We start from the raw sequence: 52613 nt of genomic DNA, 5'->3' as shown, positions 1-52613 counted from the left end.
CCTCAATGGCCCAGTCAGCCCGGCAGGGCCGGGCTTCCGCCTTTGTTTTTGGTCCCTCACACGCCGGGCGCGGGCATCCGCCCGCTTGGCTTACGTGCCCACGCGGGCACGGGGCCAGCCCGGACGCAAAAAAGCCCGGCGGTGTTTCGCGCCGGGCTTTTCCGTTTGTCAGCCAGCCTTACAGACCGGAGGAATCCCCGGCATCCGCCGCCGGTTCCTCGCCCACATACACCCCCAGCGAGCGGGCAGTGCGGACCAGTGTATCATTCGGGTCCAGCGAACAGGCCCCGATCGTCACCTTTTCCAGCGGCACCGCAACCACGCCACGGTTCTGCCAGCCGACCATATGATGGAACCGGCGCTCCGCCACCAGATCCACCGCATGGGTGCCGAATGCCGAAGCCAGAATGCGGTCGCGGGTTGATGGCGTGCCGCCGCGCTGGACGTGGCCCAGAATGGTGACCCGGGTTTCCGCCCCGGTCAGATCGGCAATTTTCTGCGTCAGATAATGGCCGATACCGCCATAGCGCTGCTCGCCGCCGACATGCGAAATGGTGGCGTTGGTGCCTTCGGCAGTCTTCACGCCCTCCGCCACCACCACCAGCGCATGGGTCCGGCCCCGGGCCAGTACCGAGCGGATCTTGCCCGCCACGCCATCCAGCGTATAGGGGATCTCCGGCACCAGCACCACATCGGCCCCGCCGGCAATCCCGGCGTTGATGGCAATGTGCCCGGCGTCCCGGCCCATCACTTCCAGAATCATCACCCGGTGATGGCTGGCCGCCGTCGGCTGCAGGCGGTCCAGCGCCTCGGTCACCACGTTGATCGAGGTGGCGAAACCGACCGCATATTCAGTGCCATGCACGTCGTTGTCGATGGTCTTCGGCACCCCGACCATGCCCAGACCCGCCTGCTGGCACAGCCGGGACAGAATGCGCATTGATCCGTCACCGCCGACCACCACCAGCGCATCCAGCCCCAGCATCCGCGCCCCTTCGGCAAACTCGCCGGAAAGATCGCGGAAGCTGCCGTCCGGCATCGGGAAGTTGAACGGGTCCCCCTTATTGGTGGTCCCCAGAAACGTGCCGCCTTCCCGCAGGGTGTTGCCAAGATTGGCCGGGCTCAGTTCCTGAAAGCGCAGCGGACGGCTGATCAGACCCATGCTGCCATCCTGAATGCCATAGACCTTCCAGCCGTAGCGTTCCACCGCCGCCGTGGTGACAGCACGGATCACCGCGTTCAGGCCCGCGCAGTCGCCGCCGCTGGTCATCACACCGATGGTCTTGATCTCTCTCATCCGCTGGTCCTTTCATCACACTGTCATCAGGGGGAAACCGGGTCATCAGGAAGAAACCTGGTAATCAGGAAGAAAACCGGGGGCATGCGGTACCGCAGTCCCACCCCGCCCCATAAGCCATACCGCGTCCGGCGCGAATGCTCCAGTGGCATTCCCATGACCGCCGTACGGTTTTCGCCGGACATACCGCTGACGGGCCTGTAAATCCTGCCCTATTTTTCCTGAAAATTGGTATAGTCTGTTCCGGTCGGCGGCATTTTCCGCCCCCACCCCGTTTTCAGCAGGGTTAAAAACAAGCATGATCGACGACGAAACCCAGTCCCGGCTGCTGGCCAGACTGGCGGAATTGAAGACCGAACACCGGGATCTGGATGACGTGATCGCCCGCCTGACGGAGCAGATGCCGTTTGACCAGTTGCAGGTGTCCCGCCTGAAAAAGCGCAAGCTGATCCTGAAGGATGAGATCATCAAGCTGGAAAGCGCGATGCTGCCTGACATTATCGCCTGACGCCCATGCGCCGTATGCCCCCCAAAGCAGCCGCCGCCCCGGCACAGGCACAGGCCGGGGATGCCCCGCCGCCGCCGCGCAACCTGATCACCCCGCACGGGCTGGAGCGCCTGCGCGGGGAATACAAAACCCTGTGGACGCAGGAACGCCCCAAGGTGGTCGAGGCGGTCTCCCGCGCTGCCGCCAATGGCGACCGGTCAGAGAACGGGGACTATATCTATGGTAAAAAGCGCCTGCGCGAGATTGACCGCCGCATCCGCTTTCTGACCAAGCGGCTGGACTGCGCCGAGGTGGTTGACCCCTCACAGCAGAAAAACCGCAGGCAGGTGTTCTTCGGGGCCACCGTCACCTATGTCAACACCCGCGATGAAGAGGTGACCGTCACCATCGTCGGGCAGGATGAGGCCGATATGACCGTCGGCAGCATCTCATGGCTGTCCCCGGTGGCGAAAGCCCTGATGAAAGCCGGGATCGGCGACACCGTGCCGGTACGCACCCCCGCCGGGACCGATATGCTGGAAGTGCTGGAAATCCGCTACCCGGACTGATCCCACCCCGCCTGTCTCCAGATCCGGTTTTACAGACCCGGATACAGCATCACCCCGGCGGCCGTGCGCGCCGGGGTGATGTCATTTCTGATGTCCCCTCTCCCCCGGCGGCTCCCAGACCATCGGGGAAAAGGCGGTCACCGGGGTGCCTTACTGCACCGCATCCTTCAGGCCCTTACCGGCCTTGAACTTCGGCTGCTTCGACGCCGGAATGGTGATCGGGTCGCCGGTGCGCGGATTGCGGCCTTCGCTGGCCGCACGCTCCGCCACCTCGAAAGTGCCGAAGCCGACCAGACGCACATCGTCCCCGGCCTTCAGCGCATCGGTGATCGCTGACAGCGTGGCGTCAAGCGCCTTACCGGCATCCGTCTTCGACAGGCCGCTTTTATCGGCAATAGCGGCAATCAGGTCATTTTTGTTCACGGGAAGCTCCCTTGGTCTTCATAGAGGCCGAGATTGGAAAAGGCCGGGTTTCGCCCCGGCACATGGTCTGAGGCGAAAGTGTAGGCACCGCCTGACGCATCCGTCAATCACCGACACCACAGAAAACCGGAGAATCCCGGCACTTTTCAAACAAAACAACCGGTTTTTCCGATCTCCATTTACGATGATTACAAATCCGGAAAACAACAATGCCCCCGGATCAGACCAAAGGACTGATACCGGAGGCATTATTGTTAACGTGAGCTGAAACGGTCCGGCCATACCAAGGGAGGGGGGGGGAGCTGTGACCTCCCCCGGTTCGGGCGGGGGCGATGCCCCCCTGCCCCTGCAACCGGCGCGACGGATCAGAGCTGCTTGAAGAAGTCGTTGCCCTTGTCATCGACGATGACAAAAGCCGGGAAGTTTTCCACCTCGATCTTCCACACCGCTTCCATCCCCAGTTCCGGGTATTCCAGCACCTCAACCTTCTTGATCGACTGCTGGGCCAGCTGGGCCGCCGCCCCGCCGATGGACCCGAGGTAGAAACCGCCGTACGCCTTACAGGCATCGGTCACCGCCTGCCCGCGGTTGCCCTTGGCGACCATCACCATCGACCCGCCATGCTTCTGGAACAGGTCAACATAGGCATCCATGCGCCCGGCGGTGGTCGGCCCGAACGAGCCCGAGGCATACCCTTCCGGGGTCTTGGCCGGACCGGCGTAATACACCGGATGGTTCTTGAAGTAGTCCGGCAGCCCGGCCCCGGAATCCAGCCGTTCCTTCAGCTTGGCGTGGGCGATGTCACGGGCGACGATCATGGTGCCGGTCAGGTTGACGCGGGTCTTGATCGGGTACTGCGACAGGGTGGCGCGGATCTGGTCCATCGGCTGGTTGAGGTCGATGTTGACCACGGTTTCCGACAGCTTATCAATCCGCACTTCAGGCATGTACTTGGCCGGATCGGTTTCCAGCGCCTCAAGGAACAGGCCGTCCTTGGTGATCTTGCCCCACATCTGGCGGTCAGCCGAGCAGGACACGCCGATGGCGACCGGACAGCTGGCACCGTGGCGCGGCAGGCGGATCACCCGCACATCGTGACAGAAATACTTGCCGCCGAACTGGGCACCGATGCCCAGCGTGCGGGTCATCTCCAGAATCTGCTGTTCCAGCTCCAGATCGCGGATGGCATGGCCGAACTTGCCACCCTTGGTCGGCAGACCGTCGAGGTAGCGGGCGGACGCCAGCTTGACCGTCTTCAGCGCGGTTTCAGCAGAGGTCCCGCCGATCACCACCGCCAGATGGTACGGCGGGCAGGCCGAGGTACCAAGGTACTGCACCTTCTCACGCAGGAACTTTTCCATGCTGGCCGGGTTGAGTACGGCCTTGGTTTCCTGAAACAGGAAGGTTTTGTTGGCCGAGCCGCCGCCCTTGGCCATGAACATGAACTTGTAGGCACCGCCTTCGGTGGCGTACAGGTCGATCTGGGCCGGCAGGTTGTTGCCGGTGTTCACCTCGTCAAAGGCGTTCACCGGGCTCATCTGCGAGTAACGCAGGTTGAGGCGGGTATAGGCCTCAGCCACCCCTTCGGACAGGTACAGGGCATCATTGGCCCCGGTCCAGACCCGCTGGCCTTTCTTGCCCATAATGATGGCCGTACCGGTATCCTGACACATCGGCAGAATACCGCTGGCGGAGATATTGGCGTTCTTCAGCAGCTCCAGCGCCACAAAGCGGTCATTCGGCGACGCTTCCGGGTCGTCGATGATGGCGCGCAGCTGGGCCAGATGGCCGGGGCGCAGCAGGTGGGACACATCGCGGAAAGCCTCGGCCGACAGCCGGGTCAGCGCCTGCGGGTCAACCACCACCATATCCTGACCGGCAAACTTTTCAGTGGTGACGAAATCGCCATCCAGCTTGCGGTACGGGGTGGTGTCATCGGACAGCGGAAACATCTCGGCAAAGGCGGCGTCGATCATGGCGGCTTTCCTGAAGTTGGCCCGGAACAGACAGGCGGCGGACGGTCTGCCCCGGTTCTTCTGGCCTCTCCCGCCAGCCTGCCCACCCGGGTAGGTTCAGAACCCGGTGCGGCACCCCGTCCGGTGATGGGACAGGGTATAGACCAAGCAGGCTGATCCGTCCAGCCCGGCTGCCGGGAAGAGAGGTTTTTGGGTGTCTGGGATTTTGGTCTTTGCCCCTCAAAACGGCGGGCGGGGGCATCCGCCCCCCCCTTGCCGCCCCCCTTGCCTCATGGGCCCACACGCCCACGGGCCCTCAATGGGCCAGTAGGCACGGCTCCGCCGTACTTCCGGTTTTCAGACCGCCGGGCGGGGGGTGGGCAGCGGGCGGGCGAACCAGTCCAGCACCAGCGCCAGCACCGCCATCGCGGCAAAACCACCAAACCCGACCAGCAGATCAGCCATCAGCGTCGATCCCGCCACGGTCGCCAGTGCATCCGCCACCGGCACCAGCACCACCCCGGCGCAGAACACCGGCAACGACCGCCGCCCCATCGCCTGCAACAGCCGGGCGGGCAGCGCCGCAGTCCACCGCCCGGCAGGCACCCACACCGCCGCCAGCCATGCCAGCAGCAGAAAATGGATCAGCCGCAGGATATCCAGATTGGTTTTATCAATCGGGTACAGCCAGTGTGCCACCGCCTGCGGCATCACCTGGTCATGCAGGTCCGGCACCCGCCAGCTGAAGGCCAGCGCCGCCGCGGCCACCAGCAGCATCGCCGCCGCCGCCTGCGCCGGGCGCGACGCCAGCAGGCCGGTCAGGCGCTGCCCGTGCAGTGCCGCCAGCGCCCCGATGAAAAACAGGAACTGCCACGCCAGCGGATTGAAAAACCAGCCGGGATCCCCAAACCGTGACGGCCAGCGCAGATCCGGCCACAGCGCATACAGCAGCCCGGACAGTGCCAGCAGCAGCAGCGGGCGATGCACCAGCAGCGGCAGCGCCGCCCCCATCGCCAGCACCAGCACAATATACAGCGGCAACGGGTCCAGCAGCACTGGCCGGAAGCGCAGCAGCACTGCATCGACCAGCACCCGGTCCGGTGCCGTCAGAAACGTCTCAAGATGCATCTCGCTGATAAAATCACGGGTCTCAACATGGGCATTGGCGACAAACACCACCGCCATCAGCAGCACCATCAGAAAGATATGGGCCACATACAGGGTTGCCGCCCGCTTCAGAATCCGCTGGCAGGCCACCGCATACCCCTGCCGCAGCAGCAGCGGCCCCCATGCCTTCGCCGCGCCGAACCCGGCCAGAAACACAAACAGCTCCGCCGCATCGGACAGGCCGATGTTGCGCAGCGTCAGCTCCCCCAGCCGGTTGCCGGGGATGTGATCCCAGAAAATGAACACCAGCGCCAGACCGCGCCAGAAATCAATCCGTGGATCCCGCATCGCTCCACCCCACCCCACACAGTGTTTCAGTCCTGCCGGGCCTCACGCTCCTGTGGCCCGGCAGGTCTTAACTCTTCGGGAAAGATGGCAAAACAATGACAGGGTGCAGGGTTATGCGGTTTGCAGCTGCCCGAGGAAGCGCGCCAGCGTCCGGCGCAGGCTGTCGGCCACCTCTGACAGGTCTTCCGCCGCCGTCAGCACCACCCCGGCAGTGCGCCCGGTTTCGGCGGTGGAGGCTGCGACCTCGCCGATCGTCCCCGCCACATCGTCGGTATTTCCGGCGGCATGTTCCGCCTGCCGGGCGATCTCGGTGGTGGCGGCGGCCTGCTGCTCCACCGTCTCAAGAATGGCGGAGCTGATGGCGCTGATGTCGGCAATGGTGCGGCTGATGTCGCCTATCGCCCGCACCGCCTGCCCGGTGGCGTCTTGCACTGTCTCAATCTGGGCGGCAATGGTGCCGGTGGCCCGGGCGGTCTGGTTCGCCAGCAGCTTGACCTCGTTGGCAACCACGGCAAAGCCCTTGCCCGCATTCCCGGCGCGGGCCGCTTCGATCGTCGCGTTCAGGGCCAGCAGATTGGTGCGGTCGGCGATGTCGGTGATCACCCGCACCACCGCCCCGATTTCCGTCACCGCCCGGCTGAGGCTGGTCACCGTGCGGGTGGAATGATCGGCTGCCGCGCAAGCCTGCCCGGCAATCGCCGCCGCCCGCGAGATCTGTTCCGCCACCCGGCCGATGGAGGTGTTCATCCCCTCCGCCGCCGCCGCCACACTGCGGACCCTGGCACTGGCACTGTCAGAGGCAACCGAGACGGCGCGGGTGCGGTCCGCCGTCAGGTCTGCCACCCCGGCCATGCTGCGGGCTGCGCTCTCCAGCCCCTGCGCCGAATGCAGCACCCGGGCCAGCAATTCTTCCGCTGCGGCATCAAATTCGCGGGCAATACTGCTGACCGTGTTGCCCCGTGTCTCGTGAGTGCGGCGGGCAGCCTCCACCTCTCCGGCGTGGTGCTCGGCCTGAACAAGCGCCTGCCGCGCCTGCGCCACCGACTGCGCCGCTGCGGTGAAGGACTGCCGCACCCGGTGGGTCAGGCGGATCAGCAGCCCGGCCTCAAACGCCATCACCAGCGCATGGATGCCCACATCAGCCAGACCGGCCTGCGGCGGGTACAGCACACCGGGCAAAGCCGCCACCCCGGCGGTCAGCATCATCAGGCTGGCCGCCACCATCAGGCAGGTCACCCGCCAGTCGCACCAGATCGCCGTCGCCGCCAGCAGCGGGAAAAAATACATCCGTGCATGGTCCTGCCACGGTGTGCCCGCCGTCAGCGCCGTAAACAGCACCGGCAGCACCGCCATGATCAGCGCGCTGGCCAGCCGGAACGGCAGGCCGACCGGATCCTGCCGCCGGGCCACCGTGCCCGCCAGCGCCACCCCGCCGGAAACAGCCAGCGCGGTTTCAACCGATCCGCCGACCGCCTGTGCCAGCAGCCCTGCCGCCGCCACATGCGCCCACATCACCGGAAAAAGTATGCGGCTGAGGTTCTGCCGCAGAGCATTCAACTCTGGCACATCCAAGGCTGCCATATCCTGATCCTCTTGGCCTGTTTCCTGCCGGTCCCTGTGTGCGGGTCCGGCCCCTGTTCCGCCCCGGCCTCTTATCCGGGCCGGTGACGTGGTCGCACCGGGCGCAATAAAACCACCCGGACAGAGAGAAACAGTACCGAAAGTTTCGTGATATGTCCTATAAGGAATCAAGATTCCTGATGCGCAAAAGTATTAGCCTATAGGGAATTTAGATGACGTAATGGTCATGCCTTTTCCGGCGGGTCCGGCAACAGCAGCAAAATCAGTCCGGCAAAGGCCGCCGCCCCGGCCAGCAGGGACAGCAACAAGGTAAAATCACCGGTCCAGCCGCGCAGCAGCGCCACCATCGGCACCCCAAGACTGCTGATGCCAAACGACAGCAGATATTTGCCGCCAAACACCGTGCCCCGCCAGCGGGATGGGGTAAACCGGGCAATCAGCGCATTTTCTGCCGGAAAACTGCCGGTATTCAGCATCACCATCAGCATCACCGCCCCCAGCAGGGGCAGGCCGCTGGCCAGCGTTGCCAGTGCCAGCAACGGCGCCTGCAACATCAGGGTGCCCAGATACACCCACTTCAGCGGGTAGCGGTCGGCCAGCACCCCGCAGGCAACCTGCATGACAGCCGCAAAGCCATAGACCAGCATCACCGCCAGACCGGGGCCGAACGCGCCATCCCCCAGCAGCCCGCCGGACAGGGCATCGCCCACCGCCCGCTCTTCAAACAGCTTGGGCAAAGCAGCCTGCGTTGACTGATAAATCAGGCCCCCGCACACCATCGACAGGGCCAGCAGCACAAAGGCCCGCTGCCATCCGTCCGGGGCCGTTCCGTCAGCCGCTGCCGCACCATCGCGGCGGCGGCCTTCCCCGGCGGGAATGCGCCCGGCCCGGGCCGCCTGCGTGAACAACACGCCGGTCACCAGCAGGGCCAGCCCCGGCACCATGAAAGCCGCCCGCCAGCCGAAACCGTCAATCAGCGCCCCGGCCATCACCGCCCCCAGCGCCGGGCCAAGGCTGCCAAACACCCCGTTAACCCCCAGCGCCTTACCCTGCCGGGCCGAGGCTGAAATCACCCAGGCGATACCGACCGGGTGATAAATGGCGGCAAACAGCCCCCAGGCCGCCAGCGCCGCCGCCATCTGCCATGGCGTCTGGCTCAGGCCGGTGGCGATGATCGCCAGCCCCATCCCGAAGAAATAAATCCCCATCAGGGTCAGCGTCCCCCAGCGGTCAGCCAGCCACCCGGCCAGCGGTGCCGCCAGCCCGGTCAGCACCTTACCGCCCAGAATCAGCGGCAGAACCGCCTCATACGGCATGCCAAACACCGTCGGCAGCACCAGCGCCACCACATAAAAGGCCGGCTCGACCAGATGGTTGAAAAAGTGGGCAATCCCGGCAAAGGCGGTGACGGCCCGCGCCCCGTCCGGCGGGGCGGCAGATGTGGCAGCAGTGGTCATAACGGTTCCTCCCCATCCGGCAGCGCGCATCTGCCGGGTTTTATGGCCGTTTTACCGGGCCTGAACGCAATCGGGCGGAACCTTCCGGCCCCGCCCGAGACTGTGCAAAGACCCGTTCCCAGATGCCGGATCAGACGTTCAGCAGCAGGAACTCACGTTCCCACGAGCTGATAACATCCTGATAGGCATCCCATTCCGCCCACTTCACGGCGGCGAAGGCAGAACAGAAGGTATCGCCGAACAGGTCATGCAGGCGTTTGGCCTGCTGGAACTTTTCAATCGCGTCCGGCAGATGCTTCGGCAGGGCGTGGGCCTTGGTATAGCCCGAGCCGCTGATCGGCTTTGACGGATCGTGGCGGTCAATCATGCCGAGATAACCGCACAGCAGCGACGCGGCAATGGCAAGGTAGGGGTTGGCATCCGCCCCCGACAGCCGGTTTTCGATGCGGGTATTGCGGGCGTCGGAATTGGGCACCCGCAGCCCGACCGTCCGGTTATCCCGGCCCCAGTGCATGTTGATCGGTGCCGAGAAGTTTTTCACCAGACGGCGGTAGCTGTTGACGTGCGGGGCCAGCAGCAGCATCGCCTGCGGCAGATACTTTTGCAGGCCGCCGATGTGCCAGCGGAACAGATCACTTTCCAGCCCGTCATCGGTGATGAACAGGCTTTTGCCGGTCAGCCCGTCCACCACCGACTGGTGGATGTGCATGGCGCTGCCCGGCTGGCCCTGCAACGGCTTGGCCATGAAGGTGGCGTACACATTATGCCGCAGGGCGGTCTGGTGGACCGTCCGCTTGAACAGGAACACCTGATCGGCCAGACTCAGCGGGTCGCCATGCTCAAAGTTGATCTCCATCTGCGCCGCGCCGGATTCATGGTGCAGGGTGTCAACATCCAGCCCCTGCGCCTCGGCGTAGTCGTAGACGTCCTCAAACAGCGGATCGAACTCGTTGACGGCGTCGATGCCAAAGGCCTGACGGCCGATTTCCGGGCGACCGGAACGGCCCACCGGCGGCTCCAGCGGGTAATCGGGATCGGTGTTGATTTTGACGAGGTAGAATTCCAGCTCCGGCGCGATCACCGGCTTCCAGTTCTTTTCCTCATACAGGCGCAGCACGCGGCGCAGCACCTGCCGGGGGGCCATGTCCACCGGGCTGCCGTCGCGGTAAAAACAGTCGTTGATCACCTGCGCCGTCGGCTCGTTATACCACGGCACAACGCGCACGGTGGCCGGGTCGGGGCGCAGATACATATCCTGATCGACGTCCTCCATCACATCTTCTTCCGGGTAATCCCCGGTGATGGTCTGGATGAACAGGCTTTCCGGCAGGCGCAGGCCGCGGTCGCGCAGGCCGGAAATGAATTTGTGCGCGGGCAGGATCTTCCCGCGCGGCACCCCGGCCATATCCGGGACAAGACACTCGACTTCAGTAATGCCCCGTTCCTGAATCCAGGAAATCAGGTCTTCAGTTGTCTGGACGCCCGGTGTCTCAGGCTCCACAGACGCCGGAATACCCGTGGTGTCACCCGTGGTACCGGCTTTGCTCGCGGACATGAAATGCCTCTTTGCAAGAGAGATTAAAACAGTTCGACTATACCCGTCGAAACGGCCTTTGCGAAGCGGGGACCGCACAGCCGCCGCCCGGTCAGAGAAGAATTCGGCAGACTCCGCCGGGGCAGGCCGGGGATTGCGTTAAATTCTCTGGATAACAGGGGAAACCGCCCGCAATCAGCTTGATCTTCCCGGCAAGGGACGGGATTATATACCCATGCGGCGGCATCGGGATTTGTGCGCCGCGACAAACGCCGCAGGCTGATGAAAGGGCCCTTGTTTATGGACTACATGACACTGACAGTTGTCACCATCGGTGTCGCCGCTGTTGTGGTTCTGGGCTTCTTTCTGATCTCGTACATGTCAAATCTGGTCAAAAACGCCTACCAGATCAAGGTCGAGATGCGCAACGACATGGAGGCTAACTTCCGCAAGATTGAGGAAGAGCTGACCAAAAAGTCGAAGTGGATGCGCGCCGAGCTGGGCGAAGACGTCAGCAAGATGAAAACCAGCGTCGAAAGCGAGAACGACCGCCGCCTGACCACCATTGAAAGCCGCCTGAAAGAAACCGTCGCCCAGCTGGATGATCTGGTGCGCGGCGAACGGAAGGACATGCGGCAGGCGGTGGAATCGATCCAGCGCCGTCTTGGGACCATCGAGCAGGATATCACCAACCTGAAGGATGAGGCAGCCCGCCGCGCCGCCATCGCCCGCAGCCGCAAGCCGGAAGACCTGCAGCCCCCGGCGCGCCAGCCCGCCCGGCCCCCGGCGGCACCCCCGGCGAAACCGGCTGCAGGAACACCCCCGGCCCCCACACCGCAGACAGCCGCACCGCAGGCCGCCGCAGCCCCGCCCCCTGCCGCCGCCGCCGCACCGGAAGCTGCCCCGGCAGCCAAGCCCGGCACCGCCCAGCGGATTGAGCTGATCGAGTTTGACGACTGATCCCTGATCTGGCCGCCCCAAAACAAGACAGCCGCGCGGACCTTCTCCGGCGGCTGTTTCTGTATCCTTAGCCCTTCAGCAAGGATCAGCGGGTTCCGGCATATTTCGCACAGAACGCTTCCGCTGTCAGACTGCGGAAATCCGGCAGCGCCGCCGTCAGGGTGGCGTGGTCCCAGTCCCACCAGCGCAGATCCAGCAGGGCCGCCCGCACTGCCTCGGGAAAGCGGTAGCGCAGCACCGTGCCGGGCATGCCGGTGACGATGGCATACTCCGGCACATCGCGCGTCACCACCGCGCCGGAGCCGATGACAGCGCCAATGCCGACCTTCACCCCGCCCTTGATCACCACGCCATGGCCGATCCATGCGTCATGGCCGATCTCGACCGGGCTGGATCGCCGCCAGTCAAAGAAGGCGTCATCATCCTGCCCCATACCGTACATCTCAGAGCGATAGAGGAAATGATGCTGGCTGGCCCGCTGCATCGGGTGCTGACCGGGGTTGATCCGGGTATGGGCGGCGATGTTGGCGAACTTACCAACCCGGGTGTAAATGATTTCGCTGTCATTCACGACGTAAGAATAATCGTCCATCACCGTCTCGGTGACCGAGGTGCGGGCCCCGACCTCGCAGAAGCGGCCAAAGGTGCAGTCCCGCACCTCCGCCGTCGGGTCAATCCACGGGGCATCGCCCAAAGTCTTGGCGGTCATCGTAAGTCTCCTGTCATCGTCTGGGCTGACATGCGCCCATAGAAAAGGCGGGCTCTGCCCGCCACCCGCCGGAGGAAAATCTCCGGACCTCTTTTTCTTTTATGAGGACACGAAAGGGAGGGTGTGAGAGGCCGGGCCTCCCGCACAGGAGCCAGCCGGGATCTTGTCCACGCTTTTTGCCCCCCTCCCGGGAGGGGGGCACCCCGTTTTCCCGTTACAGGAACAGTTTGCGCAGGCGCTGGCTGAGAACATCCAGCAGCGAGACGGTGACGATAATCACCAGCATCACCCCGGCGGTTTCGCCGTAATAGAAGCCGCGCACATATTCCCACAGCAGCTGACCGACGCCCCCGGCCCCGACGATGCCCAGCACGGTGGCGGACCTGACGTTGGACTCAAACCGGTACAGCGAATAGCTGACCCACAGCGGCAAAACCTGCGGAATAACGCCGAAAATCACTTCCTGCAGCCAGTTGGCCCCGGTGGCGCGGATCCCTTCGACCGGGCGCGGGTCCATGCTTTCCACCGCTTCTGAAAACAGCTTGGCCAGCACCCCGGTGGTGTGGATGAACAGCGCCAGCACCCCGGCAAACGGCCCCAGCCCCACCGCCACCACGAACAGCATGGCAAACACCATCTCGTTGATGGCGCGGAAGGCATCCATCAGGCGGCGCATCGGCTGGTAGACGTACCATGGCACCAGATTTTCTGAACACAGGATGCCACAGGGGATCGACAGCACCACCGCCAGCACCGTGCCCCACAGGGCAATCTGTACGGTGACGACCATCTCACTCAGATAAGCCTGCCAGTCCCCGAACTTGGGCGGAAAGAACCCGGCCCCGAACAGCAGCATGTTGTCGCTGTAGGTGATCAGGTCGCCGGGGCGCATATCCGCCCCTTCCCACGACCAGCCGAGCAGGGCCAGCACCACGGCCCAGCCGAGATAATAGCCAAGGGACTGACGCAGCGGTTTATGCGGAACCGCAACCGGCGGCGTGGCGGCGTAGGAAGCCATTGAACGATCCTGTCTGAAAAATCATCATCTTGGGGAGGAAACGGGGGCACCCCGGCCAGAACACACCAGCCGGAATACCCCCGCAGCATCACATCAGGGCTTACAGACCGGCCTTGGCAGCCTGCGCCTTCAGGTCTTCCAGCTTGGCATCAAGTTCAGCCAGCTTGGCGGTGCGGTCAGCATCAGACAGGGTGGTATCCCCGGCGATCTTGGCGCGGTCTTTGAACAGGGTCAGCTGACGGATCGGGATCAGCTGATAATCGCCGGACTTGCGGAACTGCCCCCAGGTCAGGCCTTTCAGCACCGCCAGTTCACGCTCGGCTTCGGCCTTGTCGCCGTTGGCACCGTAGGTCAGGAAGAAGTCAGAGATCTTCTTCTTGTCGGCATCGTCCAGATCCTTCCGCCACGCAATCGGGTCAGCCGGGATCAGCGGCGACTTCCACAGCACCTTGACGTTTTCAATCGCCTGCGGATTGGTCTTCTTCAGGCGGTCGAAGTTTTCGGTGTTGTTGGTGGCGATATCCACCTGCTTGTTGGCGACCGCCATCAGGTTGGTTTCATGGTTGGCGGAACGGACGTTCTTAAAGCAGTCCTTCGGGTCCACGTTGTTCTGGGAGAACACGTAGTAGCTGGGAACCAGAAACCCCGAGGTGGAGTTGGGATCACCGTTGCCGAAGGTCTGCGACTTGTCGCACTTCAGCACGTCCTTCAGGTCGTTCAGCGGGCTGTCCTTGTGGGCGATCAGCAGCGACCAGTACCCCGGCGCCCCGTCAGAGGCGGCGGTCTGCACGAACACCTCGGCATTGGCGCGGTCAACCGCCTCCATCGCCGCCTTGTTGCCCAGCCACGCCACATCAACCTTCTTAAAGCGCATGCCTTCGATCACCCCGGCATAGTCGGGGGCGAAGAACGCCTTCACCTTAACGCCCAGCTTCTTTTCCATATCGACCAGGAACGGGTCCCACATGGTCTTCAGGTTCTGGGTGCTTTCGGTGGAAATGATGCCGAAGTTGATTTCTTTCAGGGCTTCGGCGTGGGCAACCGGGGTCATCACCACGGCAACGGCCGCAGCCGTGAGCAGAGTGCGGAACATAAGACGGTCTCCGGGTTGGGTAAGACACGGACAGAGAGGGATAAACAGAAACGGGAAGAGTGCGGCGGGGCCCCTGTCCCCCGTAACGGCGTGTTACGGGGCAACCATCGCCAGAGCACCCCCGGCCACTGACGGATCAGCGGGCTTGCCGTCTCCGGCGGCAAGCGGGGCCGGATCTTCACCGGCCCCCGGGCGGCTGGTGCGGCCAAGGAGGAGATCCTCGCTTTCCGCGCCATACAGTTCGCGCAGGAAATCAGGGGTCAGGGCCGACGACGGGCCGTCATAAACCACCTGTCCGTCACGCATGGCGACGGTGCGCGGGCAATATTTGATGGCGTAATCAACCTGATGCAGCGACACCAGCACGGTGATGCCCCGGTCACGGTTGATCTGCGCCAGCGTATCCATCACCCGGGTCGAAGACGCCGGGTCGAGAGAGGCAATCGGCTCATCCGCCAGCAGGACCTGTGCCTGCTGCACCAGCGCACGGGCGATGGCGGCGCGCTGCTGCTGCCCGCCGGACAGGGTCGAGGCCCGCTGCAGCGCATAGGGCGCAATGCCGACCGCATTCAGGGCGTCCATCGCCTTCTGCTTTTCAGCGTGGGTAAACAGGCCAAGGCAGCCGCGCCATGCCGGGATACGGCCCAGAAACCCCAGCATCACGTTGGTCAGCACCGTCAGGCGCGACACCAGATTAAACTGCTGGAACACAAAGCCAAGGTCAGCCCGCACACTGCGGATCGACCCGGCGATGCGGCCATCCTTCTGCACCACCTTGCCCAGAACGGACACCACGGACGGCTCCTGTTCCGCCGCCGGGCGGCTGCCGGCCACCAGACCGGCGATATGACGCAGCAGGGTCGACTTGCCGGAGCCTGACGCCCCGATCAGCGCCACCATCTCCCCCGGAGCAATCGTCAGCGATACGCCGTCCAGCGCCTTACGGTCGGACAGGAAGGACTTGCTGAGGTTGGAGACATAAATCGCTGTCACGGGCACAACTCCACATCGGATCAGGATGACACGTCAGCCCGCCGGACAGACCGGGCGGCGACAGGAGTGGTCTTACCGATGATCCGTGACAGTTCGATTTCAGCGATGTGAAGCTTTGTTTAATCATGCGGAAACAATCATAAACCGGCGGAAATACTGAACTTCAGGCCGCTCAACCGGCCCAGCGCCCTAGACAGGATCGCGATTTGTTTAGGTTTCAGCAGGACAGAGACCGCACCAATCACACTTTTGTCCCCTGCCTGCGACATCTTTCAGACCGGAGCGGGGATTTCACCCAATCTTGCAAGGGTCTGCGGTCGTCGTTATCTCTGTCTTACCCCCCCGTTCCTGCCCCCGCTCCGGGCTCCCTTCCTGACTGTGGACCTGCCATGCCCCGCCCTGCCGCCAATACCCCCGCTAATCCTTTTGAAAGCCCGTATAAAGGCGTCATGCTGTCAGAGCATGTGACCAACCCGAATATCATCGTCGGGCGGTACAGCTATTATTCCGGGTATTATCACGGGGTGCCGTTTGACGACTGCGCCCGCTATCTGATGCCAGACCGCAGCGATGTGGACCGCCTGATAATCGGCAGCTTCTGTTCCATCGGGTCGGGGGTTGCCTTCATCATGGCCGGAAATCAGGGGCACCGGGCCGACTGGATCTCCACCTACCCCTTCCACTTCGCGCCGGAAGCCCCCGGACATGCCGAAGCCCCCAGCGGCTATTGCCCCGCCGGGGATACGGTGGTCGGCAGTGATGTCTGGATCGGGACGGAGGCAATGATTCTGCCCGGCGTCACCATCGGTCACGGGGCAATCATCGGCAGCCGGGCCCTCGTCAGCCGGGATGTGCCGCCGTATCATATCATCGGCGGCAATCCGGCCCGGATCATCCGGCCCCGCTTTGCGGAGGAAGACATCGCCCGCCTGCTGGAAATGGCATGGTGGGACTGGCCGGACGACCGGATCGCGCAGGCGGTGCCGCTGCTGTCTTCCGGCGATATCAGCGGTCTGTACCGCTTCTGGGAACAGCAGGTCCGCCCCGGATGACCGGGACGGACCTGTCTTCAGCCGTCAGGCCGCCGCGCCGTTGACCGACTGGGCCCGCAGGCCCAGCGCGTTGAACAGGCAATGCCCGTTGACGAACGTGGCCTGCACCCGCGGGCAGTCGGGCAGACTGTCATCCACCACCGTCAGGTCAGCCCGCAGGCCGGGGGCAATCCGGCCCCGGTCGGTCAGCCCGGCGGCATCGGCGGCGTTCCATGACACCAGCCCCCAGGCATCCGGCAGATAGCACACGCCATCCTGCGCCAGCCGGAATGCCGCCAGCAGCAACGCCGGATAATAGTAATCAGAGGTCAGAACCGTCCCCAGACCGGCCCCGATCGCCTCCGCCGCGTTCAGCCGCCCGCAATGGCTGCCGCCGCGCAGGATATTGGGGGCCCCCAGCACCACCGGGCTGCCCATGTCGCGTGCCGCCCGGGCGGTCGCGGCATCTATGGGAAATTCCGAGAGGGTGCAGCCAATCGCCTGCATCTGCTGCCGGAATGCCGGGGACGGGTCATCATGGCTGGCCATGGCCACCCCATGCGCCAGCGCCACCGCCGCCAGCCGCGCCTGCGACGGCTCCCACTCCGCCCGCCGTTCCAGCAGGCGGTCAATCAGGGCATAAAGCGCCGGAACCGTCAGCCCGGTCCGCGCCGCATAGGCCCCGGCCTTGCCCGGCTTTTCCAGCGCGCAGCGGATACTGTCGATATGGTCATTGAAGGCCAGCAGATCGACCTGCCCGGAGGCCAGAAGCCCGGCCAGCTCCGCCTCATCTTCCAGATTGGCGATCTCATGGCGCAGGTGCAGCCGGGTATCGCAGCCCAGATGCGGGCGCAGACGGGCCAGCTCGGCGATAAAAGTGCGGGCGGCGTCGCGGCCCCGCAACCCCGGCTCCCACGACCATGTCAGGCCGTGATACGCCGTGGTGATGCCGTTGGCAATCATCTGGCGGTCAGTTTCCAGCAGGGCCACCGCCATCGGCATATGCACATCGGGGCGGGGCATCAGCTGCCGCTCAAAGGCGTCGCCGTGCAGATCAATGATGCCGGGCAGGATCAATGCGCCGCCGACATCCAGCACCCGCGCCCCCTGCGGGGCGGCAGCACCGTCGGGCAGAATACCGTCGATGCGGCCATTGCGGACCAGCAGGCCGCCATCGCACAGAACCCCGTCACCCGACAGTATCCGACCACCAGATAAAACAAACATAGTACATATCCTTTGAACAAAAGAGAAATCATCACTTCAGTTCAAATAATGATGTATTTTTTTATTTTTTAAAAATGTACTTATTGTTGCAACATCAGCTTTCGAAAACAATCTGCACCCAGTCACTGGCCCAGCGCGACGCCCCGAAGCTGACCGGACGCCCCTGTTCATCCACATCCAGACCTTCTGTCACCAGCACCGGGCGGTTGCGCGGCTGGCGCAGATGGTCAGCATCGGCCTGCGACGGCAGGCGGGCAATCACCCGGGTGCTTTTACGGGTGTAATCCCGCACGCCGCAGCGCTGAAGCGCCTCGGTGATTGACTCACACTCCCGCAGCACATCTTCAATCCCGGGGAAGCGGACGGCGGAAAAATAGGTCTCCGAGACGTTGATCGGCCGCCCGTCGGCATAAGACACCTTGGCGCAGCAGATCACCGGGTCCCCTTCCCGCAGGCCCAGCGCCTTGGCCACCTTTTCCGATGCCCCTTCCATTTCGACGAACAGGAACTTTCCGTCGGTGCTGCGGTTCTGGCGGCGCAGATTCTCGGTAAAGCGGGTGCGTTTGGTGACCATGTAATCAATCACATGTTCATGCACAAAGATGCCGCGCCCCTGCTCCACCCGCAGCAGGCCCTTTTCCTCCATCCCTGACAGGGCCCGCCGCACGGTGTGACGGTTGACGTCAAAGCGCTCCGCCAGCTGGAACTCGGTCGGCAGCTTTTCCCCCGGCGGCCAGATGCCCTGTGCGATTTCCGCCTCCAGCACCTGCTGGATCTGCTTCCACAGGGCGACTCCGTTTTCACGGCTGAGATCGACACCTGCCGGGGATGTCGGGGCGGACAGATCAGACGGATTCATTCCATCCTCCTGAAATCACGGGAAAAACGCAGTGCAACGAAACGGTCACGCAAAGGTGCTTGTCCGGCTGCACGACTGCCAATATAAAAAGATTAGTTTAGATGTCTAGACAAATTTTCGCGGTTGTCGCCCACCTTAGACAAATCCGCGATCTGTCGGGGCCTCTCAGGTGTTCCGTCCCTTTTTTCCTGTCGTCCCTTTTTCCTGTCGCCCCTCCCTTTCCCGTCGTCATGGAGTTCCCATGTCCGCCGCTCCTTCCCCTCTCACTGCCGGTCAGCAGGCGCGTCAGCGCTGGATCGGCATTCTGGCCGAAATCCCGCTGCCGGAGCTGGAGGCCGCCGCCGCCGCCCTGCCCCAGCAGCCCGGCTATACCTTTCTGCGTGCCCCGGAAATCGGATCGGCGCTGATCCGTGCCCGCTCCGGCGGCACCGGCAGCCGGTTCAATCTGGGGGAAATGACCCTGACCCGCTGCGCCGTGCGCCTTGACAGCGGCCTGACCGGTTTTTCGTGGGTGGCCGGACGCGACCGCCGCCACGCCGAGCTGGCTGCCGTGTTCGACGCCCTGATGCAGGACCCCGCCCTGTCCGACAGCCTTGACCGCACCCTGATCACCCCGGCGGAACAGCGGCGCGATGCCGCCCGCCACAGCATGGCCGCCAAAGCGGCGGCGACGCGGGTGGACTTCTTTACTCTGGTGCGGGGAGAAAACGAATGACCCTGTCCGCTGCCACTCTCACCCCCGGTTTCGCCGATGCGGTGCATGATGCGCAGGCGGTGTTCCGCTGCGCCCTGACCGCCCTCAGCCGCCCCGGCCAGTGGGCCGCCGTGCCGCACCTGCCCCCGGCCCCGGCCCCGCTGTCGCCCGCCGCCGCCGCGATGATCCTGACGCTGGCTGATATGGATACCCCGCTGTGGCTGGACCCGGTGCTGTCCACCCCGGATGTCAGCGGCTGGGTCCGCTTCCATACCGGCGCGCCGCTGGTGTCGCTGCCGGAACAGGCTGCCTTTGCGGTGATTGCCGACTGTGCCGCCCTGACGGCGCTGGACCGCTTCAGCCTTGGCACCGCCGAGGCCCCGGATCTGGCCGCCACCCTGATCGTGCAGCTGCCACCGCAGGAGGCTGACGCCGATGCCCGCATCCTGACCGGGCCGGGCATCAACGGCAGTGTCAGCCTGAGTGTCTCCGGCCTGCCGGACGCGTTCTGGGCCGACCGGGACGCCTTCGCCCCGCTGTTTCCGCAGGGAGTGGATGTGCTGCTGACCACACCCGGCGCGGTGTGCGGCCTGCCGCGCACCACCCGCGCCACCCTGTCCGCCGCCGGTTAAGGAGAGACGCCATGTATGTAGCTGTCAAAGGCGGCGAAAAGGCCATCGACACCGCCCACCAGCTTCTGGCGGAACAGCGGCGCGGCGACACCGCCGTGGCCGAACTGACGCTGGACCAGATCAAAAACCAGATGACGCTGGCGGTTGACCGCGTGATGACCGAAGGGTCGCTGTACGACCGCGATCTGGCGGCGCTGGCGATCAAGCAGGCGCGCGGCGACCTGATGGAAGCGATCTTCCTGCTGCGCGCCTACCGCACCACCCTGCCGCGTCTGGCGACGACCGAGCCGCTGGAAACCGACGCCCTGCGGATCATCCGGCGCATTTCCGCCACCTTCAAGGATCTGCCCGGCGGGCAGGTGCTGGGCCCGACCTTCGATTACACCCACCGCTTGCTGGATTTCGCGCTGGCCGCTGACGGCGAAGCCCCGGTACCGGTGCCCGCCGATGCCGCCCCGCTGGAGCCCTGCCCGCGCGTCACCGCCCTGCTGAACGCCGAAGGCCTGATCGAGCCGGATCTGGCCGCCGACGATGCCGAGCCCGGCGATATCACCCGCGAGCCGCCGCTGTACCCGGCGGACCGGGCAGTCCGCCTGCAGACACTGGCCCGTGCCGATGAAGGCTGGCTGCTGGCGCTGGGCTATTCCACCCAGCGCGGCTATGCCAAAAGCCACCCCTTCGCCGGGGAAATCCGCATCGGCAGCGTCGATGTCGAGATCATCCCGGAAGAGCTGGGCTTCCCGGTCTGCATCGGCAGCATCGAGGTCGCCGAGTGCGAGATGATCAACCAGTTTAAGGGCTCAAAGACCACACCGCCGCAGTTTACCCGGGGCTACGGCCTGACCTTCGGCCACGGCGAGCGCAAGGCGATGTCAATGGCGCTGGTTGACCGTGCCCTGCGTGCGCGGGAGCTGGGCGAAGACATCACCGCCCCGGCGCAGGATGAGGAATTCGTCCTCAGCCACGGCGACACCGTCGAATCCTCCGGCTTCACCCAGCACCTGAAGCTGCCGCACTACGTGGATTTCCAGTCAGAACTGGTCGCGGTGCGCGCCCTGCGGGCCGAATACGACGCCCGCCGCCGCGCCCGGTCCGGTGAACAGGGAGAACTGTGATGACTGACACCGGCTACAACTACGCCTACCTCGACGAACAGACCAAGCGGATGATCCGCCGTGCCATCCTGAAGGCGGTGGCGGTCCCCGGTTATCAGGTGCCGTTCGCCGGGCGCGAAATGCCGCTGCCCTATGGCTGGGGCACCGGTGGCATTCAGGTCACCGCCGCCATCATCGGGCAGGACGACACCCTGAAGGTGATTGATCAGGGGGCCGATGACACCACCAACGCCGTCTCGATCCGCCGCTTTTTCGCCCGCACCGCCGCCGTGAAAACCACCGAAAAGACGGTTGAGGCCACGGTGATCCAGACCCGCCACCGCATCCCGGAAACGCCGCTGACCGAAAACCAGATCATGGTCTATCAGGTGCCGATCCCCGAGCCGCTGCGCTGGATGGAACCGCGCGAGACCGAAACCCGCAAGATGCATGCCCTGCAGGAATACGGGGTGATGCACGTCAAGCTGTACGAGGATATCGCCCGCTTCGGCCATATCGCCACCACCTATGACTACCCGGTGATGGTCAATGACCGCTATCTGATGGCGCCGTCGCCGATCCCCAAATTTGACAACCCGAAACTGAACAACAGCCCGGCGCTGCAGCTGTTCGGGGCCGGGCGGGAAAAGCGCATTTACGCCGTGCCGCCCTATACCCCGGTCAAAAGCCTCGACTTCACCGATCACCCGTTCGAGGTGCAGCGGTGGGATGACTGCTGCGCCCTGTGCGGGGCCACCGACAGCTTCCTTGATGAAGTCATCACCGACGATAAGGGCGGGCGGATGTACGTCTGCTCTGACAGCGATTACTGCGGCGACCGCCGCGCCGCCGGGCATGTCGGCCCGCAGGGTGTCGATGCCGACGCCTATCAGCGCGCCACCGCAGCCGAATAAGGACCATGACCATGACCATGATCCCGCAAACGCCCCTTCTGCGGGTTGAAGGGCTGACCCATTATTACGGCAGCCGCCTTGGCTGCCGCGATGTGTCGTTTGATCTGTACCCCGGCGAAGTGCTGGGCATCGTCGGGGAGTCCGGCTCCGGGAAATCAACCCTGCTGTCGTGCCTGTCAGCCCGGCAGGACCCCAGCAGTGGCCGGGTGCTGTACCAGAGCCGCCACGACGGCGAGATCGACCTCTACCGCGTGTCTGAACCGCGCCGCCGCCTGCTGATGCGCACCGAATGGGGCATCGTCCACCAGAACCCCCGCGACGGCCTGCGGATGACCGTATCCGCCGGGGCCAACATCGGCGAACGGCTGATGGCGGTCGGGGCGCGCCATTACGGCGATATCCGCGATCAGGCCATTGACTGGCTGGGCCGGGTGGAAATCAGCGATGACCGCACCGACGACCTGCCGCGCACCTTCTCCGGCGGGATGCAGCAGCGGTTGCAGATCGCCCGCAATCTGGTGACCCAGCCGCGCCTGATCTTCATGGATGAACCGACCGGCGGCCTTGATGTTTCCGTGCAGGCCCGCCTGCTGGATCTGCTGCGCGGGCTGGTCAGCAGCCTTGGCCTGTCGGTGATCATCGTCACCCACGATCTGGCCGTTGCCCGCCTGCTGGCGCACCGCCTGATGGTGATGAAGGAAGGACAGGTGGTGGAAACCGGCCTGACCGATCAGGTGCTGGATGACCCGCACCACCCCTATACCCAGCTTCTGGTGTCCTCGGTGCTGCAGGTGTGATGATGACCAACCAAACCAACGCCCCCCGCCCCGCCGTTTCGGTCCGCGATCTGGAAAAAACCTTCGTCCTGCATACGCAGGGCGGGGCCCGCCTGCCGGTGTTCGCCGGGCTGACGCTGGATGTGTTCCCCGGCGAATGCGTCGCCCTGCATGGCCCGTCCGGGGCGGGAAAATCCACCCTGCTGCGGTCGCTGTATGCCAATTATAAGCCCGGATCCGGGCAAGTGCTGGTCCGCCACGGCGACAGCACCGTCGATATGGTCAGTGCCACCCCGCACCAGATTCTGGCGGTGCGTCGCCACACCATGGGCTATGTCTCGCAGTTTCTGCGCGTCATCCCGCGTGTCAGCACGCTGGATATCGTCGCCGAGCCGCTGATCACCCTCGGCACCGCGCCGGAGGAGGCCCGCGCCCGCGCCCGCGCCCTGCTGACCCGCCTGCGCATTGCCGAACGGCTGTGGTCCCTCGCCCCGGCCACCTTCTCCGGCGGGGAACAGCAGCGCGTCAACATCGCCCGGGGCTTCAGCGTGCCCTATCCGGTGCTGCTGCTTGACGAACCGACCGCCAGCCTTGACGCTGCCAACCGCGCCACGGTGCTGGAGCTGATCACGGAAGCCAAGCAGCGCGGGGCCGCCGTGATCGGTATTTTCCACGATGCCGACGCCCGCGCCGCCGTTGCCGACCGGCTGTTTGATGTCCTCCCCGTTCCCTCTCAGGCTGCTTAAGAGACCCCCGATCATGAGCGCAGAACTGATCCTGACCAATGCCCGCGTCGTCACCCGCGCCGCTGACTTCACCGGCACCGTCGTCGTCCGCGACGGGCTGATCGCTGAGGTCGCCGATACCCCCAGCGCCGCCCCCGGCGCGGTTGATCTGGGCGGCGACCTGCTGCTGCCCGGCCTGATCGAAATGCACACCGACAACATGGAAAAGCATTTCGAGCCCCGCCCCGGCGTGCTGTGGCCCAACGCACTGGCCGCCGCCGCCGCCCACGACACTCAGGTGATCGGCGCGGGCATCACCACCGTTTACGATGCCGTCTCGGTCGGGGAATACCGGGGCCGGGGTATGCGCCGCGAAATCCTCAACCAGTCCCTCGCCGCCGTTCAGCATGCCCAGACCAACGGCATGCTGCGGGCCAATCACCTGTTCCATCTGCGCTGCGAGGTCTCCGACCCCTGCGTGGTCGAGCTGTTCGAGCCCTTTGTCGATCACCCGCTGACCAAACTGGTGTCGGTCATGGACCACACCCCCGGTCAGCGCCAGTGGAGCGATATTTCTAAATTCGTCCAGTACTACAAAGGCGAAAGCTGGACCCCGGAGCAGCTGGAAGGCATCCTCGCCCAATGCCGCGAGGATCAGGAAAAGTATTCCAACAAGCACCGCCGCGAAATCGTCGCCCTGTCCCGCCAGCGGAACCTGCCGCTGGCCAGCCACGACGACGCCACCGAAGCCCACGTTCTGGAATCCCTTGCCGACGGCTGCGTGATCTCGGAATTCCCGATCACCTTCGAAGCGGCTGAAATGGCCCGCCGCCATGGGCAGGGCACCATCATGGGCGGCCCCAACGTCGTGCGCGGCGGCTCCCACTCCGGCAACATCTCCGCCCTTGATCTGGCCAGACGCGGCCTGCTGAACGGCCTGTCGTCGGATTACGTGCCCTATTCCCTGCTGCAGTCCGTCATTCTGCTGACCGAAAAAGCCGATATGGCCCTGCACGACGCCGTCGCCTGCGTTTCCGCCAACATCGCCGCCATGGTCGGCCTGACCGACCGCGGCAGCATCACCCCCGGTCTGCGCGCTGATCTCGTGCGCGTCACCGTGCAGGATAACACCCCCCTCGTCCGCCGCGTCTGGCGCGATGGGGCGGTGGTGTATTAAGGGAAGAATACAGAGAATGGGGCTTGGTGGGGCTTTGCCCAGGCTGAAAAAGCGGGGCGTTGCCCAGGCTAAAAAAAGCGGGGCGTTGCCCCGTGGCCCCAGAAGGAGGCGCGGCCTCCTTCACCTCTGTTTTTCATCCAGCCTGACCGGAGATCATTGTTTCCGGTCAGGCCCCTTTTCTGCTCTGCGGGCTTAGCCCGCACCAAAAACAGCGTTTTTCCTTCCCTAAAACGGGATCAAAGGGCCTGACGGCCCTTTGCGGGGTCACGGGGCAGCGCCCCGTTCTCTTTCTCTCTCAGGACACATCCCATCATGACTGCCCGCTACGCCCTCTACTACGCTCCTCCGGCCGGGTCTGATCTGGAACGGACGGCGGCCCGCTGGCTGGGGCGGGGAGTGGACGGCACACCGCACGACCAGCCGGAACTGGCCGGACTGTCGGCGGAAGAGATCCGGGCCCTGACGGCAGCGCCGCGCTTTTATGGCTTCCATGCCACGCTGAAGGCCCCGTTTGAACTGGCAGACGGCAGCGATGAGGACGGATTGCTGAAGGCGGCGGGCACTCTGATGGCCGGTCAGGCCGCGTTTGATCTGCCACCGCTGGCGGTGACCCGGCTGGGCGGATTTCTGGCGCTGATCCCGCAGCAGCCCTCGGCGGCGCTTCAGGCCTTTGCCGGGCGCTGCGTGACAGAACTCGACCGCTTCCGCCGCCCGGAAACCCCGGAACAGCAGGCCAGCCGCCGCGCCAAGGGTCTGACCCCGGCAGAGGACGCCCACCTGACCCGCTGGGGCTACCCCTACGTATTGGACACCTTCCGCTTTCACATGACCCTGACCGGCCCCCTGAGCGGTCTCCTAAACGGTCAGGGCGACCGGACCGCCGCGCTGACGCGGGATCTGGCCGCCCTGTTTTCTGGCTGCGGGCTGGAACGGCTGCGGCTGACCGAGGTTGCCATCTACCGCCAGCCCGACCGCGACCAGCCGTTTACGCTGTGGCGCCGTATGCCCGCAGGCGGATAAGCGCCTCGTCAATCTCCGCATCGGTCTTGGCGAAGCAGAAACGGATGAAGCTGCGCGGCGTCTCCACCCCCGGCCGGTCAAGGTAGAACGGCGACAGCGGCACCGCCGTCACCTTGGCCCCAGTGGTCAGACGGCGGCAGTAATCGGCATCGCCTTCATCGCCCAGCGCCGAGAAGTCCACCGTCAGGAAGTAGGTGCCCTGCGCCGTCAACGGGCGGTAGCCCAGCTCCGCCAGCCCGGCGGACAGCCGGTCACGGCGGGCCTGAAGCTGCCCGGCCAGACCACGCACATAGTCATCCCGGTGTTCCAGCCCCCAGGCCACCGCCGCCTGTAACGCGGTGGGGGTGGTGAAGGTCATATACTGGTGGGTGCGGGCAATCGGCTGCATCAGGGCCGGGGCGGCAACGATGTACCCCACCTTCCAGCTGGTCAGCGAGAACACCTTGCCGAACGAGCCGATGCGGATGCAGCGGTCACGCATGCCCGGCAGGGTCATCATCGGCACATGGTCCTGACCGTCGAACACCAGATGTTCATACACCTCGTCGCACAGGGCATAGGCGTCATGCCGCTGCACCAGCCCGGCGACATAGGCCAGATCATCGCGGCTGAACACCTTGGCGCAGGGGTTCATCGGGGTGTTCAGCAGCACCAGCTTGGTCTTGTCCGAGAAGGCGGCGGCCAGCTCGGCACGCGGCAGGGCCCAGTCCGGCGGCGACAGGCGCACCGGCACCGGCACGCCCCCGGCGCGGCGGATAATCGGCACATAGCTGTCGTACAGCGGCTCGAACACGATCACCTCGTCGCCCGGCTCGATCAGCCCGAACAGGCAGTCCGCCAGCGCTTCGGTCGCCCCGGAGACGACCAGCACCTCCGACTGCCAGTCAACATCCAGCCCCCAGAAGGTCTTTTCGTGGGCGGCAATTGCCTGCCGCAGCGCCGGGATGCCCAGCATTGACGGATACTGGTGCGGGCCATCGGTCACTGCACGGGCGGCGGCGGCGATGATATCCGCCGGTTCCAGCCCGGCGGGAAAGCCCTGCCCGAGATTAACCGCGCCATGCTCTGCCGCCAGCCGCGACATCACCTCAAAAATCGTGGTTCCGTAGGAGGAAAGAATGCTGTTGGCCGCTTTCGCCATGGGGGTCTCCTGTCCGACTCCGGTCGCTATGGGGGTCCGTGTCTTCCCCATAGCACAAGACTTAGGCATCTGCATCCCTTCCGCCACACCGGCATGCGCCCAAAAAACAGGCATCATTGCTTTTTATTTGAGCAGATTCCCGCACCCAACACGCCCAAAGTTGCGGCACTGCATGAATTTTTCGTGTGTTTTCAATACCGTTGGAGAGTTGGCACGCAACGTGATATGTAAAATGCGCAAACCAGTTCACCGCACCGGCCTAGCACGCCGGGGCGCCTGACCAAGGGAAGAGACGACCGGCGCATGAAGAAGATCGAAGCCATCATCAAGCCGTTCAAGCTGGACGAAGTGAAGGAAGCCCTTCACGAAATCGGCCTGCAGGGCCTGACCGTGACCGAAGCCAAGGGCTTTGGCCGCCAGAAGGGGCATACCGAGCTGTATCGCGGTGCCGAATACGTCGTCGATTTTCTGCCGAAAGTGAAGATCGAGCTGGTCATTCAGGACGCCCTGGTCGAACGGGCGATCGAAGCCATCCAGTCCGCCGCCCAGACCGGGCGCATCGGGGACGGCAAGATTTTCATCTCCACCATTGAAGATGCGATCCGGATCCGCACCGGGGAACGCGGGGACGAAGCGGTCTGATCCGCGCCCCTTTCCCCGGCAGCACCTTAATGTCAGGGCTGTGACGGAGCCCACTCCGGCCACGCCTTCCGGTACCCCTACCCAAACCCAATGTTTCGCCACTGATAACGGGAAGCAGGACAATGTCCGACGTCAATACCATTCTCGAGATGATCAAGGAAAACGACGTTAAGTATGTCGATTTCCGCTTTACCGACCCGAAGGGCAAGTGGCAGCACACCGCCCAGCACGTCTCCACCGTTGATGAAGACCTGCTGACCGAAGGCATCATGTTCGACGGTTCCTCCATCCACGGCTGGAAGGAAATCAATGAATCCGACATGATCCTGATGCCGGATCTGTCCACCGCCGTTCTCGATCCGTTTGCGGCCCAGCCGCACCTGATCATCGTCTGCGACGTCGTCGATCCGGCCACCGGCCAGCTGTATGACCGCTGCCCGCGCGCGATTGCCAAGAAGGGTCTGGCCTACGCCCAGTCCGTCGGCATTGCCGATACCGCCTACTTCGGCCCGGAAGCTGAATTCTTCGTGTTCGACGACGTGCGTTACACCGTCGATATGCACAAGGTTTCCTTCGAGCTGGATTCCGAAGACGCCCCGTGGGTGACCGATAAGGAATTCGAACGCGGCAACTACGCCCACCGTCCGGGTGTCAAGGGTGGTTACTTCCCGGTTCCGCCGGTTGACAACGCCGTCGACCTGCGCGCCGAAATGTGCACCGTGATGATGGACATGGGCCTGCCCATGGAAAAGCATCACCACGAAGTGGCCGCGTCGCAGCACGAACTGGGCTTCAAGTTCGGCACCCTGATGCAGGCTGCTGACTGGATGCAGGTCTACAAGTACGTCGTGCACATGGTCGCCCACTCCTACGGCAAGACCGCGACCTTCATGCCGAAGCCGCTGGCCGGCGACAACGGCTCGGGCATGCACGTTCACCAGTCCCTGTGGAAGGACGGCAAGCCGCTGTTCGCCGGTTCGGGCTATGCCGACCTGTCGGACATGGCGCTGTACTACATCGGCGGCATCATCAAGCATGCCAAGGCCCTGAACGCCTTCACCAACCCGTCCACCAACTCCTACAAGCGCCTGATCCCGGGCTTTGAAGCCCCGGTGCTGCTGGCGTATTCCGCCCGCAACCGTTCGGCCTCCTGCCGTATTCCGCACGTCGCCAACCCGAAGGGCAAGCGCGTCGAAGTGCGGTTCCCGGATCCGACCGCCAACCCGTATCTGGCCTACACCGCCATGATGATGGCCGGTCTGGACGGCATCCAGAACAAGATCCACCCGGGCGACCCGATGGATAAGAACCTGTACGATCTGCCGCCGGAAGAACTGGCTCAGGTCCCGACCGTGTGCGGCTCGCTGCGTGAAGCGCTGGACGCCCTGAAGGCCAACCACGAGTTCCTGACCCGTGGCGACGTCTTCACCAAGGACTTCATTGACTCCTACATCGAGCTGAAGTTCCAGGAAGTCTACGCCTACGAACACACCCCGCACCCGATCGAGTACAAGATGTACTACTCTGCGTAAGCAGAATAAGGGTTCCTGCGGCTTCCATCACCCCCGACAAGGGCATGGTGGACCAGCCGGGTGGACCAGTCAAGAGAACCCCCGCCAGTGTTCTGACGGGGGTTTTTCTTTGCCCCGGATGTTTCAGCAAGGGCGCACCCCTGACAGGGCACCAAGGGGAAGACCACGGGGCGGGAAGGCTCACGCCTCCCCATTCACCCATGCCTGAAGGTCTTCGACAGCGTACAAGATCACCCGTGCAGTGGGCTTCCTGAACTTCGGGCCTCTCCCCTGAGTGGCCCAATTGGTCAGGGTCTTGGGCTGGACATACAGAAAGGCGGCTGCCTGTTCACGGTTGAGATATCGCGGCTGAACTTCCATCTGGGTCTCCAGAAAATGAAAAAGCCCGCTCACTGGCGGGCCGGAGTCGGGGGACAGGTAAGAGGCGGATCAGAACGGATCGTCAGCAGGGATTTCCGCCCGGTGCTTCGCATAGCCATCAGAGATGAAAAGGTTGTCTGAACGCAGGTTCAGGCGGTTGCCGTCCCGATACTGGACACACTGACCACGACCGGCCCCGACAATCAGACGGGCGACGGTTGACAGACTGCCACGGACACCCGGCACTGAAGCCCGAACATAATGGTGCCCATTACCGTTAGAATTGAACGTCCAAGCCATGCTTAGCCCCATTTCCTCCAAACGCAGGAAATCAGCCTTCAGCAGCTTGGCGGGTTCGGGGTGGTTCGCGAGGGAGACAAGGACAATGGCCTTCCCATCGCGATCAATCGAATAGACAGGGGAGCGGCGTTTCTTTCTCAGCATAGAGGGTGGTCCTGTGCGGAAATGCAGACGCACGTTTCCAGACGGCCCAGATTGATCCGGGCCGTGGGAAGGCGTCGAGTTGTGGGGATGTGGGGATGTGGGGAATTGGCGCTTTGCCAGCCAAGGACAGGCCGGGAGTGCTTAGGGGCGTTCAAGCCGTCTGTTGTTTTTATTTAGTGCATCTGCTTTTGGATAAACTGATATCGGGACAGCCCAGCCTCAGTGGCCCTCTCAAGTATCCACCGCCCCGCATCGCTCGGGCTTCCGCGCCCTACCCGGACAGCAGCAGCCACAATGTTCTGAGCTTCCTTCATTGCCTCAATCGCCATCTGGTTGTTCTTACGCATTTCCGGGTAGCCGTGTTCCTCCAGCCAAAGCGTAAGGGCCATATCCGTATGGCTGTCCGCTTCTTCTGTTTCGCAGGTGCTGACTGCCATAACAGTGAAGAAAGCCATGTGGTGAGCGAGGGCGGAAACACGGGTTTCATAGGTCATTGTCATTTCTGATTTTCCTTTCCGGTTGTTGGATGCGCTGGGCGCGGGAATGCAAAAGACCCCGGCAGGGTGTTCCGGGATTGACCGGGACGTTTCTGCCCGGCTTAAGTGCAACCTAATTTCCAGACGATTGATCAGAAATTTTTGATCGTTAAATTCGCTCACTATCTCCACGCCAGTTCGGTTGAAATTCCCGCCCTGTCGGGTTTAAGCTCTGGGAACCGTCCCCCTCTCTTGGAAGGGTAGAGGGACGGCCCCCGGTCAGTTCGCTGCCGTGCTGAAAAGCACCGTCAGCAGAACCACCAGAAACAGGAAGGTCAGTGCGTTCCAGCGCATTGGCCTTTCTCCTTTTCGGGTGGGTGGAAGTGATGCGGCTGGCATCATCAGAGGGACGGCACCACCCGCCCCTGACAGGGCCGTTACTGCCCCTCTCTGCTTCAGCCCTTGGCCTGCACCTCGGGGGCCACCTTCTTGATGGTGAACAGCCAGCCGGGGGCCATTTCCTTGGGGAGCATGAGAACCGACCGCCCCTGGCCACCGATCTGCATCACGATTTCCGTGACGCAGCTCGACAGCACCGGGTCAGCCATGATCTTGACGTGCTGGCCTTGCCAAGTGATGCCCAGCCCCTCGCAGATGGCGCGGGGCGAGAAGTAAACCTTTCCGTCCTGCCCCACCGCAGCGGGGACCGGGGTGTCAGCGATGGTGATGATTTCGGAGGCGCTGGGCGCTTACCTGCATGGTCGTTACCCCTTCCACATTCCACGGGCCTTCAGGTCGGCCAAAATCTCGATGAGTTCGTCTTTGCTGGCCCCGGCGAAGCGTCGCTTCAGGTCAGACAGGATGCGATCACGGCGGGCCAACTCCTCCCGCAGTGCGTTCAGTTCTTTCTCAGCTTCAGCGAGGTGGTTGAGGGGCTGGATGGCACGGGCCTTCTCCAGCAACTCCCCGCTGGTCATGCCGTGGTCCTTCGCCATCTTCTCCAGCTTGGCCTTGGCGACCTCCCGTTCCCCCTCAAACTCGCTGTCCATGCGGGCGGCGATCTTCAGGGCATATTCGGCGTCGTCTTCGGTGAAGGTCGGGAGGTTGGACTTGGGTGCGGGCTTGGAGCGTTCCTGGGCGTACTGCTCAAGGAAAGCGTTGATCCCCATGTCAGGGTCAAAAGTGCCATGCGTGGCACATTTGGCGACCTGCATGTACCTGACAGCAGAGCGGTAGCTGACCTTGGTGTTCGCCTCGACCCACTGCTTGAACTGCCCATGGGCCAGCATCTTCTTGGCCTCAATCAGCGCCTCACCGGCAGCCTTGGCAGCCAACAGCATTCCCTTGGCGTGGTGTTCAATCTGGTGCTGTTCTTCATTGATGCGCTGTGCGAGGGCGTCGAGGGGGCGATAGCGTTCATTCCTGTCTCCTTTGGGCGAAGACCAAGGTGCGCTTGACGCACCATGCACTCCAAATGGATCAAGAGGGATTTTGCAGGACCTACCCCCCTTCCGCTTACCTGCATGGCCTTGGCCCCGGTATAGCCCATGACCAGCCGGTCCTTCCCCTGAACTCGCTTCAGGGTAAGCCCCTCAGCGTCCAGCATGGACAGCCATTTGGATTTCCCGAACGGTTGAGCCACCCCCGGAAGTCAGGGCGTGGGAAGAGGCACGATCTCCCCGGAAGATTTTTGGGTAGTCAGCACGTTCACCCGCCTGCATGTCGATCATCAACGCGGGCCACTTTGAAAGAGAAGACCCCCACTCTTGGCAGTGGTCCCCTTCTCTTCCGGTATGGGGGACAGTGAGGGGTAAGGGTCTGGATGGTCAGCACCAAGACCGATAGCTAAGACACAGAGGGATGAAAAAAAATCTATGATCACCCCGAAGCCCTGCCTGACTGGGCCATCTGGTCTTGTTCCATCTTGGGGGATGGTTGTTGGTAATCACCCCCTTTAGGGGCAGCTTTAGGCTTCCACCTAACTGGCAACTTTAGTTGCACCTTAAGTGTCAGCTTTATCTATCAGCTTTTCCCCACCTGTCTTAAGTGCAACCTAATTATAACCCATTGATCCAGTTTAGCTTTTAGTGGCCACTTTAGGTTTCCACCTAACTGGCAACTTTAGTTGCACCTTAAGTGTCAGCTTTATCTATCAGCTTTCCCCACCTGTCTTAAGTGCGACCAAATTATAACCCATTGATCTAGCTTATAAATTCAGCTCTCAATTCTGAAGGGTCTTCGCCCGGCCCTCTTGGGCTTGGGGGTTCCCCAAATCTGGGGACACCCCCTCAAAGCCGTTTCCAGACTCACACAGAAGCGGTGGGGGCTGACAGCCTCATTCCACCAGCCACCGCATTACCGGCCACCAGCGGCCCGGAAATCGCCCCTAGCGTCGGTCCTTAAACCTCCCCGGTTGCCTCAAGGACTCCCCACGGTGAAACGACCCACCGGAGCCGCCCCCAATATCCCAGCGTCTCACCCCCGGCCTTCTCGCTGGAAAGGGCAATTGGGGCGTTGTCGGGGTTCCGGGTAAAGCAGGCTTGCCCCAGCAAGGGAACGCGAAGGAAGAAACCGCCCGGCAGCGTCTCGAAGATGAACCGGGAGCGGAAGGCGGTAACAAGCATGGTGCTTTCCTCTGTGGTTGATCTCAACGGCGGGAATAATGATTTCACAGAGAATCGCTGTCAATCTTTGCAAGGGTGCATAGATACCCCACCTTTGCCTATACCGTGCTTGCCTTCAGCAGGCGCTGAACTTGGACCGCCTGCCACTGCCCGCCCTTGGCTGTCGGGATGCCCCGCTCATTCAGCGCCTTGGCAATGCCGGACAGGCTGGTAACCCCAGCCGCCTTGATCTCTTCAAGAATGGGGTTCAGGTCCGGGCGCTGGGCTTTGGCCCTCTTCGCCTCAACAGCCTTAGCCCGGTCTTCCTCTGTGGGGACATAGCCACGGAAGCCACCCATCCTGACGCCACGGGCCTTTGCCGCTGCCAAGGCCCCCTTGGTGCGGGCACTGATCCTTTCGGCTTCATCCTCAGCCACCAAAGCCATAATCCCCACCGTCAGGAGGTTAGCGTCCGGCATGTCACAGGCCACGAAGTCAACGCCAGCATCCCGAAGGTTCAGCAGGAAGGCAGCGTTACGGGCCAGCCGGTCCAGCTTGGCGATGATCAGGGTAGCCTTGTGAAGACGACAGGCAGCGAGGGCAGCGACAAGCTGTGGGCGGTCTGACTTCCTGCCGCTCTCGACTTCCACGAACTCAGCCACCGGGGGCCAGCCCTTGCCAGTGAGGAAGGAATGGACCGCCTCCTTCTGGGCTTCCAGTCCTAGCCCAGACTGCCCTTGCTTGGTGGTGGATACCCGGTAATAGGCGACGAACCGCATAGCCATTACACACCTCTCTCCGAACGTTGAGAGATTTGTAAAGGCTGTTTGCGGTGGGTGTCAAGCGGGTGGAACGCCTTCGGGCTTCAGGAACGGGCAACCCCTATCAGGCACAGGAAGACCCCGGCCTGTTCGGGGGCTGCCTTCGCTTCCGCCATGCACTCCCCCGACAGGCAGGAAGGAACGCGCATGGCCCAGCGCCCCACCGGCCCCGATGCTGCCCGTTGGGTGGTAGGAAGGCGGGGTACCGGGGAAAACAGCCGAACCAGTATGGGCGATAAGCCGCTTAGATTTTTGCCCCTGAAAAATCCGGGGGAGTGGACAAAAGGGGGTGTCCGTTTCTGCTCATCACGACCCCATAAGGTGCGACAAATCCACCCCGAAGTCGGCCTCCTTGAACAGGTCCAGCTTCATTCTAGGTGTGATCAGCTTGTTGCCATAGCGTCCCCCGGTCATACTTTTAACCTTGTGGCCGACGAGGAAGGAGACCATCCGTTCCTCAACACCCACCACGTTCAGAAGGTAGGACGTGAACAGGTGGCGGAAGGAGTGGAAGACCAGCCCTTCGCGGTCAATGCCGATGACCCGGCGATACCAAGGGAACCACTTGCAGAACTTGCCGCTATAATCACCTTCGGCATCAGCGACCAGTTCCGGCCAAAGACGTTCCTCTTTGACCGCCGCCACATGGTCAAGAAAGCCCAGCGTAATCAGGCGGGGGTGGATAGGTACCAGTCGTTCCCCTGCCTTGGTCTTGGCCTTCTTGATATCGAAGCACCAGATGCCGTCTTCCTGCCGCACATCCTCGGTCCGCAACTTGGCGATCTCTTCCACCCGCATCCCGGTGTGCAGGCCAATCAGTGGGAACCAATACTTGAAATCCTTCAGCAGCACCTTACCGGGACGCTCCCGCCGATCCGCCCGCCAATGACCAGTATAAAGCGGCGAATGGAACAGCTTCTTCAACTCTTCGGACGTGAATGCGTCCCGAACCGGGTCATCCTCGGGCGGCATCAAACCCTTTGTCGGGTTGTCGAGGGTGGCGCGTTTCTCAGTCTTGGCCCAGTTGAACACCGCCGCCACGGTTTTGAAGTGAAGCCGGATGGTGTTGTTGGATAGTTCGCTTTCCTCTAAAGACTGCCTCCAAGTGCGGATATCATCGCGGCTGACCGTGTCCACCGGCTTGTTGTCCAGCGTCTCAGCAAAGCGGATCAGCTTGGGCAGGGTCTTGCGCTTGGTGTCAGCGGTCCATCTGCGGTCCTGTTCACGCGTCTGGACATAGGCCGCGATCAGGTCGAGAAGTGGGAGCGAGGATAGGGCCGGGTCCGGCTGTGACGCAACCGGGACGGGGGAAGGCTGGAACCGGAAAAGCGGGTCAGCGGGTTCAACCCCGTAATCCCCAACTCGCCGCGCCTTGGCAATGCGCAGGCGTTCGACGTTGGCCCGCAACAGCGCCAACGCAAGACGCTTGAACGGTTCCGTCTTTCGGTCCACGGGAAGCCCGACCTCAGTCAACAGCCGTTCCACATCCGCCTGAACGCGGTGGAAGTCGTGATAGGCGATTGCCTCCCTAAACTCACTTTCCAGCCAGTCCAAAACATCTAGGTCAGCTTCAACCGGGTCTATGCCGTCATCACCGCCCGCGTACAGGGACTTACCGGGATGGGCGTGAACTCGGAGCGCGTTGTCAGCCTCTAAGGCATTGCCGAAATACTGGCGGGCTAAGGTGTCGATCTGGTCGGGGGTCAAGGTGGGCTGTGACATGGCCTGTGCGAAGAATTGGTCTGCGACAACGGAGAACGAACGGGCCTGACGATATGCCGCATGGCGGTCAGATGTCCGTAAGGATCGAACCAACTCCGATTTGCCCCAACGCGCTGCCAACGTCAACGGCACCTTACGCCGCCAGTGATAAGTTCCCTCTCGCTTCCTCAAGTGCATGACTGCCCCCGGTGGACCAGTCGGTGGACCAGCCGCACGGCGCGTCTGATCTTGGCTTTGCTGGAAGTGGCAGGGGTCAGAGACGGGGGTTGCCTTCGCCAACCGTCCAAGATGTACTACTCTGCGTAAGCAGAGCCTCCGGCCCCGTACGGGACCGGAACGGTGTTTAAGCAGACCCCCGCCGGGCAACCGGCGGGGGTTTTGCGTTGTGACGCGCGGCCTTGGTAAAGTCATGGGCTGCCTGCAAAAGTATCAACCGGACCAGACCCATAGGGCTTGTGCTGCTGCCCGATCTGTGTTTGATCGTAGGGGTAGCATGATCCACGGTCTTCTAATCGGCAGGACGGAATGCAGTCAGTGAACTTCGAGATCCTGCGGCACCAGCGCCCGGCTCTGGCTGAACTTGGTAGCTTTGCCGAGCACTACCTGCACAGTGACCCGGCCAGCGCACTGACCAAGCTGCGGATCTATGGCGAGCAGATCACCAAAGCCATCTATTGGGAATTGCGGCTGAAGCCCCCGGCAGAGGCCACCTTTGACCGTCTTCTGGCCGAACCCGATTTCAAAAAATCCTTGCCCCCGGTGGTGCTGGACAAGCTGCACGTCCTGCGTAAGGAAGGGAACAAGGGGGCTCATGGCGGTCAGATTGACCCTGACCGGGTCCCGTGGGTGCTGGAAGAAGCCTATCAGCTTGGCAGCTGGTTTATGGTGCGCTTTTACGGTAGCAAACCTACCGACATCCCCCCGTTTCAGACGATCGCCAAACCGCCCCCCCAGAAAGCCGGGGCAGACGCCGACCGCGAGGCGCTGGAGGCCCGGCTCGCCGCATTGGTGGCAGAACGGGATGCCCTGAAGCAGGCCTATCAGGCGCAGGCTGCCCAGCCTGACTCTCAGGCCAGGGCGCAGCAGGCCGCTGATGCCCTTCTGTTTGACGAAGCCACCACCCGCCGCCGGATGATTGACGTGGCGCTGGCCGATGCCGGGTGGCTGATCGGTGCCAAAGGCCAGAATACCGATCAGGTCGGGCAGGAAGTTGAGGTGACCGGTCAACCCACTGCCACCGGCATCGGCTATGCCGACTATGTGCTGTGGGATGATGACCATAAACCGCTGGCGGTGATCGAAGCCAAGAAAACCACGGTCAGCCCCGAAACCGGCCGCAAACAGGCGGAGCTGTACGCCACGGCGCTGGAACGGCAGTACGGCCTGCGCCCGGCAATTTTCACCACCAACGGCTATGACATCTGGCTGTGGGATGACGCCGGGGGCTACCCCGAACGCAAGCTGTATGGCTTTTATTCCAAGGCCAGCCTTCAGCATCTGGTGCGCTTCAAGCGGTCTTCCAGACAGCCGCTCAGCAGCCTGCCCCTCAACCCTGCCATCGCCGGCGGCCCGCGCCTGTATCAGGCTGAAACGATCAAGCGCGTCACCGAAGCCTTTGAGAAGAAACACACCAAGGCCCTGATCGTACAGGCCACCGGCACCGGAAAAACCCGCGTCGCCGTCGCCCTGACTGATCTCTTGATCCGGGCAAAATGGGTCACACGCGTCCTGTTCCTGTGCGACCGGAACGAACTGCGCAAACAGGCCAAAAACGCCTTCACCGACCATCTGCCGACAGAGCCGCTGACCATCCTGAACGCCAGCACGGCCAGAAAAAAGGAGGACCGGATTCACATCGCCACCTATCCGGCGATGATGAACATCTTCCAGACCTTTGACGTCGGTTACTTTGACCTGATCATCGCCGACGAAAGCCACCGCTCCGTCTATAATGTCTATGGTGATATTTTCCGCTATTTCGATGCGCTTCAGGTCGGCCTGACCGCGACCCCGGTCGAATTCATCTCGCGGAATACCTTCGGGCTGTTCGGCTGTAAAAATCAGGACCCGACAGCAGCTTACACGCTGGAGCGGGCCGTCGAGGAAAAATGGCTGGTCCCTTACGAGGTGTTCAGCCACACCACCCAGTTCCTGCGCGATGGCATCAAATACGATGACCTGTCAGACCGGCAGAAGCAGGAGGTCGAGGACGACCCCGACACCGTGGAGCACGAGGCCGGCGACCTCGGCAGGCTGGTCTTCAATAAGGATACCGAACGCCAGATCCTGCGCAACCTGATGGAAAACGGCATCCGCGACGCCACCGGCCAGCTTCCCGGTAAGTCGGTGATCTTCGCCCGCAACCATGACCACGCAGTGCTGCTGGAAACCCTGTTTAACGAAATGTACCCGCAATATGGCGGAAAATTCTGTCAGGTCATCGACACCTATAACCCGCGTGCCGAGGCATTGATCGACGACTTCAAGGGCGACGGCAGCAATAACGACCTGACCATCGCCCTCTCGGTCGATATGCTCGACACCGGCATCGACGTGCCGGAAATCGTCAATCTGGTGTTCGCCAAGCCGGTCAGGTCGCGGGTCAAGTTCTGGCAGATGATCGGGCGCGGCACCCGCCGGTGCGAAGACCTGTTTGGTCCGGGGCAGGATAAAAGCGTCTTCCGCATCTTTGACCACTGGGGCAACTTTGAATACTTCGCCCAGAACAAGCCGGAAGCACAGCCCAACACCCCCAAACCGCTGATGCAACGCCTGTTCGAGGCCCGGCTGGATCTGGCGGCAACCGCCCTGTCCGCCGCCGAAATTGATGCCTTTACCGCCACAGCCCGGCTGATTGAGGCCGATGTGCGGGCCCTGCCGGAAGACAGCATCAGCGTCCGCGAACACCTTCAGGAAGTGCACGCCCTGCTTCAGGACGGGGTGATTGAAGACTTTGCCCCCGCCACGGTGCACAGGCTGAAAAAGCAGATCGCGCCGCTGATGCAGTGGGTCAACGTGCGCGGGGCCACCGATGCCCTGACCTTCGACCTGCTGGCGACCACCCTGCAGACGGCACACCTGAAAAAATCATCGGCCTTTGACACCCTGAAGGCGGAGGTGGTCAACGCCGTCAACAGCCTGCAAATGAACCTTAACCCGGTGAAGGCCAAGGCCGACAGCATCCGGCGGGTCAAATCGCCCGAGTTCTGGTCATCGGTCACGCTGCCCCGGATCGAAGATCTGCGGCAGGATCTGCGCGGCATCATGCAGTATTGCCAGACCCCCGGCGGCAGTCTGCTGCATCAGATCCGCGTTTACGATATCACCGAAGACGAAACACAGATTCAGACCGAAAAGCGCAGCTCTAACCTGATTTCGATTGATCTGGCCGCCTACCGCGCCCGGGTTGAGCAGGCCCTGACCGAACTGTTTGCCACCGACCCGACCCTGAAGAAGATCCGGGCCGGGCAAAAGGTCAGCCCGACAGATCTGGAAACCCTTGTCTCGCTGGTGCTGACCCGCCACCCGGATGTGGATCTGCACACCCTGACGGAATTCTTCCACGACCGCGCCGCCCCGCTGGATCAGTTGATCCGCCGGATTGTCGGGCTGGACCCGCAGGCGGTAAAGGCCCATTTCGCCACCTTTATCCAGACCTATCCGGCCTTAAGCGCCAGCCAGACCCAGTTTCTGCAACTGCTGCAAAACCACATCGCGCAGAATGGCGGGATCGAGCTGGCGCGGCTGGCCGACGCCCCCTTCACCCACCTTGCCGAGGATGGCATTTTCGGCGTATTCCCCAGTGATGCCCAGCGCGATCACCTGCTGGCGATGATCAAGACCTTTCAGCCCGAAGGACCAAGCCCGTTATGATCACCGGCGACCTGAAAAGCCGCATCGACAGACTGTGGGAAGAATTCTGGACCGGCGGCATCACCAACCCGCTGACGGTGATTGAACAGATCACCTTCCTGATGTTTGCCCGCCTGCTGGATATGGCGGAGCAGAAGAACGAGCGGAAAGCCGCCCTCGGCGGGGGTGACTTCACCCGCCTGTTCGGCCCGGATCAGCAGCATCTGCGGTGGTCGCAGTTCCGCAATCTGGGCGGGGCGCAGATGCTGCCACTGGTGCGGGACGAGGTGTTCCCCCATTTCCGCACCGCAGGCGTGGAAGGGGCCACCTTCGGCGAATACATGAAGGACGCGCAGCTGCTGATCCAGAAGCCCAGCCTGCTGGTGTCGGCGGTGACGATGATTGACGCCCTGCCGCTGGGCAATGCCGATACCAAGGGTGACCTGTACGAATATCTGCTGTCGAAGCTGACCACGGCGGGCATCAACGGCCAGTTCCGCACCCCGCGCCACATCATCCGCTTTATGCTGGACGTTGTGGCCCCGACACCGACGGAAACCATCTGTGACCCCGCCTGTGGCACCGGCGGCTTTCTGGCCGGGGCGATGGACTATCTGACCGAAACCTACACCTCCCCGCAGGGGGTGCTGACCGATGCCGACGGCCATAAGACCTTTACCGGCGACCTGCTGGAGCCGCACCGCGCCTTCATCCGCAGCGGCATGTTCCACGGCTTTGACTTTGACGCCACCATGCTACGCATCGCGTCGATGAACCTGATGCTGCACGGGGTGGAAGCGCCGGATATCCATTATCAGGATACCCTGTCCAACAGCTTCCCCGACCGGTTCCCCCGCCACGCCCGCGACGGGCTGGATGTGATTCTGGCCAATCCGCCGTTCAAGGGCAGTCTGGATGCCGAGGATGTGCATTCCGGCCTGCTGGCGAAGGTAAAGACCAAAAAGACCGAGCTGCTGTTTCTGGTGCTGATCCTTGGCATGCTGAAGCGGGGCGGACGGTCCGCCACCATCGTGCCCGATGGCGTGCTGTTCGGGTCCAGCACCGCCCATGTCGCCCTGCGGAAGATGCTGCTGGATGAAAACCAGCTGGAGGCGGTGATCTCGCTGCCGTCAGGGGTGTTCAAGCCCTACGCCGGGGTCTCCACCGCCATTCTGGTGTTCACCAAGGGCGGCCGCACCGATCACGTTTTCTTTTACGATGTTCAGGCTGATGGCTTTTCGCTGGATGACAAGCGCGACCCGGTGAAGAACAACGACCTGCCCGACGCCCTTGCCCGCTGGAAAACCCGCGACCCGGCCACCGACACCGACCGCACCGCCAAGGCATTCTGTGTTCCGGCAGACGACATCCGCGCCCAGAAATACGACCTGTCGCTGTCGCGCTACCGCGAGACGGTGCATGTGGAAGAAGCCTACGACCCGCCCAAGGTGATCTTGGACCGCATGAAGGCCCTGCATGCCGATATCGCCAAGGATATGGCCGAGCTTGAGGAGATGCTGGGGTGAGTGCTTCTAGTTTACCCTTAGGGGAGCTGTTTCAGATTGAGTACGGGGCAGCCCTCAAATCTGATGCACGAGATGCCTCGGGCGAGTGGGAAGTATTTGGTTCTGCCGGTTTCGTTGGTCGTCATTCAGATGCACTTGTCAAAAATCCGATGATCGTCGTAGGCCGCAAGGGTTCAGTCGGAAAACTAACCTTCGCCGAACGCGGTGGGTGGCCAATTGACACAACGTTTTACATGGTGCCGAAGAAAGAGAGAGAGATCAGCCTCCGCTATACCTTTCACATGCTATCGCGGATTTCCCTCGGCCATCTGACAATCACAACATCAATCCCCGGCCTAAACAGAAATGATCTAGCTGCGGTAAAAATCCCAGTCCCCCCCCTCGACGAACAACGCCGCATCGCCGCCATTCTGGACAAGGCGGATGCCATCCGCCGCAAACGCCAGCAGGCCCTCGCCCTCGCCGACGACTTCCTCCGCTCGGCCTTTCTCGAGATGTTTGGGGACTTCTTTACCAATCCCATGGGATGGTTGATGATGCCCTTAGGCCAATTGATCACTCGTGGGCCTCAAAACGGATTGTATAAGCCTTCGACGGCTTATGGCTCTGGGATCCCGATCGTACGTATCGACTCTTTCTACAATGGTAATATTAATCGCTTATCACATCTTAAAAGGGTTCGATTGAGTGCAGGCGAAGCAAATACATACCAGTTAGGTCAGCACGATATTCTTATAAACCGGGTCAACAGCCGTACCCACTTGGGCAAATGCGCCCTCGTTCCAGAGTTACAGGAACTCACGGTATTCGAGTCCAACATGATGCGGCTCTCTGTCGACGATCAACGGATCCATCCAGCGTATCTGACACGGGTCCTTCAAACCGCTTTCGTCAACGAGCAAATTCAGAGGCGAGCAAAGGATGCTGTAAACCAAGCTAGCATCAATCAAGGCGACGTGACATCCTTCGTTATCCCTCTTCCTCCCATTAGAGATCAACATAAGTTCGTTAACTTGGAGGCCAAGCTTGCAGCGTCTTCCGAGAACTATCAACTGGGGGTTCAGCAGGCTAACATCCTCTTCGCCTCCCTCTCCCAGCGCGCTTTCCGGGGCGAGCTGTAAACCCGCCCTGCACCACAAGGCCCCTTTTCCATGAGCGACATCAAACTGTTCCGCCTGTCCGCCAGTGGCCCCTGCGAAATCGCCGGGGCCTCGGCGGTGCTGGAAAAGTCGCTTCAGACCCTGATCGAAAGGCATCTGGAAACCTTCCTCGGGGTGCGGTTTCTGGCCAGCGAATACAGCACCGGCCGCGATCACGGCGGGCGGATGGATACGCTGGGCATCGACGAAAACGGGTGCCCCGTCATCATCGAATACAAGCGGGCCAGCAACGAGAACATCATCAATCAGGGCCTGTTTTACCTCGACTGGCTGATGGACCACAAAAAAGACTTTGAATGGCTGGTGATGGAAACCTACGGCAAGGAGGCCGCCGCCTCGGTCGAATGGTCCTCGCCCCGGCTGCTGTGCATCGCCGGGGACTTTACCAGATACGACATTCACGCCATCAAACAGATCAACCGCACGATAGAGCTGATCCGCTACCGCCATTACGGCGATGACCTGCTGCTGCTGGATCAGGTCAGCAGCACCGATGCCACGCCGGAACAGACGGCTGCCGCTGCCGGGGCGGGGCCAAAGGCCAGAACCAAGACCGTCAGCGACTATCTGGCGCAGGCGGATCAGGAGCTGACCGACCGGTTCGAGGCGCTGAAGGCGTGGATGCTGGCCTTGGGCGATGATGTTCAGTTCCGGGTATTGAAGCCTTATTTCGCCTTTGTCCGCCTGAAGAACTTTGCCTGTGTCGAGGTCCACATCAAAACCCGGACTCTGGTCGTTTATGTCAAGATCAATCCCGACAGCGTCGCGCTGATCCCCGGCTTCACCCGCGATGTGCGCGGCATCGGCCATTTTGGCACCGGCGATCTGGAAATCACCCTGCGCAGTCTGGACGATCTGGAAAAAGCCAAACCGCTGATCGAACGCAGTTACGAGGCATCATAGCCCCCCTACAGCGGCAGCACCCAGTGGTCCCAGTCCGGGTCTTTCTGCCCGCCCAGCCCGGCATACAGCGCCTGTGCCGGGATGTTGCCGGGCAGCACGGTCCAGCGCAGGGCGGAAGCATCGAGGCCGGCGGCATGCTCCGCCAGACCCCGGACCAGCGCCTGTCCCACCCCCTGCCCCCGGGCGGCGGGCTGAACGAACAGTTCCTTCAGCACCACCACCGGGCGCAGGTCGAAGGTCCAGGGGATGGTGTAATGCACCGCCATCCCGCACGCCCCCTCTCCCCGGTCGGCCACCAGCACGCCAAAGCGCGGCTGCGGGCCGAAGCCGTGGGTCAACACATCCTGCGGGATGACGCGGAAGCGGTCGCTGTAGCCTTCAAACACCGCCAGATCCCGCATCATCCCCCATACCCCCGGCACATCCGCCGGAGTAAAAGGCCGGATGATCATTCGGCCCCCGCCATGCTGCCCGGCTGCGGGCCGGTGGCAAAGGGGTTGCCTTCATCGGCCCAGCCGGTGATGCCGCCGATCATGATCTTTACCGGGCGGCGCAGGCGCGCCAGCTTCAGCGCCGCCTGATCGGCCCCGTTGCAGTGCGGACCGGCGCAGTAGACCACAAACAGGGTGTCGTCCGGCCATTCCGCCATCCGCTCCGCCGTCATCTCGCGGTGTGGCAGGTGCAGCGCCCCCGGCACATGGCGGCGGGCGTAGGCCTCCGGCGAGCCGACGACATGCAGCAGAACAAAATCCACAGCGCCGCTGCGCAGGGCATGGGCGACATCGGCGCAGTCGGTTTCCACCGACAGGCGGGCCAGAAAATGGGCGGCGGTCTGTTCCGGCGTGGCGGCGGGATAGTCAGTGACAAAGCTCATCGGGGGTCTCCGGTGTGTCTGGGAAAATCCAATGACCACAGGCTATGTCAGAACGGTTCCGGCTTGCAGATGGCACATCTGCCATGTAGCATCAAAATTATGCCAAATGATCAGACCCCCGCCCCCTCTTCCGTTCTGACCGGCCCGCTGGTGGTGGCGCTGGCCTATGACCGGCTGTGTACTTTTGAGTTCGGCATCGCCGTCGAGGTGTTCGGCCTGTCGCGCCCGGAAATGGGCAGCGGCTGGTACCGCTTTGCCGTCGCCGGGGTTGATGACGGGCTGATGCGGGCCACCGGCGGCCTGACCTTTACCGTCGATGGCGGCCTTGATCTGCTGCAACAGGCCGATCTGATCATTGCCCCCGGCTGGCGCGGCATGGATGAGCCGGTGCCGGACGCCCTGTGTGCCGCCCTGCGCGCCGCCCATCAGCGCGGGGCGCGGGTGATCAGCTTCTGTTCCGGGGTGTTTGTGCTGGCCGCCAGCGGCCTGCTGGACGGGCGGCAGGCCACCACCCACTGGCGGTATACCGACACCCTGCACCAGCGCTTTCCCGCCATCCATGTCACCCCGGATGTGCTGTATGTCGATACCGGCATGGTGATGACCTCCGCCGGGACCGCCGCCGGGCTGGACCTGTGCCTGCACATCATCCGCCATGACTTTGGCACCGGGGCCGCCAACAGTGTCGCCCGGCGGCTGGTTCTGCCCGCCCACCGCGACGGCGGGCAGGCGCAGTTCATCCAGCAGGCGGTGCCCCGCCCCCATGAAAGCAGCCGCCTCGGCCCGCTGCTGGACCATCTGCGCCGCACACTGGGCACGGCCCATACCGTGGAGACACTGGCCCGCCGGGTCAGCATGAGCCGCCGCACCTTCCTGCGCCGCTTTGAAGCCGCCACCGGCACCACCCCGGCCCGCTGGCTGCTGACCGAACGCCTGAACCGCGCCCGCACCCTGCTGGAAACCACCCCCGCCAGCATCGAGGAAATCGCCGTGGTCGCCGGGTTTGGCAGTGCGGCAACCCTGCGTCACCACTTCCGGCAGGTGCTGGGCGTTACCCCCGGTGCCTACCGCGCGGCCTTCGGCACCCCGGACCAGCCTTCCGCCCGGGCCTGAACACCCGCTGCCACCGTGATCCCGGACAACGCCCTTTATTAATCTATGGCTTTTTCATGACGATCGGCTAACATCCGCAGATACACCTTTTGGATGATTGCCCCTTCTGCGATGTCAGCCCGCCGCCACACCCCTGTCAGCATGATCCGACGCAGCAGCCTGCTGGCTGCCGTGATCGCCCTGCTGATCCAGAGTCTGGTCTGGGGCCTGCTGATGCCGGGCGCGGCGGCGGCGGCCCCGCCGGGGGCCATCGCCATCTGCACCAGCGACGGCCTAGTCTATCAGACTGCTGACGGCACCCTGCTGACAGCAGACGGTGCAACCGTCGCCCCGGCCAAAGCCGGGGGCCACTGCCCGCTGTGCCCGCTGATCGCGGGCCTGAGCCTGCCGCCCCCCGCCGTCACCGCTGCGCCCCCTTCTGCCGGTCGGGCCCCTGCGCCTGCCCTGCCGGAACAACAGGTGGCCTCCCGGTGGTTTCTGGCCACCCCGCAGGCCCGCGCACCACCGGCCGTCTGACGTTTTTTCCCCCTCTTTCCGGCCTGATACACGCCCCCTGCCCGCACACGGCAGGCCCTGATTCATGGCCGGTCCCATCGGAAAATCACGTTTTTGACGGAAGGACCACCCGTGTCCCGCACCCCATTTCTGGCCCGCACAGCCTGCGCGGCCCTGCCCCTGCTTGCCCTGCTGCCGGTCTGCGCACAGGCGGAACAGACCCTGACCCCCATGACCGTGACCGCCACGCGGACGGAACGCGACCCGTTTGAAGTCCCCGCCGCTGTCACTGTCCTGACGCGGGAACAGATGGACGAAGCGCAGGCGTCCTCCCTTCAGATCCTGCGGACCATTCCCGGGGTCAATATGGGCGGTGGCGCACGCGCTGCCGGACAGATCCCCTCGGTCCGCGGGCTTCAGGGGCCACGGGTGATCCTGTCGGTGGACGGGGCCCGCCGGAACCATGTGGATGGCATCCGCTCCCCCCTGCTGATCGACCCGGATATGGTGCAACAGGTGGATGTGATGCGGGGCCCGGCCTCTGCCCTGTATGGCAGCGGCGGTATCGGCGGGGTGATTGCCCTGCGCACGCTGGAAGCCGGAGATATTCTGCAGGATGGCCGCACCCACGGCGGGCGCATCCGCACCAGTTACCGCAGCGGGGATGAATCCTTTTCCAGCAACCTGACCGGGGCCGCACAGGCACAGGGCTTTGCCCTGCTGGGCAGCACCACCCTGCGCGAGGCGGGGGACATCCATACCGGGGCCAGCGACGATCTGCTGAGTGATGATCAGCTGCGCACCGGCCTACTGAAAGGCAGCTACAGCCCCAACGACCTGCATAAAATCCAGCTGTCGTATCAGCGCTTTAATGACAGACTGCTGACCCCCAGCAATCCCGGCGGAACCCCGGCTTTCGGGCTGCTGCAACAGCTTCGGCGGCAGCAGGATGAAATGGTCGGCAGCTATGCCTTCCGCGATGCTGACCGGTCGCTGTTTGACGGCAAAATCACCGTCTACAACACCAGACTGCACTTTAAAACGCTGCCGTATACATCCGGGGTCAACCCCACTGATGTGGTCACCGAAACCACCGGCGTCAGTGCCCAGAACTCCAGCCGCTTTGAGACCGCATCATGGCTGAAGCACCGCGTCACCTATGGCATTGACGCCTATCAGGACGCGCAGCGTAACCGTGACGGGGCCGGGATCAACGCCGTAACCCCGGACGGCGAGCAGACATCCGTCGGGACCTTCATCCAGAATGAAATGACGGTTGCCGACCAGTGGACCCTGACCGGAGCCCTGCGCAACGATACCTATTCTCTGGCCCCGAAAACACTGGATGACAGCAGCGTCAGCCGGGTTTCCCCCAAGCTGACCCTGCATTGGCAGCCGAACGAGGTGCTGGGGCTGTTCGGTGGATATTCAGAAGCCTTCCGTGCCCCGACCCTGAGCGAATCCTACCAGAACCTGAACACCACCCGCGCCCTGTTCAACTTCCGCCCCAATGACGCGCTGAAGCCGGAAACCAGCAAAACGTGGGAAGGCGGGATGACCCTGTCGTTCCGCGATGTCATCGCCCCCGGCGATCAGGCCCGGTTCAAAGGGGTGGCCTTTACGGAAGAGGTGGATGACCTGATCACCTCCTCCGTGATCGGCACCTATACCCGTGCGGCCCCGTTCAGCGGCACCGGCTCAGTTTTCCAGAACCGCAACGTCTCGAAAGCCAAGCGCCACGGCATGGAACTGGAAGCCGGGTACACCACCGGCCCGCTGGAACTGGGCGCCGGTTATGCCCGGATCCGGTCAGAAGACGGCACCACCGGCGACAATCTGTTCGCCCCGCCGGATACCCTCAGCCTGTCCACCCGCTATCAGTTTGATGATAACTGGTCCGGCTGGTGGCTGGGGCAGTTTGTGGCAGCGCAGGATTATGACGCCACGCTGGCCCGCCAGCGCAGCGGCTATGGCCTGCACAGCCTTGGCGTTGCCTATGATCAGGACTGGTGGCGGGCGGACCTGAATGTCTCCAACCTGTTTGACCAGACCTATGTGACCTATCAGCAGTCGCAGACCACCACCTACACCTATGAAGAAGGCCGCAGCATCAACCTGTCGCTGACGGCCCGGTTCTGATCCGCCATCCCCCCGCCCCGCCTGCCGGAGCGGGGGGTCTTCCATCGGTCAATGCAGCCCCACGGGGAGTCCCCTCTCATGCGTCTGTCCCTGCCTGCCCTCTGTGGCCTTGCCCTTGCCACCCTGACCGCCTGCGGCACCACCCCGCCGCAGACCCAGACGGTCGAAATCGCCTTCACCCTGCGGGCCGGGACTGCCCCGGTTTACTGCGGCGGCCCCTTCGGCCCGCTGGGCACCCCCGCCGTCACCGCCACCCTGCGCGATGCCCGCCTGTACGTGCAGGATATTGCCCTGATTGACACCACCGGAACCGCCGTGCCGGTCACCCTGCCCGCCAATGACTGGCAACAGCCGGGGGTCGCCCTGATCGACCTTGAGACCGGCGGCCCGGACTGTGCGGGCACCGCCGCCACCAACCCGGTGATCCGTGGCACTCTTCCTGCCGGAACGTATTCCGGTCTTCGTTTTACGGTTGGCGTTCCAGAAACCCTCAACCATACCAGTGTTGAGGTCACCCCCGCCCCGCTGGACGTGGTGGCAATGAACTGGAGCTGGCAAGCCGGGCGGAAGTTTATGAAGGTGGAGGTCACCCCCACCGGCGGCGTGACCAAGCCGGATGGGGCCAAAACCGCCACATGGTTCCTGCATCTCGGGTCAACCGACTGCACCGGCAATCCGGCGCAGGGCGGCACGGTCACCTGCCAGCGCCCCAACCGGCTGCCGGTCACCCTGCCCGCCTTCGATCCGGCCCGGCAGGCGGTGGCACTTGACCTGACCGCCCTGTTCAGCGGCACCGACCTGACCCGGGATCAGGGCGGGGCTGTCGGCTGTATGAGCGGCCCGACAGACCCCGATTGCCCGGCGGTGTTCGGCACCCTTGGCCTGTCCCTGACCAATGGTCAGCCGGTCACACCGGGACAGCCGCCGGTGTTCCGTGCCGTGGATGTGCGGTGATGGGCCGCCCAGCCCTGCTGCCCCTGCTGGCGGGTCTTCTGCTGCCGCTGTCTGCGGCGGCAGGGGACTGGGCGTGGTCTCTGCCAGACTACATCCCCCCGCCCCGGGTGCCTGCCGATAACCCGATGACGACAGAAAAAGTCGAGCTGGGCCGTCATCTGTTTTACGACCGTCGCCTGTCAGGCAATGGCACCACGGCCTGCTCATCCTGCCATCTTCAGGCGCTGGCCTTTACCGACGGGCGGGCAGTCTCGCCGGGCTCGACCGGCGCACACACCCACCGCAATGCGCCGACGGTGGTCAATTCCGCCTGGAATGCCACCTACACCTGGGCCAACCCCGCCTTGGTCTCGCTGGAATCCCAGATGGAAAACCCGCTGTTTGGCGACGACCCGGTGGAAATGGGGGTGACCGACCACACCAGACCGCTGATCCTTGACCGCCTGAAGGCCGAGCCCGTTTACGCCCCGCTGTTTTCCGCCGCCTTCCCCGACGACCCGCAGCCGGTCACCCTGCACCGGGTGATTCAGGCGATTTCCAGCTTCCAGCGGGCGCTGGTCTCAGCCGACAGCCGCTATGACCGCAGCCTTCAGGGCAGGCTGGAGCTGACCCCGGCGGAACAGCGGGGGCGTGATCTGTTTTTTGGCGAACGGGCGGAATGCCATCACTGCCACGGCAGCTTTAACTTTAACGATCAGGTCGCCCATGCCCGCAGCCGCGAGGTGGAGACCCCGTTTCATAACACCGGGCTGTATAACATCGGCGGCACCGGGGCCTATCCTTTCCCCAACCGGGGTATTTTTGAACTGTCCGGACGGCAGGAGGATATGGGCGCCTTCCGTGCCCCGTCACTGCGCAACATCGCCCTGACCGCGCCCTATATGCACGATGGATCGGTCGCCACTCTGGCGGCGGTGGTGGACATTTATTCCGATGGCGGGCGGAAACTTGAAACCGGCCCGCTGGCGGGGGATGGCCGCACCACCCCGCACAAAAGCGGACTGATTGCCCGGATTGATCTGTCAGCGACCGAGAAAGCCGATCTGGTCGCCTTTCTGGAAAGCCTGACCGACCTGACCCTGCCGACCGACCCCCGCTTTGCCGACCCGTGGAGCCGGTAACAGCATCAGCACACGGTATGACCTGCCTGCGCCAGCAGCACCCCGGCAGCGGGCAGGTCTGCCGCCTTGACCAGCAGAAAGTCGCCGTTGAAGGTGGAGATCACAAAGATACCGATCCCGTTCTCTGACAGCGGGCGGATCACCGACAGCACAATGCCGGTTTCGTTGAACGCAAACGGCCCCAGCAGCTTCAGGCACCGCCAGCCACGGTCAGCCCGCACCCCGTCTTCCGGCACCCGGTCCTGACGGCAGACCACCGACAGCTCATCATCGGCGCGGGTGACGGTCACCATCCCCGGCCCATTGATCCAATCCGGGAACGGGGCATCGGGCGGCAACTGCGCCACCGCATACAGACCATCCCACTGCTGTAACGTGACCGGCATCGCTGTTCTGCCTTTCGTCTGGCCCCGTGCCCCATCCTCATGGCACGTAGCGGACTCTGTCCGGGGATGATATCCCCCCGGAAGCCCACGAAAAAGGGCCCCGGTTTCCCGGAGCCCTGTTTTCCAGCATTCTGACAGAAGGCTTTAGCCCAGCAGCTTTTTCTTCAGGATCTCCTGAAGCATGCCGGGGTTGGCCTTGCCCTGCGTCGCCTTCATCACCTGCCCGATGAACCAGGCGATCAGCTTTTCCTTCCCGTCGCGCACGTCCTGCGCCTTATCCGGGTTGGCGGCAATCACCGCGTCACAGGCAGCTTCAATCGCGCCGGTATCGGTCACCTGCTTCATGCCGCGTTCTTCGACGATGACGGCGGGGTCCTTGCCCTCTTCCAGCATGATCTCGAACACGTCTTTGGCCAGACGGCCGGAGATGGTGTTGTCGTTGACCAGATCGACCAGCTGGCCGAGCTGCGCCGGGCTGATCGGGCTTTCGGTGATCGACAGGCCCTTCTTGTTCAGGCCGCCGAACAGGGTGGTGATCAGCCAGTTGGCCACCTGCTTGCCGTCGCGGCCCTTGGCGGCCTCTTCGAAGTAAGCGGCGGTTTCTTTTTCCATCACCAGCACCCCGGCGTCATAGCCGGTCATGCCGTAGGTCTCGACGAAGCGGGCCTTCTTCTCGTCCGGCAGCTCCGGCAGGGTCACCCTGATGGCTTCGACGAAGGCATCGTCGAATTCCAGCGGCAGCAGATCCGGGTCGGGGAAGTAGCGGTAATCGTGCGCATGTTCCTTACTGCGCATCGACCGGGTTTCCCCCCGGTTCGGGTCGAACAGGCGGGTTTCCTGCACGATGTCGCCGCCGCTTTCGTACACCTCGACGTGGCGCTTGGCTTCGATCTCGATCGCCTGCATCACGAAACGGACGGAGTTGACGTTCTTGATCTCGCAGCGGGTGCGGTACGGCTCCCCGGCCTTGCGGACGGAGACGTTGACGTCACAGCGCATGGAGCCTTCGTCCATGTTGCCGTCGCAGGTTTCCAGATAGCGCAGGATCGCCCGCAGCTTGCGCAGATAGGCCCCGGCTTCTTCCGGGGTGCGCATGTCCGGCTTCGACACGATTTCCATCAGCGCGACGCCGGAGCGGTTAAGGTCGATGAACGACTTGCTGGGGTGCTGGTCGTGCACCGACTTCCCGGCGTCCTGTTCCAGATGCAGGCGTTCAATGCCAACCGTGCGGCTGGTGCCGTCCGGCAGGTCGAGGATGATTTCCCCTTCCCCGACGATCGGCAGGTCGAACTGGCTGATCTGGTAGCCCTGCGGCAGATCGGCGTAAAAGTAGTTCTTGCGGGCAAACACGCTGCGCTTGTTGATCTTGGCCTTCAGGCCGAGACCGGTGCGCACCGCCTGCTCCACGCAGACGCTGTTGATGGTCGGCAGCATACCGGGGAACCCGGCATCAACGAACGACACCTGCGTATTGGCGTCCGCCCCGAAGGCGGTGGCAGCACCGGAAAACAGCTTGGCGTTGGAAATGACCTGAGCGTGGACTTCCAGCCCGATCACCAGTTCCCAGTCGCCGGTTTCCCCTTTGATGATGTAGCTCATACTCTTATCCCTTCACCAGCGACGGCACGGCGGAGAAGCCAGCAGCCTTTTCCAGCACATCCCCGGCCCGCAGCACGGTTTCTTCGTCGAACGGGCGGCCGATGAGCTGCAGGCCCAGCGGCAGACCGGTGGACGACAGCCCGACCGGCACCGACAGGCCCGGCAGACCGGCCAGCGAGGTCGGCACGGTGAAAACGTCGTTCAGGTACATGGCAATCGGGTCATCCATATTGGCCCCGATGCCGAACGCCGGGGTCGGCGCGGTCGGGGTCAGGATGACATCAACGGTCTTGAAGGCATTGCGGAAGTCTTCGGCAATGCGGGCGCGGACGCGCTGCGCCTTCAGGTAATAGGCATCGTAATACCCGGCGGACAGCACATAGGTGCCCATCAGGATCCGGCGCTGCACTTCCTCCCCAAACCCGGCGGCGCGGGTTTTGGCGTACATCTCATCCAGCGTCTTGCCCTCAACCCGCAGGCCGAAGCGCAGGCCGTCATAGCGGGCGAGGTTGGAAGAGGCTTCCGCCGGGGCGATGATGTAATAGGTCGCCAGCGCATACTTGGTGTGCGGCAGGCTGATATCGACCACCTCGGCCCCGGCGGCCTTCAGCATGTCGATGCCCTTATCCCACAGGGCGTTGATTTCCGGGTCCAGACCTTCCGGGCGGTATTCCTGCGGGATCCCGACCTTCAGGCCCCGGATGTCGCCGGTCAGCGCCGCTTCAAAGTCCGGCAGGGCCACATCGGCAGAGGTGGAATCCTTCGGGTCAAACCCGGCCATGGAGCCAAGCATGATCGCCGCATCGCGGACGGTGCGGGTCATCGGACCGGCCTGATCCAGCGAGCTGGCATAGGCGATGATCCCGAAGCGGGAGCAGCGGCCATAGGTCGGCTTAATGCCGGTGATGCCGCAGTAGGCGGCAGGCTGACGGATCGACCCGCCGGTGTCGGTGCCGGTGGCGGCCAGCGCCATGCGGGCGGACACGGCAGCGGCAGACCCGCCGGAGGACCCGCCGGGCACCAGATCAACGTCAGAGCCTTCGGCCTTCCACGGGTTTTTCGCCGGGCCG

General features: G+C 63.2%; 50 protein-coding genes and 1 pseudogene (1 of these 51 only partly in view). 23 read left to right on the top strand and 28 right to left on the bottom strand.

What is annotated here, in order from left to right:
• Positions 1–178: 178 nt before the first annotated feature.
• A complete protein-coding gene (locus G365_RS0107240) occupies positions 179–1297 on the bottom strand; it encodes an ATP-dependent 6-phosphofructokinase (RefSeq protein WP_019644846.1) in 1119 nt (372 codons plus the stop codon).
• A gap of 298 nt (positions 1298–1595) precedes the next feature.
• On the opposite strand from G365_RS0107240, the gene G365_RS0107235 reads away from it, so the two are divergent.
• Positions 1596–1805: a YdcH family protein gene (locus G365_RS0107235; RefSeq protein WP_019644845.1), complete on the top strand. Its 210-nt coding sequence runs from the start codon at positions 1596–1598 to the stop codon at positions 1803–1805.
• A 5-nt stretch (positions 1806–1810) separates the two neighbouring features.
• A complete protein-coding gene (gene greB / locus G365_RS0107230; RefSeq protein ID WP_019644844.1) occupies positions 1811–2353 on the top strand; it encodes a transcription elongation factor GreB in 543 nt (180 codons plus the stop codon).
• A 150-nt stretch (positions 2354–2503) separates the two neighbouring features.
• Here the strand turns inward: greB and G365_RS0107225 are convergent, their stop codons facing one another.
• The 6 genes from G365_RS0107225 to G365_RS0107200 all read right to left on the bottom strand — a co-directional run bounded on the left by G365_RS0107225 (position 2504) and on the right by G365_RS0107200 (position 10779).
• Complete coding sequence (locus G365_RS0107225) at positions 2504–2776, bottom strand: HU family DNA-binding protein (protein ID WP_019644843.1); 273 nt, start codon at positions 2774–2776, stop codon at positions 2504–2506.
• Between the two features lie 365 nt (positions 2777–3141).
• On the bottom strand, positions 3142–4752 hold the full coding sequence (locus tag G365_RS0107220; protein ID WP_019644842.1) for a fumarate hydratase: 1611 nt from the start codon (positions 4750–4752) through the stop codon (positions 3142–3144).
• Between the two features lie 336 nt (positions 4753–5088).
• Positions 5089–6186 (bottom strand): OpgC family protein, encoded by a 1098-nt coding sequence (locus tag G365_RS0107215; protein ID WP_019644841.1) that lies wholly within the window; start codon positions 6184–6186, stop codon positions 5089–5091.
• A 111-nt stretch (positions 6187–6297) separates the two neighbouring features.
• On the bottom strand, positions 6298–7767 hold the full coding sequence (locus G365_RS0107210; protein ID WP_019644840.1) for a methyl-accepting chemotaxis protein: 1470 nt from the start codon (positions 7765–7767) through the stop codon (positions 6298–6300).
• 224 nt (positions 7768–7991) lie between these two features.
• The gene (locus G365_RS0107205; protein WP_019644839.1) at positions 7992–9224 is read right to left on the bottom strand and encodes an MFS transporter; all 1233 of its coding nucleotides are present in this window, start codon (positions 9222–9224) and stop codon (positions 7992–7994) included.
• A gap of 130 nt (positions 9225–9354) precedes the next feature.
• Complete coding sequence (locus G365_RS0107200) at positions 9355–10779, bottom strand: glutamine synthetase family protein (RefSeq protein ID WP_019644838.1); 1425 nt, start codon at positions 10777–10779, stop codon at positions 9355–9357.
• A gap of 279 nt (positions 10780–11058) precedes the next feature.
• On the opposite strand from G365_RS0107200, the gene G365_RS0107195 reads away from it, so the two are divergent.
• Positions 11059–11718, top strand: coding sequence for a hypothetical protein (locus G365_RS0107195; RefSeq protein ID WP_019644837.1), 660 nt, complete (start codon positions 11059–11061; stop codon positions 11716–11718).
• A gap of 85 nt (positions 11719–11803) precedes the next feature.
• Here the strand turns inward: G365_RS0107195 and G365_RS0107190 are convergent, their stop codons facing one another.
• The 4 genes from G365_RS0107190 to phnC form a co-directional block, all read right to left on the bottom strand.
• A complete protein-coding gene (locus G365_RS0107190; RefSeq protein WP_019644836.1) occupies positions 11804–12427 on the bottom strand; it encodes an LbetaH domain-containing protein in 624 nt (207 codons plus the stop codon).
• Between the two features lie 214 nt (positions 12428–12641).
• Positions 12642–13445, bottom strand: coding sequence for a phosphonate ABC transporter, permease protein PhnE (gene phnE, locus G365_RS0107185; RefSeq protein WP_019644835.1), 804 nt, complete (start codon positions 13443–13445; stop codon positions 12642–12644).
• 100 nt (positions 13446–13545) lie between these two features.
• Positions 13546–14538, bottom strand: coding sequence for a phosphonate ABC transporter substrate-binding protein (gene phnD, locus G365_RS0107180; protein ID WP_019644834.1), 993 nt, complete (start codon positions 14536–14538; stop codon positions 13546–13548).
• A 93-nt stretch (positions 14539–14631) separates the two neighbouring features.
• The gene (phnC, locus tag G365_RS20675) at positions 14632–15531 is read right to left on the bottom strand and encodes a phosphonate ABC transporter ATP-binding protein (protein ID WP_019644833.1); all 900 of its coding nucleotides are present in this window, start codon (positions 15529–15531) and stop codon (positions 14632–14634) included.
• A 389-nt stretch (positions 15532–15920) separates the two neighbouring features.
• Between phnC and catB the strand changes: the two genes are divergently transcribed.
• Entirely contained in the window at positions 15921–16583 is a 663-nt protein-coding gene (catB, locus tag G365_RS0107170; protein WP_019644832.1) for a type B chloramphenicol O-acetyltransferase, read from the top strand.
• A 24-nt stretch (positions 16584–16607) separates the two neighbouring features.
• On the opposite strand, the gene G365_RS0107165 is transcribed toward catB, so the two are convergent.
• A complete protein-coding gene (locus G365_RS0107165) occupies positions 16608–17789 on the bottom strand; it encodes an alpha-D-ribose 1-methylphosphonate 5-triphosphate diphosphatase (RefSeq protein ID WP_019644831.1) in 1182 nt (393 codons plus the stop codon).
• A 94-nt stretch (positions 17790–17883) separates the two neighbouring features.
• Positions 17884–18648, bottom strand: coding sequence for a phosphonate metabolism transcriptional regulator PhnF (phnF, locus tag G365_RS0107160; protein ID WP_019644830.1), 765 nt, complete (start codon positions 18646–18648; stop codon positions 17884–17886).
• A 241-nt stretch (positions 18649–18889) separates the two neighbouring features.
• On the opposite strand from phnF, the gene phnG reads away from it, so the two are divergent.
• The 8 genes from phnG (at position 18890) to G365_RS0107120 (ending at position 25680) form a co-directional block, all read left to right on the top strand.
• Positions 18890–19363: a phosphonate C-P lyase system protein PhnG gene (phnG, locus tag G365_RS0107155; protein ID WP_019644829.1), complete on the top strand. Its 474-nt coding sequence runs from the start codon at positions 18890–18892 to the stop codon at positions 19361–19363.
• On the top strand, positions 19360–19974 hold the full coding sequence (gene phnH, locus G365_RS0107150) for a phosphonate C-P lyase system protein PhnH (protein WP_019644828.1): 615 nt from the start codon (positions 19360–19362) through the stop codon (positions 19972–19974). Before phnG ends, phnH begins: the two co-directional genes overlap by 4 nt.
• A gap of 11 nt (positions 19975–19985) precedes the next feature.
• Positions 19986–21089, top strand: a complete 1104-nt coding sequence (locus tag G365_RS0107145) for a carbon-phosphorus lyase complex subunit PhnI (protein ID WP_019644827.1) — start codon at positions 19986–19988, stop codon at positions 21087–21089.
• Entirely contained in the window at positions 21089–21982 is an 894-nt protein-coding gene (locus tag G365_RS0107140; RefSeq protein WP_019644826.1) for an alpha-D-ribose 1-methylphosphonate 5-phosphate C-P-lyase PhnJ, read from the top strand. Before G365_RS0107145 ends, G365_RS0107140 begins: the two co-directional genes overlap by 1 nt.
• 11 nt (positions 21983–21993) lie before the next feature.
• Positions 21994–22779, top strand: a complete 786-nt coding sequence (phnK, locus tag G365_RS0107135) for a phosphonate C-P lyase system protein PhnK (protein ID WP_019644825.1) — start codon at positions 21994–21996, stop codon at positions 22777–22779.
• Positions 22779–23504, top strand: coding sequence for a phosphonate C-P lyase system protein PhnL (gene phnL / locus G365_RS0107130; RefSeq protein ID WP_019644824.1), 726 nt, complete (start codon positions 22779–22781; stop codon positions 23502–23504). Before phnK ends, phnL begins: the two co-directional genes overlap by 1 nt.
• Before the next feature lie 13 nt (positions 23505–23517).
• On the top strand, positions 23518–24660 hold the full coding sequence (locus G365_RS0107125; RefSeq protein WP_019644823.1) for an alpha-D-ribose 1-methylphosphonate 5-triphosphate diphosphatase: 1143 nt from the start codon (positions 23518–23520) through the stop codon (positions 24658–24660).
• 312 nt (positions 24661–24972) lie between these two features.
• The gene (locus G365_RS0107120; protein WP_019644822.1) at positions 24973–25680 is read left to right on the top strand and encodes a DUF1045 domain-containing protein; all 708 of its coding nucleotides are present in this window, start codon (positions 24973–24975) and stop codon (positions 25678–25680) included.
• Here the strand turns inward: G365_RS0107120 and G365_RS0107115 are convergent.
• A complete protein-coding gene (locus G365_RS0107115) occupies positions 25646–26821 on the bottom strand; it encodes an aminotransferase (protein WP_019644821.1) in 1176 nt (391 codons plus the stop codon). The genes G365_RS0107120 and G365_RS0107115 overlap by 35 nt on opposite strands.
• A 303-nt stretch (positions 26822–27124) precedes the next feature.
• Between G365_RS0107115 and G365_RS0107110 the strand changes: the two genes are divergently transcribed.
• Both G365_RS0107110 and glnA read left to right on the top strand, forming a co-directional pair.
• Positions 27125–27463 carry a P-II family nitrogen regulator gene (locus G365_RS0107110; RefSeq protein ID WP_019644820.1) on the top strand — a complete coding sequence of 113 codons (339 nt, stop codon included), beginning with the start codon at positions 27125–27127 and terminating at the stop codon, positions 27461–27463.
• Positions 27464–27585: 122 nt separating this feature from the next.
• Positions 27586–28995, top strand: a complete 1410-nt coding sequence (gene glnA / locus G365_RS0107105; protein WP_019644819.1) for a type I glutamate--ammonia ligase — start codon at positions 27586–27588, stop codon at positions 28993–28995.
• Between the two features lie 180 nt (positions 28996–29175).
• Here glnA and G365_RS24560 read toward each other — a convergent pair whose 3' ends face one another.
• The 9 genes and pseudogenes from G365_RS24560 to G365_RS24555 form a co-directional block, all read right to left on the bottom strand.
• Positions 29176–29355, bottom strand: a complete 180-nt coding sequence (locus G365_RS24560; protein WP_019644818.1) for a helix-turn-helix transcriptional regulator — start codon at positions 29353–29355, stop codon at positions 29176–29178.
• A 69-nt stretch (positions 29356–29424) separates the two neighbouring features.
• A complete protein-coding gene (locus G365_RS0107095) occupies positions 29425–29799 on the bottom strand; it encodes a hypothetical protein (protein WP_019644817.1) in 375 nt (124 codons plus the stop codon).
• A 173-nt stretch (positions 29800–29972) separates the two neighbouring features.
• Entirely contained in the window at positions 29973–30458 is a 486-nt protein-coding gene (locus G365_RS0107090; protein WP_155976163.1) for a M24 family metallopeptidase, read from the bottom strand.
• 272 nt (positions 30459–30730) lie between these two features.
• Positions 30731–30997 (bottom strand): phage antirepressor N-terminal domain-containing protein, encoded by a 267-nt coding sequence (locus G365_RS23470; protein ID WP_407635438.1) that lies wholly within the window; start codon positions 30995–30997, stop codon positions 30731–30733.
• A gap of 42 nt (positions 30998–31039) precedes the next feature.
• Positions 31040–31744 carry a DUF3102 domain-containing protein gene (locus G365_RS0107080; protein ID WP_169545071.1) on the bottom strand — a complete coding sequence of 235 codons (705 nt, stop codon included), beginning with the start codon at positions 31742–31744 and terminating at the stop codon, positions 31040–31042.
• Between the two features lie 930 nt (positions 31745–32674).
• Positions 32675–32899 (bottom strand): hypothetical protein, encoded by a 225-nt coding sequence (locus tag G365_RS0107075; protein ID WP_019644813.1) that lies wholly within the window; start codon positions 32897–32899, stop codon positions 32675–32677.
• A 98-nt stretch (positions 32900–32997) separates the two neighbouring features.
• Positions 32998–33663, bottom strand: a complete 666-nt coding sequence (locus G365_RS0107070; RefSeq protein ID WP_019644812.1) for a recombinase family protein — start codon at positions 33661–33663, stop codon at positions 32998–33000.
• Positions 33664–34005: 342 nt separating this feature from the next.
• Positions 34006–35421: a site-specific integrase gene (locus G365_RS0107065; RefSeq protein WP_169545069.1), complete on the bottom strand. Its 1416-nt coding sequence runs from the start codon at positions 35419–35421 to the stop codon at positions 34006–34008.
• 12 nt (positions 35422–35433) lie between these two features.
• A pseudogene (locus G365_RS24555) lies at positions 35434–35598 on the bottom strand (DUF6538 domain-containing protein); the annotation flags it as partial.
• Positions 35599–35946: 348 nt separating this feature from the next.
• On the opposite strand from G365_RS24555, the gene G365_RS0107060 reads away from it, so the two are divergent.
• The 4 genes from G365_RS0107060 to G365_RS0107045 are packed head-to-tail and all read left to right on the top strand — an operon-like array spanning position 35947 to position 42862.
• The gene (locus G365_RS0107060; protein ID WP_019644810.1) at positions 35947–39294 is read left to right on the top strand and encodes a DEAD/DEAH box helicase family protein; all 3348 of its coding nucleotides are present in this window, start codon (positions 35947–35949) and stop codon (positions 39292–39294) included.
• Positions 39291–40799 (top strand): type I restriction-modification system subunit M, encoded by a 1509-nt coding sequence (locus G365_RS0107055; RefSeq protein ID WP_019644809.1) that lies wholly within the window; start codon positions 39291–39293, stop codon positions 40797–40799. The genes G365_RS0107060 and G365_RS0107055 overlap by 4 nt, the downstream gene beginning before the upstream one ends.
• Entirely contained in the window at positions 40796–41920 is a 1125-nt protein-coding gene (locus G365_RS0107050; protein WP_081628472.1) for a restriction endonuclease subunit S, read from the top strand. The genes G365_RS0107055 and G365_RS0107050 overlap by 4 nt, the downstream gene beginning before the upstream one ends.
• A gap of 30 nt (positions 41921–41950) precedes the next feature.
• Positions 41951–42862: a DUF5655 domain-containing protein gene (locus G365_RS0107045; protein ID WP_019644807.1), complete on the top strand. Its 912-nt coding sequence runs from the start codon at positions 41951–41953 to the stop codon at positions 42860–42862.
• A 5-nt stretch (positions 42863–42867) separates the two neighbouring features.
• Here the strand turns inward: G365_RS0107045 and G365_RS0107040 are convergent, their stop codons facing one another.
• Complete coding sequence (locus tag G365_RS0107040) at positions 42868–43314, bottom strand: GNAT family N-acetyltransferase (RefSeq protein WP_019644806.1); 447 nt, start codon at positions 43312–43314, stop codon at positions 42868–42870.
• Positions 43311–43736: a rhodanese-like domain-containing protein gene (locus tag G365_RS0107035; RefSeq protein WP_019644805.1), complete on the bottom strand. Its 426-nt coding sequence runs from the start codon at positions 43734–43736 to the stop codon at positions 43311–43313. The genes G365_RS0107040 and G365_RS0107035 overlap by 4 nt, the downstream gene beginning before the upstream one ends.
• Positions 43737–43835: 99 nt before the next feature.
• On the opposite strand from G365_RS0107035, the gene ftrA reads away from it, so the two are divergent.
• From ftrA to G365_RS0107010, 5 genes are all read left to right on the top strand, one after another.
• A complete protein-coding gene (gene ftrA / locus G365_RS0107030) occupies positions 43836–44849 on the top strand; it encodes a transcriptional regulator FtrA (RefSeq protein ID WP_043741841.1) in 1014 nt (337 codons plus the stop codon).
• A gap of 93 nt (positions 44850–44942) precedes the next feature.
• Complete coding sequence (locus G365_RS20670) at positions 44943–45365, top strand: DUF2946 family protein (RefSeq protein ID WP_019644803.1); 423 nt, start codon at positions 44943–44945, stop codon at positions 45363–45365.
• A 111-nt stretch (positions 45366–45476) separates the two neighbouring features.
• Positions 45477–47483, top strand: a complete 2007-nt coding sequence (locus tag G365_RS0107020; protein ID WP_019644802.1) for a TonB-dependent receptor domain-containing protein — start codon at positions 45477–45479, stop codon at positions 47481–47483.
• Positions 47484–47561: 78 nt separating this feature from the next.
• Positions 47562–48437 (top strand): MbnP family copper-binding protein, encoded by an 876-nt coding sequence (locus G365_RS0107015; protein ID WP_019644801.1) that lies wholly within the window; start codon positions 47562–47564, stop codon positions 48435–48437.
• On the top strand, positions 48437–49558 hold the full coding sequence (locus G365_RS0107010; protein ID WP_019644800.1) for a methanobactin export MATE transporter MbnM: 1122 nt from the start codon (positions 48437–48439) through the stop codon (positions 49556–49558). The genes G365_RS0107015 and G365_RS0107010 overlap by 1 nt, the downstream gene beginning before the upstream one ends.
• A gap of 5 nt (positions 49559–49563) precedes the next feature.
• On the opposite strand, the gene G365_RS0107005 is transcribed toward G365_RS0107010, so the two are convergent.
• From G365_RS0107005 to gatA, 3 genes are all read right to left on the bottom strand, one after another.
• Positions 49564–49944 (bottom strand): ACT domain-containing protein, encoded by a 381-nt coding sequence (locus tag G365_RS0107005; protein WP_019644799.1) that lies wholly within the window; start codon positions 49942–49944, stop codon positions 49564–49566.
• A 144-nt stretch (positions 49945–50088) separates the two neighbouring features.
• Positions 50089–51543: an Asp-tRNA(Asn)/Glu-tRNA(Gln) amidotransferase subunit GatB gene (gene gatB / locus G365_RS0107000; RefSeq protein WP_019644798.1), complete on the bottom strand. Its 1455-nt coding sequence runs from the start codon at positions 51541–51543 to the stop codon at positions 50089–50091.
• Between the two features lie 4 nt (positions 51544–51547).
• Positions 51548–52613, bottom strand: the 3' portion of a protein-coding gene (gene gatA, locus G365_RS0106995) for an Asp-tRNA(Asn)/Glu-tRNA(Gln) amidotransferase subunit GatA (protein WP_019644797.1). The gene runs 410 nt beyond the window's last position; only the last 1066 of its 1476 coding nucleotides appear in the window; its start codon lies beyond the right edge, outside the window — the gene reads right to left on this strand; it ends in the stop codon at positions 51548–51550.

The sequence above is a fragment of the Novispirillum itersonii subsp. itersonii ATCC 12639 genome (genome assembly GCF_000381985.1).
Lineage (GTDB): Bacteria > Pseudomonadota > Alphaproteobacteria > Rhodospirillales > Rhodospirillaceae > Novispirillum > Novispirillum itersonii.
Note: the sequence above shows the minus strand (reverse complement) of the source record. Positions and strands in the feature narration are given on the sequence as shown.

Excerpts from the sequence above, each read along its gene's own strand:
- G365_RS0107035 (WP_019644805.1), bottom strand. The coding sequence starts at position 43,736 with ATGAGCTTTGTCACTGACTATCCCGCCGCCACGCCGGAACAGACCGCC.
- G365_RS0107235 (WP_019644845.1), top strand. The coding sequence starts at position 1,596 with ATGATCGACGACGAAACCCAGTCCCGGCTGCTGGCCAGACTGGCGGAA.
- greB (WP_019644844.1), top strand. The coding sequence starts at position 1,811 with ATGCGCCGTATGCCCCCCAAAGCAGCCGCCGCCCCGGCACAGGCACAG.
- G365_RS0107165 (WP_019644831.1), bottom strand. The coding sequence starts at position 17,789 with ATGTTTGTTTTATCTGGTGGTCGGATACTGTCGGGTGACGGGGTTCTG.
- G365_RS0107070 (WP_019644812.1), bottom strand. The coding sequence starts at position 33,663 with ATGGCTATGCGGTTCGTCGCCTATTACCGGGTATCCACCACCAAGCAA.
- G365_RS0107205 (WP_019644839.1), bottom strand. The coding sequence starts at position 9,224 with ATGACCACTGCTGCCACATCTGCCGCCCCGCCGGACGGGGCGCGGGCC.
- G365_RS0107200 (WP_019644838.1), bottom strand. The coding sequence starts at position 10,779 with ATGTCCGCGAGCAAAGCCGGTACCACGGGTGACACCACGGGTATTCCG.
- G365_RS0107220 (WP_019644842.1), bottom strand. The coding sequence starts at position 4,752 with ATGATCGACGCCGCCTTTGCCGAGATGTTTCCGCTGTCCGATGACACC.
- phnL (WP_019644824.1), top strand. The coding sequence starts at position 22,779 with ATGATGACCAACCAAACCAACGCCCCCCGCCCCGCCGTTTCGGTCCGC.
- G365_RS20670 (WP_019644803.1), top strand. The coding sequence starts at position 44,943 with ATGATTGCCCCTTCTGCGATGTCAGCCCGCCGCCACACCCCTGTCAGC.
- phnG (WP_019644829.1), top strand. The coding sequence starts at position 18,890 with ATGTCCGCCGCTCCTTCCCCTCTCACTGCCGGTCAGCAGGCGCGTCAG.
- G365_RS0107040 (WP_019644806.1), bottom strand. The coding sequence starts at position 43,314 with ATGATCATCCGGCCTTTTACTCCGGCGGATGTGCCGGGGGTATGGGGG.
- G365_RS0107210 (WP_019644840.1), bottom strand. The coding sequence starts at position 7,767 with ATGGCAGCCTTGGATGTGCCAGAGTTGAATGCTCTGCGGCAGAACCTC.
- G365_RS0107075 (WP_019644813.1), bottom strand. The coding sequence starts at position 32,899 with ATGCTTGTTACCGCCTTCCGCTCCCGGTTCATCTTCGAGACGCTGCCG.
- phnE (WP_019644835.1), bottom strand. The coding sequence starts at position 13,445 with ATGGCTTCCTACGCCGCCACGCCGCCGGTTGCGGTTCCGCATAAACCG.
- phnH (WP_019644828.1), top strand. The coding sequence starts at position 19,360 with ATGACCCTGTCCGCTGCCACTCTCACCCCCGGTTTCGCCGATGCGGTG.
- G365_RS0107005 (WP_019644799.1), bottom strand. The coding sequence starts at position 49,944 with ATGCCGGTCACGTTACAGCAGTGGGATGGTCTGTATGCGGTGGCGCAG.
- phnF (WP_019644830.1), bottom strand. The coding sequence starts at position 18,648 with ATGAATCCGTCTGATCTGTCCGCCCCGACATCCCCGGCAGGTGTCGAT.
- G365_RS0107215 (WP_019644841.1), bottom strand. The coding sequence starts at position 6,186 with ATGCGGGATCCACGGATTGATTTCTGGCGCGGTCTGGCGCTGGTGTTC.
- G365_RS0107120 (WP_019644822.1), top strand. The coding sequence starts at position 24,973 with ATGACTGCCCGCTACGCCCTCTACTACGCTCCTCCGGCCGGGTCTGAT.
- phnK (WP_019644825.1), top strand. The coding sequence starts at position 21,994 with ATGACCATGATCCCGCAAACGCCCCTTCTGCGGGTTGAAGGGCTGACC.
- phnD (WP_019644834.1), bottom strand. The coding sequence starts at position 14,538 with ATGTTCCGCACTCTGCTCACGGCTGCGGCCGTTGCCGTGGTGATGACC.
- gatB (WP_019644798.1), bottom strand. The coding sequence starts at position 51,543 with ATGAGCTACATCATCAAAGGGGAAACCGGCGACTGGGAACTGGTGATC.
- G365_RS0107240 (WP_019644846.1), bottom strand. The coding sequence starts at position 1,297 with ATGAGAGAGATCAAGACCATCGGTGTGATGACCAGCGGCGGCGACTGC.
- G365_RS0107010 (WP_019644800.1), top strand. The coding sequence starts at position 48,437 with ATGGGCCGCCCAGCCCTGCTGCCCCTGCTGGCGGGTCTTCTGCTGCCG.
- ftrA (WP_043741841.1), top strand. The coding sequence starts at position 43,836 with ATGCCAAATGATCAGACCCCCGCCCCCTCTTCCGTTCTGACCGGCCCG.
- G365_RS0107045 (WP_019644807.1), top strand. The coding sequence starts at position 41,951 with ATGAGCGACATCAAACTGTTCCGCCTGTCCGCCAGTGGCCCCTGCGAA.
- G365_RS24560 (WP_019644818.1), bottom strand. The coding sequence starts at position 29,355 with ATGGAAGTTCAGCCGCGATATCTCAACCGTGAACAGGCAGCCGCCTTT.
- G365_RS0107140 (WP_019644826.1), top strand. The coding sequence starts at position 21,089 with ATGACTGACACCGGCTACAACTACGCCTACCTCGACGAACAGACCAAG.
- G365_RS0107115 (WP_019644821.1), bottom strand. The coding sequence starts at position 26,821 with ATGGCGAAAGCGGCCAACAGCATTCTTTCCTCCTACGGAACCACGATT.
- G365_RS0107125 (WP_019644823.1), top strand. The coding sequence starts at position 23,518 with ATGAGCGCAGAACTGATCCTGACCAATGCCCGCGTCGTCACCCGCGCC.
- glnA (WP_019644819.1), top strand. The coding sequence starts at position 27,586 with ATGTCCGACGTCAATACCATTCTCGAGATGATCAAGGAAAACGACGTT.
- G365_RS0107095 (WP_019644817.1), bottom strand. The coding sequence starts at position 29,799 with ATGCTGAGAAAGAAACGCCGCTCCCCTGTCTATTCGATTGATCGCGAT.
- G365_RS0107065 (WP_169545069.1), bottom strand. The coding sequence starts at position 35,421 with ATGTCACAGCCCACCTTGACCCCCGACCAGATCGACACCTTAGCCCGC.
- G365_RS0107015 (WP_019644801.1), top strand. The coding sequence starts at position 47,562 with ATGCGTCTGTCCCTGCCTGCCCTCTGTGGCCTTGCCCTTGCCACCCTG.
- G365_RS0107060 (WP_019644810.1), top strand. The coding sequence starts at position 35,947 with ATGCAGTCAGTGAACTTCGAGATCCTGCGGCACCAGCGCCCGGCTCTG.
- G365_RS0107195 (WP_019644837.1), top strand. The coding sequence starts at position 11,059 with ATGGACTACATGACACTGACAGTTGTCACCATCGGTGTCGCCGCTGTT.
- G365_RS0107190 (WP_019644836.1), bottom strand. The coding sequence starts at position 12,427 with ATGACCGCCAAGACTTTGGGCGATGCCCCGTGGATTGACCCGACGGCG.
- G365_RS0107145 (WP_019644827.1), top strand. The coding sequence starts at position 19,986 with ATGTATGTAGCTGTCAAAGGCGGCGAAAAGGCCATCGACACCGCCCAC.
- G365_RS0107110 (WP_019644820.1), top strand. The coding sequence starts at position 27,125 with ATGAAGAAGATCGAAGCCATCATCAAGCCGTTCAAGCTGGACGAAGTG.
- G365_RS0107055 (WP_019644809.1), top strand. The coding sequence starts at position 39,291 with ATGATCACCGGCGACCTGAAAAGCCGCATCGACAGACTGTGGGAAGAA.
- catB (WP_019644832.1), top strand. The coding sequence starts at position 15,921 with ATGCCCCGCCCTGCCGCCAATACCCCCGCTAATCCTTTTGAAAGCCCG.